Origin of the sequence: Arthrobacter sp. AOP36-C1-22 (genome assembly GCF_052377515.1) — a bacterium.
Classification (GTDB): Bacteria; Actinomycetota; Actinomycetes; order Actinomycetales; family Micrococcaceae; genus Arthrobacter_H.
This window is the reverse complement of the sequence record NZ_JBQSWW010000020.1, coordinates 1-57,671: the sequence shown is the minus strand read 5'-3', so window position 1 is coordinate 57,671 and position 57,671 is coordinate 1. Positions and strand designations below refer to the sequence as shown.

The 57,671-nt window shown below is 64.5% G+C and carries 51 protein-coding genes and 1 tRNA gene (1 of these 52 running past the window's edge); 31 read left to right on the top strand and 21 right to left on the bottom strand.

Translation table 11 applies throughout. The features are described 5' to 3' along the window. The 4 genes from ACT3S6_RS11675 to ACT3S6_RS11660 form a co-directional block, all read left to right on the top strand. A protein-coding gene (locus ACT3S6_RS11675) for an isoprenyl transferase (RefSeq protein ID WP_087000645.1) crosses the window boundary here: on the top strand, window positions 1–318 show its 3' end. The gene continues 444 nt to the left of window position 1, outside the view; 318 of the gene's 762 nt are visible here — the last part of the coding sequence; the start codon falls outside the window, past its left edge; it ends in the stop codon at window positions 316–318. A 342-nt stretch (window positions 319–660) separates the two neighbouring features. Next, a complete protein-coding gene (locus ACT3S6_RS11670; RefSeq protein ID WP_241895339.1) occupies window positions 661–1,974 on the top strand; it encodes a PhoH family protein in 1,314 nt (437 codons plus the stop codon). Between the two features lie 340 nt (window positions 1,975–2,314). Further along, window positions 2,315–2,569, top strand: a complete 255-nt coding sequence (locus ACT3S6_RS11665) for a CPBP family glutamic-type intramembrane protease (RefSeq protein WP_441379830.1) — start codon at window positions 2,315–2,317, stop codon at window positions 2,567–2,569. Then, window positions 2,557–2,919 (top strand): CPBP family glutamic-type intramembrane protease, encoded by a 363-nt coding sequence (locus ACT3S6_RS11660; RefSeq protein WP_444555096.1) that lies wholly within the window; start codon window positions 2,557–2,559, stop codon window positions 2,917–2,919. The genes ACT3S6_RS11665 and ACT3S6_RS11660 overlap by 13 nt, the downstream gene beginning before the upstream one ends. A 1-nt stretch (window position 2,920) precedes the next feature. Here the strand turns inward: ACT3S6_RS11660 and ACT3S6_RS11655 are convergent, their stop codons facing one another. Beyond that, complete coding sequence (locus ACT3S6_RS11655; RefSeq protein ID WP_444555095.1) at window positions 2,921–3,706, bottom strand: hypothetical protein; 786 nt, start codon at window positions 3,704–3,706, stop codon at window positions 2,921–2,923. A 182-nt stretch (window positions 3,707–3,888) separates the two neighbouring features. Between ACT3S6_RS11655 and ACT3S6_RS11650 the strand changes: the two genes are divergently transcribed. Both ACT3S6_RS11650 and ACT3S6_RS11645 read left to right on the top strand, forming a co-directional pair. Further along, the gene (locus ACT3S6_RS11650; protein WP_441391767.1) at window positions 3,889–4,395 is read left to right on the top strand and encodes a prepilin peptidase; all 507 of its coding nucleotides are present in this window, start codon (window positions 3,889–3,891) and stop codon (window positions 4,393–4,395) included. Window positions 4,396–4,399: 4 nt separating this feature from the next. Continuing rightward, entirely contained in the window at window positions 4,400–4,870 is a 471-nt protein-coding gene (locus tag ACT3S6_RS11645) for an NUDIX hydrolase (protein WP_444555094.1), read from the top strand. Window positions 4,871–4,906: 36 nt separating this feature from the next. Here the strand turns inward: ACT3S6_RS11645 and ACT3S6_RS11640 are convergent, their stop codons facing one another. Then, window positions 4,907–5,794, bottom strand: coding sequence for an SDR family NAD(P)-dependent oxidoreductase (locus tag ACT3S6_RS11640; RefSeq protein ID WP_444555093.1), 888 nt, complete (start codon window positions 5,792–5,794; stop codon window positions 4,907–4,909). Continuing rightward, on the bottom strand, window positions 5,791–7,197 hold the full coding sequence (locus tag ACT3S6_RS11635) for a flavin-containing monooxygenase (RefSeq protein ID WP_443347522.1): 1,407 nt from the start codon (window positions 7,195–7,197) through the stop codon (window positions 5,791–5,793). Before ACT3S6_RS11635 ends, ACT3S6_RS11640 begins: the two co-directional genes overlap by 4 nt. Before the next feature lie 50 nt (window positions 7,198–7,247). Here ACT3S6_RS11635 and ACT3S6_RS11630 point away from each other — a divergent pair, with 50 nt between their 5' ends. From ACT3S6_RS11630 to ACT3S6_RS11620, 3 genes are read left to right on the top strand one after another with little or no spacing between them, the layout of a single operon-like run. After that, window positions 7,248–7,982 carry a TetR/AcrR family transcriptional regulator gene (locus tag ACT3S6_RS11630; RefSeq protein ID WP_444555092.1) on the top strand — a complete coding sequence of 245 codons (735 nt, stop codon included), beginning with the start codon at window positions 7,248–7,250 and terminating at the stop codon, window positions 7,980–7,982. A 51-nt stretch (window positions 7,983–8,033) separates the two neighbouring features. Next, window positions 8,034–8,444 carry a ferritin family protein gene (locus tag ACT3S6_RS11625; RefSeq protein WP_096223330.1) on the top strand — a complete coding sequence of 137 codons (411 nt, stop codon included), beginning with the start codon at window positions 8,034–8,036 and terminating at the stop codon, window positions 8,442–8,444. Further along, a complete protein-coding gene (locus ACT3S6_RS11620) occupies window positions 8,441–9,277 on the top strand; it encodes a family 1 encapsulin nanocompartment shell protein (RefSeq protein WP_087000459.1) in 837 nt (278 codons plus the stop codon). Before ACT3S6_RS11625 ends, ACT3S6_RS11620 begins: the two co-directional genes overlap by 4 nt. On the opposite strand, the gene ACT3S6_RS11615 is transcribed toward ACT3S6_RS11620, so the two are convergent. From ACT3S6_RS11615 to ACT3S6_RS11595, 5 genes are all read right to left on the bottom strand, one after another. Beyond that, window positions 9,274–10,941, bottom strand: a complete 1,668-nt coding sequence (locus ACT3S6_RS11615; protein WP_443347527.1) for an MDR family MFS transporter — start codon at window positions 10,939–10,941, stop codon at window positions 9,274–9,276. The genes ACT3S6_RS11620 and ACT3S6_RS11615 overlap by 4 nt on opposite strands. Before the next feature lie 114 nt (window positions 10,942–11,055). Continuing rightward, window positions 11,056–11,778, bottom strand: coding sequence for a TetR/AcrR family transcriptional regulator (locus tag ACT3S6_RS11610; protein ID WP_443347530.1), 723 nt, complete (start codon window positions 11,776–11,778; stop codon window positions 11,056–11,058). 166 nt (window positions 11,779–11,944) lie between these two features. Beyond that, window positions 11,945–13,363: a class II fumarate hydratase gene (locus ACT3S6_RS11605; protein WP_096223327.1), complete on the bottom strand. Its 1,419-nt coding sequence runs from the start codon at window positions 13,361–13,363 to the stop codon at window positions 11,945–11,947. Window positions 13,364–13,432: 69 nt separating this feature from the next. Then, complete coding sequence (locus tag ACT3S6_RS11600; RefSeq protein ID WP_087000467.1) at window positions 13,433–14,071, bottom strand: carbonic anhydrase; 639 nt, start codon at window positions 14,069–14,071, stop codon at window positions 13,433–13,435. 34 nt (window positions 14,072–14,105) lie between these two features. Further along, a complete protein-coding gene (locus ACT3S6_RS11595; protein ID WP_158225898.1) occupies window positions 14,106–14,711 on the bottom strand; it encodes a DUF4245 domain-containing protein in 606 nt (201 codons plus the stop codon). Window positions 14,712–14,790: 79 nt separating this feature from the next. Here ACT3S6_RS11595 and glpX point away from each other — a divergent pair, with 79 nt between their 5' ends. Continuing rightward, the gene (gene glpX / locus ACT3S6_RS11590) at window positions 14,791–15,867 is read left to right on the top strand and encodes a class II fructose-bisphosphatase (protein WP_087000471.1); all 1,077 of its coding nucleotides are present in this window, start codon (window positions 14,791–14,793) and stop codon (window positions 15,865–15,867) included. A gap of 49 nt (window positions 15,868–15,916) precedes the next feature. On the opposite strand, the gene manA is transcribed toward glpX, so the two are convergent. From manA to ACT3S6_RS11570, 4 genes are all read right to left on the bottom strand, one after another. Then, a complete protein-coding gene (manA, locus tag ACT3S6_RS11585; RefSeq protein WP_441379833.1) occupies window positions 15,917–17,176 on the bottom strand; it encodes a mannose-6-phosphate isomerase, class I in 1,260 nt (419 codons plus the stop codon). A 98-nt stretch (window positions 17,177–17,274) separates the two neighbouring features. After that, a complete protein-coding gene (locus ACT3S6_RS11580; RefSeq protein WP_198962392.1) occupies window positions 17,275–18,942 on the bottom strand; it encodes an LCP family protein in 1,668 nt (555 codons plus the stop codon). A gap of 3 nt (window positions 18,943–18,945) precedes the next feature. Beyond that, entirely contained in the window at window positions 18,946–19,482 is a 537-nt protein-coding gene (purE, locus tag ACT3S6_RS11575; protein WP_096223324.1) for a 5-(carboxyamino)imidazole ribonucleotide mutase, read from the bottom strand. Beyond that, window positions 19,479–20,669 (bottom strand): 5-(carboxyamino)imidazole ribonucleotide synthase, encoded by a 1,191-nt coding sequence (locus ACT3S6_RS11570; protein ID WP_096223323.1) that lies wholly within the window; start codon window positions 20,667–20,669, stop codon window positions 19,479–19,481. Before ACT3S6_RS11570 ends, purE begins: the two co-directional genes overlap by 4 nt. 191 nt (window positions 20,670–20,860) lie before the next feature. Here ACT3S6_RS11570 and ACT3S6_RS11565 point away from each other — a divergent pair, with 191 nt between their 5' ends. Next, window positions 20,861–21,424, top strand: a complete 564-nt coding sequence (locus tag ACT3S6_RS11565) for a GtrA family protein (protein WP_096223322.1) — start codon at window positions 20,861–20,863, stop codon at window positions 21,422–21,424. A gap of 56 nt (window positions 21,425–21,480) precedes the next feature. Here the strand turns inward: ACT3S6_RS11565 and ACT3S6_RS11560 are convergent, their stop codons facing one another. After that, window positions 21,481–22,242, bottom strand: coding sequence for a TIGR03089 family protein (locus ACT3S6_RS11560; protein ID WP_096223321.1), 762 nt, complete (start codon window positions 22,240–22,242; stop codon window positions 21,481–21,483). 308 nt (window positions 22,243–22,550) lie between these two features. On the opposite strand from ACT3S6_RS11560, the gene ACT3S6_RS11555 reads away from it, so the two are divergent. From ACT3S6_RS11555 to ACT3S6_RS11545, 3 genes are read left to right on the top strand one after another with little or no spacing between them, the layout of a single operon-like run. Then, the gene (locus ACT3S6_RS11555) at window positions 22,551–23,099 is read left to right on the top strand and encodes a WhiB family transcriptional regulator (protein ID WP_087000483.1); all 549 of its coding nucleotides are present in this window, start codon (window positions 22,551–22,553) and stop codon (window positions 23,097–23,099) included. A gap of 26 nt (window positions 23,100–23,125) precedes the next feature. After that, window positions 23,126–26,575 (top strand): glycosyltransferase family 2 protein, encoded by a 3,450-nt coding sequence (locus ACT3S6_RS11550; protein ID WP_444555091.1) that lies wholly within the window; start codon window positions 23,126–23,128, stop codon window positions 26,573–26,575. Then, complete coding sequence (locus tag ACT3S6_RS11545) at window positions 26,572–28,170, top strand: DUF5719 family protein (protein WP_441379836.1); 1,599 nt, start codon at window positions 26,572–26,574, stop codon at window positions 28,168–28,170. The genes ACT3S6_RS11550 and ACT3S6_RS11545 overlap by 4 nt, the downstream gene beginning before the upstream one ends. 19 nt (window positions 28,171–28,189) lie before the next feature. Here ACT3S6_RS11545 and ACT3S6_RS11540 read toward each other — a convergent pair whose 3' ends face one another. Then, window positions 28,190–28,714 (bottom strand): metallopeptidase family protein, encoded by a 525-nt coding sequence (locus tag ACT3S6_RS11540; RefSeq protein WP_087000489.1) that lies wholly within the window; start codon window positions 28,712–28,714, stop codon window positions 28,190–28,192. 171 nt (window positions 28,715–28,885) lie between these two features. On the opposite strand from ACT3S6_RS11540, the gene ACT3S6_RS11535 reads away from it, so the two are divergent. The 3 genes from ACT3S6_RS11535 to ahcY are packed head-to-tail and all read left to right on the top strand — an operon-like array spanning window position 28,886 to window position 30,944. Further along, the gene (locus tag ACT3S6_RS11535; RefSeq protein ID WP_428844165.1) at window positions 28,886–29,236 is read left to right on the top strand and encodes a DUF3499 family protein; all 351 of its coding nucleotides are present in this window, start codon (window positions 28,886–28,888) and stop codon (window positions 29,234–29,236) included. 17 nt (window positions 29,237–29,253) lie between these two features. Beyond that, a complete protein-coding gene (locus tag ACT3S6_RS11530; RefSeq protein ID WP_441391774.1) occupies window positions 29,254–29,457 on the top strand; it encodes a Trm112 family protein in 204 nt (67 codons plus the stop codon). A 2-nt stretch (window positions 29,458–29,459) separates the two neighbouring features. Continuing rightward, window positions 29,460–30,944, top strand: a complete 1,485-nt coding sequence (gene ahcY, locus ACT3S6_RS11525; RefSeq protein ID WP_444555090.1) for an adenosylhomocysteinase — start codon at window positions 29,460–29,462, stop codon at window positions 30,942–30,944. Between the two features lie 19 nt (window positions 30,945–30,963). Here ahcY and ACT3S6_RS11520 read toward each other — a convergent pair whose 3' ends face one another. Further along, window positions 30,964–31,764: an RDD family protein gene (locus ACT3S6_RS11520; protein WP_443347546.1), complete on the bottom strand. Its 801-nt coding sequence runs from the start codon at window positions 31,762–31,764 to the stop codon at window positions 30,964–30,966. 113 nt (window positions 31,765–31,877) lie between these two features. Between ACT3S6_RS11520 and ACT3S6_RS11515 the strand changes: the two genes are divergently transcribed. Next, window positions 31,878–32,870, top strand: a complete 993-nt coding sequence (locus tag ACT3S6_RS11515; protein WP_087000499.1) for a stage II sporulation protein M — start codon at window positions 31,878–31,880, stop codon at window positions 32,868–32,870. Between the two features lie 33 nt (window positions 32,871–32,903). Beyond that, the gene (locus ACT3S6_RS11510; protein WP_443413570.1) at window positions 32,904–34,184 is read left to right on the top strand and encodes a TIGR01906 family membrane protein; all 1,281 of its coding nucleotides are present in this window, start codon (window positions 32,904–32,906) and stop codon (window positions 34,182–34,184) included. Window positions 34,185–34,239: 55 nt separating this feature from the next. On the opposite strand, the gene ACT3S6_RS11505 is transcribed toward ACT3S6_RS11510, so the two are convergent. Then, window positions 34,240–35,853 carry a dolichyl-phosphate-mannose--protein mannosyltransferase gene (locus tag ACT3S6_RS11505; protein WP_444555089.1) on the bottom strand — a complete coding sequence of 538 codons (1,614 nt, stop codon included), beginning with the start codon at window positions 35,851–35,853 and terminating at the stop codon, window positions 34,240–34,242. Between the two features lie 64 nt (window positions 35,854–35,917). Here ACT3S6_RS11505 and rsmI point away from each other — a divergent pair, with 64 nt between their 5' ends. Together rsmI and ACT3S6_RS11495 are read left to right on the top strand one after the other, a co-directional pair. Next, window positions 35,918–36,802 (top strand): 16S rRNA (cytidine(1402)-2'-O)-methyltransferase, encoded by an 885-nt coding sequence (rsmI, locus tag ACT3S6_RS11500; RefSeq protein WP_444555099.1) that lies wholly within the window; start codon window positions 35,918–35,920, stop codon window positions 36,800–36,802. A gap of 125 nt (window positions 36,803–36,927) precedes the next feature. After that, window positions 36,928–38,409, top strand: coding sequence for an NAD-dependent succinate-semialdehyde dehydrogenase (locus tag ACT3S6_RS11495; RefSeq protein ID WP_444555088.1), 1,482 nt, complete (start codon window positions 36,928–36,930; stop codon window positions 38,407–38,409). Here the strand turns inward: ACT3S6_RS11495 and ACT3S6_RS11490 are convergent. Next, complete coding sequence (locus ACT3S6_RS11490) at window positions 38,406–38,582, bottom strand: hypothetical protein (RefSeq protein ID WP_444555087.1); 177 nt, start codon at window positions 38,580–38,582, stop codon at window positions 38,406–38,408. The genes ACT3S6_RS11495 and ACT3S6_RS11490 overlap by 4 nt on opposite strands. A 615-nt stretch (window positions 38,583–39,197) precedes the next feature. Between ACT3S6_RS11490 and ACT3S6_RS11485 the strand changes: the two genes are divergently transcribed. Then, the gene (locus ACT3S6_RS11485; RefSeq protein WP_444555086.1) at window positions 39,198–40,454 is read left to right on the top strand and encodes a hypothetical protein; all 1,257 of its coding nucleotides are present in this window, start codon (window positions 39,198–39,200) and stop codon (window positions 40,452–40,454) included. A 99-nt stretch (window positions 40,455–40,553) separates the two neighbouring features. Here ACT3S6_RS11485 and ACT3S6_RS11480 read toward each other — a convergent pair whose 3' ends face one another. From ACT3S6_RS11480 to ACT3S6_RS11470, 3 genes are read right to left on the bottom strand one after another with little or no spacing between them, the layout of a single operon-like run. Next, window positions 40,554–42,974 (bottom strand): transglutaminase TgpA family protein, encoded by a 2,421-nt coding sequence (locus ACT3S6_RS11480; protein ID WP_444555085.1) that lies wholly within the window; start codon window positions 42,972–42,974, stop codon window positions 40,554–40,556. Next, on the bottom strand, window positions 42,971–44,368 hold the full coding sequence (locus ACT3S6_RS11475) for a DUF58 domain-containing protein (RefSeq protein ID WP_444555084.1): 1,398 nt from the start codon (window positions 44,366–44,368) through the stop codon (window positions 42,971–42,973). Before ACT3S6_RS11475 ends, ACT3S6_RS11480 begins: the two co-directional genes overlap by 4 nt. Window positions 44,369–44,380: 12 nt before the next feature. Continuing rightward, a complete protein-coding gene (locus ACT3S6_RS11470) occupies window positions 44,381–45,361 on the bottom strand; it encodes an AAA family ATPase (protein ID WP_444555083.1) in 981 nt (326 codons plus the stop codon). Between the two features lie 189 nt (window positions 45,362–45,550). On the opposite strand from ACT3S6_RS11470, the gene ACT3S6_RS11465 reads away from it, so the two are divergent. From ACT3S6_RS11465 to ACT3S6_RS11425, 9 genes are all read left to right on the top strand, one after another. Beyond that, a complete protein-coding gene (locus ACT3S6_RS11465; RefSeq protein WP_444555082.1) occupies window positions 45,551–46,552 on the top strand; it encodes a TatD family hydrolase in 1,002 nt (333 codons plus the stop codon). Between the two features lie 363 nt (window positions 46,553–46,915). Further along, window positions 46,916–48,130 carry a transglycosylase family protein gene (locus ACT3S6_RS11460; RefSeq protein WP_444555081.1) on the top strand — a complete coding sequence of 405 codons (1,215 nt, stop codon included), beginning with the start codon at window positions 46,916–46,918 and terminating at the stop codon, window positions 48,128–48,130. Window positions 48,131–48,370: 240 nt separating this feature from the next. Further along, window positions 48,371–49,204 carry a 16S rRNA (adenine(1518)-N(6)/adenine(1519)-N(6))-dimethyltransferase RsmA gene (rsmA, locus tag ACT3S6_RS11455; RefSeq protein WP_444555098.1) on the top strand — a complete coding sequence of 278 codons (834 nt, stop codon included), beginning with the start codon at window positions 48,371–48,373 and terminating at the stop codon, window positions 49,202–49,204. Then, entirely contained in the window at window positions 49,201–50,121 is a 921-nt protein-coding gene (locus ACT3S6_RS11450; protein ID WP_444555080.1) for a 4-(cytidine 5'-diphospho)-2-C-methyl-D-erythritol kinase, read from the top strand. The genes rsmA and ACT3S6_RS11450 overlap by 4 nt, the downstream gene beginning before the upstream one ends. Before the next feature lie 72 nt (window positions 50,122–50,193). Next, a complete protein-coding gene (locus ACT3S6_RS11445; RefSeq protein WP_444555079.1) occupies window positions 50,194–52,008 on the top strand; it encodes an ABC-F family ATP-binding cassette domain-containing protein in 1,815 nt (604 codons plus the stop codon). A 52-nt stretch (window positions 52,009–52,060) separates the two neighbouring features. Further along, window positions 52,061–52,132, top strand: a tRNA-Gln gene (locus ACT3S6_RS11440). Between the two features lie 143 nt (window positions 52,133–52,275). Further along, entirely contained in the window at window positions 52,276–53,742 is a 1,467-nt protein-coding gene (gene glmU, locus ACT3S6_RS11435; RefSeq protein ID WP_444555078.1) for a bifunctional UDP-N-acetylglucosamine diphosphorylase/glucosamine-1-phosphate N-acetyltransferase GlmU, read from the top strand. A gap of 84 nt (window positions 53,743–53,826) precedes the next feature. After that, complete coding sequence (locus tag ACT3S6_RS11430; protein ID WP_444555077.1) at window positions 53,827–54,807, top strand: ribose-phosphate diphosphokinase; 981 nt, start codon at window positions 53,827–53,829, stop codon at window positions 54,805–54,807. A 139-nt stretch (window positions 54,808–54,946) separates the two neighbouring features. Continuing rightward, entirely contained in the window at window positions 54,947–55,537 is a 591-nt protein-coding gene (locus ACT3S6_RS11425) for an arsenate reductase/protein-tyrosine-phosphatase family protein (RefSeq protein ID WP_444555076.1), read from the top strand. A gap of 79 nt (window positions 55,538–55,616) precedes the next feature. Here the strand turns inward: ACT3S6_RS11425 and ACT3S6_RS11420 are convergent, their stop codons facing one another. Continuing rightward, window positions 55,617–57,353, bottom strand: coding sequence for a polysaccharide biosynthesis tyrosine autokinase (locus tag ACT3S6_RS11420; protein WP_444555075.1), 1,737 nt, complete (start codon window positions 57,351–57,353; stop codon window positions 55,617–55,619). Window positions 57,354–57,671 lie beyond the last annotated feature (318 nt).

The window sequence follows — 57,671 nt, the reverse complement described above, 5'->3', positions numbered from 1 at the left end:
TACGGAGGTCGTGCCGAAATCGTGGACGCCGTCAAGGAGCTGTTATCCGATGCCGATGCTGCAGGAACCTCCCTGGCCGAGGTGGCCCGCGGGCTGGAAGTCGAAGACATCTCCCGCTACCTCTACACCCGTGGCCAGCCCGACCCCGATCTGGTGATCCGCACCTCGGGAGAACAACGACTCTCGGGTTTCCTGACGTGGCAGAGCGCCTATAGCGAGTTCTATTTCTGCGAAGCCCTGTGGCCCGATTTCCGGAAAGTCGACTTCCTGCGCGCCCTCCGTGATTTCACGGACCGCCAACGCCGCTTCGGGAGCTGAGGCGTTCACCTCCGGGCCATCGGGCATTCGCTCACCGGGCGGCGTGTCTTGGGCCACAAGACATGTCTGCGGGCTAGCTTGAAGACATCGGCAGGCACTACCGCCGGCCGAGACGGAAAGGCCACCGAGCGTTGAGACACACGGTCAACGACGGGAGGCCGGATTCGGCCTCAAGGCTGGACCGGACCACCCGCAGAACGGTTACCTAGGGGCGCAACGCCCCTGTTGGGAGTCATCGTGGCAGTCGAAATCCAGTCCAGCAACGTCGTGGCGGACGAGATCGGCAGGACGGGCCCGACTCCCGCCGCCGGCTTGGCCCACGCCACCCCCGCAGCGACCCCGGTGACGAGTGCCCGGCAAAGTGTCGGAGAGAAATCCTACGTTCTGGACACCTCGGTCCTGATCGCCGACCCACGGGCCGTCCTGCGATTCGCCGAACATGAGGTCATCGTTCCCATCGTGGTGATCAGCGAATTGGAAAAGAAACGCCATGATCCCGACGTCGGCTTCTTCGCCCGCAAAGCCTTGCGTCTCCTCGATGAGCTCCGTGTCGAACGTGGAGGCCTGAACCGCCCGCTGCCGATCGGGAATGACGGGGGCTCCTTGCGGATTGAGCTGAACCACGTGTCCACCGAGGTGCTTCCGGTGGGGTTCCGGGCCGGTGACAACGACTCACGCATTCTGGCGGTGGCCAAGAACTTCTTCGATGAGGGCCGCGATGTCACGGTGGTGTCGAAGGACCTTCCCATGCGGGTGAAAGCCTCGGCAATGGGCCTGCGGGCCGATGAGTACCGGAACGGGTTGGTGCTTGATTCGGGGTGGACCGGAACCGCCGAACTAGATGTGGCCGATACCGATGTGGAGGAGTTGTATAACCACGAGCCGGTCTTGGTCGCCGAGGCGGCCGAGATGCCGGTCAACACCGGCTTGATCCTGCTCTCCAACCGCGGCTCGGCCCTTGGCCGGGTCGGAGAGGACGGGCTGGTCCGCCTGGTGAAGGGCGATCGCGACGTCTTTGGCCTGCATGGCCGGTCAGCTGAGCAACGGCTGGCGATCGACCTGCTGATGGATCGGGAGGTCGGGATCGTTTCCCTGGGCGGCCGGGCCGGAACCGGGAAATCAGCCCTCGCCCTCTGCGCGGGACTCGAAGCCGTGATGGAACGAGGCGAGCATAAGAAAGTGGTGGTCTTCCGGCCCCTGTATGCCGTCGGCGGCCAGGAGCTCGGCTACCTGCCCGGCTCCGAAGACGACAAGATGAACCCGTGGGGACAGGCGGTCTTCGACACCCTGGGCGCGCTCGTCTCCAAGAATGTCATGGACGAGGTCGTCGACCGCGGACTACTCGAGGTCCTGCCGCTGACCCATATCCGCGGCAGGTCCCTGCACGATTCGTTCGTCATCGTCGATGAGGCGCAGTCCTTGGAGAAGAACGTGCTGCTGACCGTGATGAGTCGGATCGGACAAAACTCCAAGATCGTACTGACCCACGATGTGGCTCAACGCGACAACCTGAGGGTGGGCCGGCACGACGGCGTTGCTGCCGTGGTCGAAACGCTCAAGGGGCATCCCTTATTCGGGCATATCACCCTGACCCGGTCCGAACGTTCAGCCATCGCGGCGCTGGTCACCGACATGCTCGAGGAATCGGGGGCATAGCTCTTCGCCTCTGATAGAGATCAAGGATGACACCACCCACGATCCTGGGCCCCGACGCACCGCGAAAGGATGTCGTGCCGGTCGGCCCCGGTTCCCGCATCCGTCTGAATGCCGCAGTGCGGTTCGTTGCCTTTTTGGGGGGCAGCACTCATCTTCCTGGTCCTGTTCACCCTGTTGGCGGTCCTCCTTGGCGGCGTCGACTCATTCAGTAGACCCGACGGCGTGGGCCCTTCCATCGTCATGATGATGGCGGTGACCTGCGCCCATGGGGTGGTCGTTCTCGGGTGGAACGGCGCTTCGTGCCTGATGAAATCGCCCCCGGCGTTGGCCCGGACTGGCCGTGGGGGCCCTCTGGGGGGCTGCCGGGCTGCTGGCCGCCTACGGTCTCATCATGGTCCTGGGCGGTTATCGGCTCCTGACACCTGCCGGGGTGGATGTCCCGGGGATCTTGGAACTCATGCTGGTCGCCGGGCTGGGAGCTGCGGTGACCGAGGAGCTGGCGTTCCGGGGGATGGGCCTTCGCCTGCTGGAAGAATTCGCCGGCACGTGGACGGCGTCGTGGTGTCCGGGCGGGTGTTCTGAGTGGTCCACCTAACGAACCCCGATGCGACGCTCTGGGCGGGAATCGCTATTGCCATCGGGGCGGGCCTGCTTGAGGGGGTGCTATACGCCTTGACGCGTTCCCTGTGGGTGGTGATCGGCTACCACATGCTGTGGAACATCGTGCAGGGCCCCGTATGGGGTGTTCCGATCTCGGGCACCGGAAAGGCGTCCTCGATATGGCATACGGGCCTCACGGGCCCCGAGTGGTTGACCGGAGGTTCCTTCGGGCTCGAGGCCAGTGTCGTGACGGTTATCCTGCTGCTGGCAGCGACCGTCGTCCTCGCCCTCATGCTCCGACGCCGCGGGGAGTGGCGGCCCCCGGGCTGGAGGCGTGGCCGGTGAGCTACTCGCCGCCTCGGCTGGCCTGCGGTCCACGGATGATCCAGGGGATATGGTCCCGGACATCGGTCAGGTTCATTGAATGCTCCACGAACAGGTCATCGAGCATGTACTCGTTGACGGCGTGGATGTGGATGTCGTGTCCGTTGCCCTGAACCGGTCCGTCCAAGGCCTCCGTATACACACAAACCGCCGTTTGGAGGTCGATACGCAGCCGGGTCCTTCCGGCCTCCAACAGCGGGAACCCGTCCGTTTCCGGGGTGTAGGTGACATTGGGTGAGACCACGGCTTCCAGCGCTGCTCGCCCCGCATGGCGGGTTTCGTTCAATTCATGGATTTCCACGACGTTGGACAACGGGAACTCCAGTGGAACCGGGGCACTGCCGGCCAATTCCACGGGATCGAGCATGGCGGCCCAGCGGGCATCCCCGAAGACCGGGTCACCATAATCTGCTTCCGGGCGGCGGGCAATCAGCCCATCGTCGTCGTAGACAGGTGTCACCAGTCGTGGTGGCAGCAGCCAGGAGCTGCGGTTGCCCGTGATGTAGAAGGCATCGCGGGACGCATGGATCGATGTGGTGCTGAACAGCAGTTCGGAGGACTCATCTTCGACCCGTAGGGCGTCCGGACGGCGCAACCAGGCGCGGATTCGCGGGATGGCTTCGGGGATGACCTCCTCTTCACGCTCAATATCGGCCGGCGCGGAAAGGGCGTCCAGGGGAGTGTGGTCCTCCTGCAATTTCACCGGTGCGGTCGGGCCCGCCGTGGGGCTGGCGGTGAACCATTCCACGTCGAATCGCAGGGTCCTCCACCGCCAGGGCGAAGACCTACAGAGTCGGCGGAAAGCTGCGGCATCCTCTCGGGAGACCGCCGAGGGGCCAGATGGCGGCGGGGTGGTCGGAGGAATAGTCATACTCCACAGTCTAAACAGCCGTGGCCTCACCCTGTCGTGGGCTGCGCTAGCGTTGAGCCATGATCGCTGCGATTCAGGAACTGCGTGAGAACGCGCCGGTGGCCTTCGTCCCGCTGGTCCTGGCGTTGCTGCTGTTCGTGATCAACGGGGCACGGTTGACGTGGATCGACGCCCGAACGCATCTGTTGCCCAACCGGATCATTCTGCCGTGGTACGTGTTCGCTCTCGTCCTGCTCGGGGCGGCGCTGGTGCTGGCCGGGGATGGGGCGGGGCTGTTGCGGACCCTTCTGGGCGGCGCCATCCTCTTCAGCTTCTATCTCCTCCTGCACATGGTCCAGCCGCGAGGCATGGGACTAGGAGACGTGAAACTTGCCGGCATCATGGGACTGTATTTGGGGTATTTGAGCTGGTCCCATTTGCTGTGGGGCACCGTGGCGACTTTCCTGCTCGGCGGATTGGCCTCCATGGTGTTCATTATTTTGCGCCGTGCGGGTCTGAAAACATCGCTGGCTTTCGGCCCCTACCTGGTCATCGGTACGTTGGCGGCCCTCTTCGTGGCAGGCTAGGGACATGCCAACCCCGGAATTCATTCTGTCCCTGCGCGAGAAAATTGGTCATGATGCCCTCTGGCTATCGGGGGTCAAAGCCGTGGTGCATCGCCAAGATGGTGCCCTCCTGTTGGTCAAGCGTGCCGATAACGGCAGGTGGACCCTTCCCGCAGGAATCATGGAGCCCGGTGAGGAACCAGCGGCCACTGCCGTCAGGGAGGTCCTGGAAGAAACAGGCGTCGTGGTCGCCGTCGAACGGCTGGCCGGAATCGGGACCACCGACCCGGTGACCTACCCCAACGGCGACCGCGCACAGTACCTCGACGTCGTGTTCTCCTGTCGTTATCTCTCAGGAGAAGCCCGAGTAAACGACGATGAGAACACCGAGGTCGCCTGGTTTACCGACGCAGAGCGTCCACCTTTGCCGCCCAAACACCAGCGGGCCGTGGACTGGGCGCGGGACCCGGACCCGTCCGCACGCTTCCTCAGCTGAACCCCGGAGTTACCTGGCCGGAACGGGCCGGGCCGCTCAGGACCGCAGCTTCCGGGCGAACGCCGCCTGCCGCTTGCGGCCGTAGGCGACCATCAGCGGTGCCAGTCCCACGGCGAACCGGGGGAACATATCAAAGAGCCTCACCTGGCCTCCGCGCCAGCGTGGCCACGCGGTAACGGGCCGCGGTTTATCCACGACGCGTAGGACCACATCCGCGACCTCGCCCGGTTGGAGGAGCTTGCCGGTAAAGGAAAGGGCTGCACCGGGATCATCGAGTTTGTCATGGAGCATCGGAGTCCACATCCCATCGGGACAGACGCAACTAATATCGACGCCCTTGACCCCCGCAGCCCGCAAATCGGCCAGCGCCGAAACGCTGAAGCCCAGGACCGCGTGCTTCGAAGCCGCGTAGATCCCTTCCCCGGGGACCCCGACCAGGCCGGCCAAGGATGCGACGTTGACGATCAGGCCGGCATTGGCCGCACGCATCAACTCCAGTGCTGCCAGGGTGCCGTTGATGGTCCCGGCGGCGTTGACTTCCAAAACCAGACGCCGCTGCCGTTCGTCCTGGTCCCAGAAGGGACCGGTAAAGAGGGCCCCGGCATTATTGACCCAGAGAGATAAGGAACCTGCTCGAGACCGGGCGGCCTCGGCGGCCGCTGAGCAAGCGGCAGCGTCACGGACATCCAGGGCGGAGGCTAAGGCCTGCCGTTCGGCGGGCAACGCTAATTCCGCATTGATATTCGCCGCCACGGCTTCGGCCTGCTGGAGATCGACGTCGGTGACCTGGAGGGTGAATCCTGCCCGGGCCAACCGCAACGCGAGCTGCCGTCCCAGGCCCCCACCGGCACCGGTAATGACCGCTCCACCGCGGTCGGTTGGACTGTTGCCTGAAGGCCGCCGGTGTGCTTTCTGAGGTGTCATGCGGTCACCGCCTGATGAATGCGCGATCGTGCTGCGGATTGACTGGCACGGGCCGAGCCACGACGTCGTTCTCGGTCGAGGTCCCAGAGGTAGCTGTCGAAATCGACTTCCATCGTGTGCCGGGCCGAGGCGTAGAAGCGACGGGCATTGCGCTGCTGATCGCGTTCCATCTGTGTACGGATAGTGGCCTCGGGCGGTGCCAGGTAGCTTCCGGTCAGCATTTCCGTCACCCAGAGCGACTGCGCCTCGGCCAAGGGCATCACTGCGCCGATGGGCTGGAGTAGGCCGATGAAGAACAGCCCTGGATGATCAGGGTGCACGGTGCGCTTCCACAACGGCAACTCGTTGCCCGCCGGGTTGACCAGGTCCTCCGATAAGAAGGGGAACCGGACCCGGTAGCCGGTCGCCCAGATGATCAGATCCGCAGCTGTCGCGGACCCGTCGGTGAACACCACCTGGTCGCCGTGGAGTCGTTCAATGCCTGGCTTCGGTGTCACGGCCCCCACCTTCAGCATCCGACGAATTTGTTCCGATTGGACGGGATGTGATTGGCCCGGAGCATGTGTGGGGTGGGGCAATCCGAGTCGCGTGGTGCTGCCGGAGAGAATCGATGCCAGTCGCAGCCTGGCCCGGGTGGCCCACCAGGGCAGCCATTGAGGCAAAACCAATTGGTCCGAAGCCCGGCCGAGGAAGTACTTGCGCAGCACCCACTGGCCGCGGCGTTGGGACAGGACGGCGCTGTGGGCGACCCTGCCGGCCTCGGAAGCGATATCCAAGGCCGAGTTCCCAGCGCCAACGACCACGACATTCCTCTCCTTGAGCTGTTCTGCCGAGCGGTAGTCGTGGGCGTGTAATTGTTCGCCGGCAAAATTCCCGGGATAGGCGGGCTCGGGCCAGCGGGCGTCCCAGTGGTGCCCGTTGGCGACGAGGACAGCATCATAGTGGTGTTCCTCCGTCCCGTCGGGGCCGGTGATGGCGACCTTCCAGCCGCCATTTTCAGGGATGACCTCGTCCACGCGGGTGTTGAAGCGGATCCTTGCACGAAAACCGAAGTGGTCCACGTAGGCCTCGAAATAGTCGGCCACCTGGTCGTGCCGGGCATAAGCGGGGTAGTCGGATGGCATCGGGAAATCAGAAAAGGCCATGCGCGGGCACGATGTGTTGATTTCCAGTGTTTCGTAGCAGGCGGACTGGCCGTTGGGGTTCGCGAAGACCCAATTTCCGCCGACGATACTGCCCTGTTCGAAGCAATCGACGGGCACAGCGGCCTGGTGCAGCGCCTTCACGGCAGCCAAGCCCGAAGCCCCGGCCCCAATAACGCAGGTGCGCGGCAGGGAGACGTCCGTGGGAATCGGCGTGGTGACGGCGGGGGCTCGATCGCGTTCCTTGACGAAATAAGACATGTGACGATCCTTACATTGGAAAGAGAGATTTTCAATAAATTGGAACCGAAGTGAAGCTCAATGCCTGTGGCAGAGTGGATTCCGTGAAGACTGGAGAAACTGCGGTGGAGCAAAACGCTGTGCCCGTGAGCGAGCGGAGGTGGCGAGGGGTATCCCGCCCACAGCGGGACGCCGTACGCCGACAGAAGCTTCTAGAAGCCGGCGTGCAGCTCTTCGGAACCCAGGGGTACGCCGCGACCACGGTCCAGGGCTTATGTCGCGAAGCGGGGGTCTCGTCCCGTTCGTTCTATGAATACTTTTCAGGGCGCGAGGAAGTCCTCGAAACTATTTATCGTGAAGCGACCCAGGCGATCGAACAACGAGTGATGACCCTGCAGATCGAAGCAAATGACACGGCGTATGGAATGATCCGCCGCGGAGTCCAAGCTGGGGTTGGTCCCATGCTCGATGACGAACGCCTTGGTCTGGTGCTCGAGATCGAAGCCGTGGGTGTTTCGCCGGAATTGGAGTCTTGGCGGCGGCAGATGATTGCCGGCATTGCCCGGGCCATGGATGCCATGATGCTTGAATTGATTCGCCGCGGGCTGATCCCCGAGTCCCCGACGGGGCTGATTGGATTGATGGCTGTCGGCGGCATGACCGAGGCTCTCGTGGCTCATTTGAACACCCCGGCCGCCCAGCGCCTGTCGACGTCTGCGTTCGTGGACGAGCTGGCGCGCGTGATCACCCGGATGGCCGGTGGATGGCCCGCCCATGGTGTTGCCTCTGCTCCGCCACTAGGCTGACGTTGGGGAAGCCGCCATCGAGGTCGGTGGCCCGGAGCGAAGGGGATACGCATGGGAACCGAGCAATACCACGAACCGCCAGCCGAGTTATCGGCCGAAACGCGGACCTTTGCCCGAATGTGCACGAACCTCACCGAGGAAGCCGAAGCCATCGGGTGGTACGAGCAGCGGATATCCCTCGAACCTGATCCGGCAGCCAGGGCCATCATGGAGAACTCCCTAGGCGAGGAGTTCAAGCACTTCTGCATGGAGCTGGAATACCTCTTCAGGGCAACTCCGAAATGGGGGCAGATCGCCCGGGGAATCCTCTTCCAGGAGGGGGACATCGTCGACAACGGGGAAGCGGCCGAGGAAGCCGCCGACTCAGATCCCACTGGAACCGCCGAATCTGGGCAGACAACACCTCTGGGGTCATCCGATGGTTCCCTGGGGATCGGCTCGTTGAAAGGAACCGCATCATGACCACCAATCACTTGCTCCGCGAGCTGGCACCCATCACCGCCACCGGCTGGAAACTCCTCGACGAGGAAGCACGGGATCGTCTGACCACGACACTGGGCGCCCGCAAACTCATCGACTTCTCGGGCCCCTTCGGTTGGGATTATTCTGCAACGAACTTGGGGCGCACCGAACGCCTGGCCGGTTCCGATGACGATCCGATTATTTCGAGGCGCCGCCGGGTCTTGCCGTTGGCCGAGATGCAAGTACCCTTTTCGGTTTCCCGCGACGAACTATTGGATGGAGAGCGCGGGGCAGCCGACGTGGACCTGTCCAACCTCGACATGGCTGCGCTGCAGATGGCCAGTGCCGAAAACCAGGCGGTATTCCATGGGTGGCGGCAGGCACAGATCACCGGGATCACCCAGGCCACATCGCTGCCGACCGTCCCGCGGGTGGAGCACTTCTCTGACTACCCCAAGCGGGTGGCTCAGGCGGTTGACCAATTATTGGAAGAGGGCATCTCGGGACCCTTCGGGCTCGCCTTGGGCCCCGGGCACTATACGGCGGTCGTGCAGTCCACCGAACGGGGTGGTTACCTGCTCTCCGAACATCTGCGAAAGATCCTCGATGGACCGATCGTCTGGGCCCCGGGCGTCAAGGGCGCCGTGGTCATGAGCCTGCGCGGTGGAGATTTCCTCTTCGAATCCGGGCAGGATCTATCCATCGGCTACAGCCACCACGATGCCCATGACGTCCATCTCTATCTCGAGCAGAGCTTTAGTTTCCGGGTGGCGACCCCGGAAGCGGCAGTGCACCTGACGTCCAGTAGCGAGCCCTCCCAGCGCAGTCGCTAGTTCGAGTTCTCCGACCCGGCGTCGGGAACTGCAGGGCCTGAGGTGCCGGCTGGCTTCTTCGCCGCGCGCAACTGGGCTTCCAACTCCAGCGCCTCCTCACCTGAGACCGCTTCGCCCCGGGCCACCATTCCCGACGTGTGGGACAGCGGGACCTGCTTCAGGAGGAGTGCCAGGACAAAGGCAATGAGGATGAAGGGGATCAGGTACCAGAAGACCGGTGCCAGCGAATCGGCATAGGCCGTCACGATGCCGTCCTGCAATGCCTGCGGGAGCTTGTCCAAGACCGAGGGGTCCAGCGTGGCAGTGGCCTGCCCGGCGTCGGAGGCCGAAGCTCCCGCCCCGGTGAAGACCGCGGTGAGCTTCTCCGTGAGGTTGTTGGTGAAGATCGCTCCGAAGATCGCCACACCCAAGGCGGCGCCGACCTCACGGAAATAGTTGTTGGTACTGGTGGCGGTGCCGATCATCTCCGCGGGAACGGCGTTCTGCACCACGAGGACGACCACCTGCATGATCAGGCCCAGGCCGGCCCCGAAAACCAGCAGGAATACGCAGATCAACCACAGCGGGGTATCGGCGGAGAGCGTCGTCATGGCGAGCATGGCGGCAGCTGTGGTGAGCGTACCTGCGATGGGGTAGGCCCTGTATTTGCCGGACCTGGAAATTGCGATGCCGGACCAGATGGAGGTGCCCATCAGGCCGACCATCATCGGAAGCATCAGCAGGCCGGATACTGCCGCAGAGGTTCCGGAGGACATCTGCAAGAACGTGGGGACGAAAGCGATGGCAGCGAACATGCCCAGGCCCAAAGTGAAGCCGATGGCCGTGGCCGTGACGAACACCCGGTTGCGGAACAGTGCGAGGGGGATGATCGGATCAGTGGCCCGCAGCTCGGCGAAGACGAAGGCCGCCGCTGCCACCAGCAACCCAGTTCCCCACATCCACGTGGACACTGCGGACCAGCCGTGGTCGGCACTGCCGCCGAAGTCGGTGAAGAAGATCAGGCAGGTCGTGGCGATGGACAGGAAGACGACGCCGGCGATGTCGATGGCTTTTGTTGCCTTCTTATTGGGCAGGGTCAGCGCGAACCAGGCGACTGCGAAGGCGGCGATGCCGATCGGGATGTTGATGTAGAAGGCCCACTGCCAGGTCAGGTGGTCGACGAAGAAGCCGCCCAGCAAAGGCCCCGCGACTGCCGAGAGGCCGAAGATCCCGCCCAAAGGGCCCATGTACTTCCCGCGCTCCGACGCCGGGATGATGTCGGCGATGATGGCCTGGGAAAGGATCATCAGGCCACCGCCGCCGAGCCCTTGGAGGGCGCGGAAGAAGACGAAGATCCAGAAGGTTCCCGCAAAGGCGGCACCCACTGAGGCCAGCGTGAACAGCGCAATCGCGATCAAAAAGAGATTGCGGCGGCCGAGCACGTCGCCGAACTTGCCGTAGATGGGCATGACGATCGTGGTGGCCAGCAGATAGGCGGTGGTGATCCAGGCCTGATGCTCGACTCCTCCGAGCTCGCCGACGATCGTGGGCATCGCGGTGGAGACGATCGTCTGGTCGAGGCTGGAGAGCAGCATGCCGGCAATGAGCGCCGAGAAGATGATCCAGATGCGGCGTTGGGTCAGCGCGATCAGGCCGGGGGACTGCGGCGGCGCGGTAGTGCTCATGGTGGTTCCTAGAAGGTCAGGGCTCGAGGGAGTGTCCGCGGAGCCGAAAATGAGGAAAAGGGGTGATGCGAAGTGCGCGGACAGGAGCCGGCATGATCCGGGGCCGGCAGCGTACTAGGTGCCGAACAGACGCCGGGCGTGGGAGAAGTTCTCGGTCAGGATCCGGGTGAATCTGTCCAGCGCGTCCGGGGCTGTCTCTTCCGCAGCAGCAGGGGCTCCTGAAGCAGTGGAATTGCAGGTAATGCCCTCTGTCGAGCAGGAGCTGGAGTGTCCGATGAATTCCTGGAAGCTCGTCATGGCCAACTGCGAAAACAATGTTGAAGCCAGATTCGCAAACGGGTCCTCCGGTTCCAGAGCCTGACGTTGCGCGATCAGTTCCGCCAGCGCTCGCTGACGCTGCATTGCCGAATGAATCATCCGTTTCATCAGCGCCGGTTCCGAATGCATGATCTGCATGAAGGAACCCATATCCGTCGGTGGGACGTCCATGGTGGCATATGCCTTGATGAACAACTCCAGAAGGGCCTGATCCAACGGAAGTGCGGTGGTGGATCCGAAGGAGCTCGCCACGGACGTTCGAGCGGAGTCCAGGAAATCCTGGGCGAACGGCTTGAACGGGTCGGCGGACTTCACCCCCAGGACGGCGTCCTCCTTGGTGGCGAAGTAGTTGAAGAAGGTGCGGCGGGAGACTCCGGCAGCCTCGCAGAGTTCCTCGATCGTGAATCCGTTCAATTCACGTTCGGCGGTCAGCGTGCGGGCGTGGTTGGTCAGCGCGGCATAGGTTTCCATGCGTCGACGTTCCCTGGCCCCCGGAGCCTCCGTTGCACTTTTCTTCACATAGTGCAGTTTTGCACTATTGGGTCATGGGTGCAAATCGGGAGGTGGTGTAATTGCGCACACTGCCGCGGAAGCGTGAACCTGTCTGGCCGGGCGGAAGGGCCCCCGGGCATGACGGCGGCCCACCCCGTTGCCGGAATGGGCCGCCGAAGGAGGGGGCTGTGCCCTATTTGCCCGAAGGCGAGGTCATCGTGGTGACATCCAGAGCTGTATCGAGCTGCTCTTCGGTGAGTTCGCCGCTCTCAAGGAAGCCCAACGCGATCGTGGCCTCACGCACGGTGAGTCCTTCGGCGATGGCCTTCTTGGCGATCTTCGAGCCGTTCTCGTAGCCGATGAACTTATTCAACGGGGTGACGATCGACGGGGAGGCTTCGGCCAGGAAACGGGCCCGGTCCACGTTGGCCGTGATGCCATCGACCATTTTGTCCGCCATGACCTGGGAGGTATTGGTCAACAGGCGAATCGATTCGAGCAGGTTCGCCGCCATCACCGGAATCCCGACGTTGAGCTCGAAAGCACCGTTGGTGGAGGACAAGGAGACCGTGGTGTCGTTGCCGATCACCTGGGCGGCGACCTGAATCGCGGCTTCACTGATGACCGGATTGACCTTGCCGGGCATGATCGAGGAACCCGGCTGCAGATCGGGGATGGCGATCTCACCTAAACCGGTATTGGGGCCCGACCCCATCCACCGGAGATCGTTGTTGATCTTCATGATCGAATAGGCAATGTTGCGCAGCTGACCCGAGGCTTCGACAAGCCCATCGCGGTTTGCCTGGGCTTCGAAATGGTTACGTGCCTCTGTCAGGGGCAGACCGGTGTCCTCGGCCAGCAGGGCAATGACCCGCTGGGGGAAGCCTGCCGGCGTGTTGATGCCTGTGCCGACTGCCGTTCCGCCCAAGGGGACCTCTGCCACTCGGGGGAGGCTGGCCTCGATCCGCTCGACGCCGTAGCGCATCTGGGCGGCGTAGCCGCCGAATTCTTGCCCCAAGGTCACTGGTGTGGCATCCATGAGGTGGGTCCGACCGGATTTCACGACGTCGGCAAACTCGTCGGACTTGCGTCCCAGGCTTTCGGCGAGATGGTTCAGCGCCGGAACCAAATCGTTGAGCAGCGCATCCGTGACGGCGACGTGGACCGACGTCGGGAAGACATCGTTGGAGGACTGCGAGGCGTTGACGTGGTCGTTCGGGTGAACGCGGGCCTGACTGCCGGCGGCTTCCAATCCCTGGTTGGCCAGAGCTGCCAGAACCTCATTGGTATTCATATTCGACGACGTCCCTGAACCGGTCTGGAAGACGTCGATGGGGAAGTGCGCATCATAGTCGCCGGAAGCCACGTGCTCGGCCGCAGCAACGATGGCGCGGGCGATCTCCTCGTCGAGGACGCCTAGCTCCGCGTTCGCCAGGGCTGCCGCACGCTTCACCCGGGCCAACGCCTGGATATGGCGACGTTCGAGCCGCTTGCCGGAGATGGGGAAATTCTCTACGGCGCGCTGCGTTTGTGCGCTATAAAGGGCGTCGACCGGTACGCGGACTTCGCCCATGGTGTCATGTTCAATACGGAATTCATCCTTGCTAGCCATGACATCACCATACGCCGCCCGGGGGCCCGAACCCGATCCCGGGCGGCGTCATCTGGGACACACCATGACCTAGAGTGCGCCGAATCCCGTCACTATTTCTGCCTTGCCTTCTTCGAGGCGGTAGGTCACGCCAATGACGGCCGTCTCACCGGCGTCGACAGCGTCCGAGATGAGCTTGGAGGATTCAACCAACCGGTGAGTGGACTGCCTGACGTGCTCCTCGACCGTCGTATTCACATCGGTGACCCCTGCCCGTTGGGCGGTGATGACCGAGGGGGTGATGCGCTCGACGAGATCCCGGATGAACCCGGGGGGCATCTGCCCGGTCTCGAAGGCGTCCATCGTCGCTGTCACGGCGCCGCAGCTGTCGTGGCCCAGGACCACGATGAGGGGGACATCCAACAGAGCAACACTGTATTCGAGCGAACCGAGCACGGCATCGTCGGGAACGTGCCCGGCGGTCCGGACAACGAACACATCACCGAGGCCGACATCGAAGATGATCTCGGCGGCCAGTCGTGAATCCGAGCAACCGAAGATGACGGCGAAGGGATGCTGGGTATTCACCAGGGCCGAACGACGGGCAGAATCCTGGTTCGGGTGGTTGGTGGATCCGGCAACGAAGCGGGCGTTGCCCTCACGCAGTTTGGTCCAGGCCTGGGCCGGGGTGAGAGGTGCGGATTCGGACTCAAGAGATTCAGCAGACATGAAAAAAGAGTACATCCGGCACGGCGCAGATCCGCTACTGCGTTGAGTTGGATTGGTCCTTCATGACGGACCGGGCGGCCTTTTGGAGCACTTCATCGCCGGAATCGGAGCTGAGCATGAGCGTCGATTCCTTGGTCTTGCGAACCCAACTGACGTTTGCCTCTCGGGTGTAGGACTCCCACGTGGTCCCGTCGACCTTTACGGTGCCGGACTCGGTAGCGTCCTCGCTCATCTTGGCGATCCAGCCCGGTGTGGCATCGGCGGTCTGACGAATCCAGACAAAGCCCTCGTCGCCCGTCACATAACCGACTTCCCAGTAGTCGATCTTGTCGGCGCTTCCGGAATTCCAGCGCGCGAAGTTCGGGTACCAGTCCGCGGGCACTGCGGGGGCTACCGGTGTGAAATCGGCTGCCTGGCCGGCCTGGGAAGCCACCGCGGAGACGTTCACGTCAGGTGTGAACTTATCGTCGTTGCTCGGCGGATTCAGGGCGATGACCGGTACCGCAACGGCAACCGTCAGCAGCACGGAGATGATCATGCCCTTCAGCGATTGGTTGGCCCGTTTGGACTGGGAGGGCGTCAAGACAGGTGTTACCTGCGGTTCTTCGGCATCTGGGGGCGTCTGGGGTGCATCACTCACGCCTCCATTGTCCCCGATTTTCGGGACCGTGGATGACGCGGTGTCGGTCATCACCACCCCATCCGTCGTTTCAGCGGATATGCTCGAAGGCGTTGCCCATGGCACCCACACCCACTCGACGACGAGGAACACCGTGACAGAAGCCACAAATTTTGCCCACCTGTCCCCCCGACTGTCCGTCGGCGATGCCGAACCGGACCGCAACCTGGCCTTGGAGCTGGTACGTGTCACGGAGGCTGCCGCGATAGCCGCCAGCCCCTGGGTCGGCTTCGGGGACAAGAACTCGGCAGACGGTGCGGCCGTCGACGCCATGCGTTCGCTGCTCTCCACCGTGTCTGTCACCGGGACCGTCGTGATCGGAGAAGGCGAAAAGGATGAAGCCCCGATGCTCTTCAACGGCGAAGTCGTCGGGGACGGTACCGGGCCCGAGGTCGATGTCGCCGTTGATCCCATCGATGGGACCCGCCTGACGGCACTGGGCATCAACAACTCGGTAGCTGTCCTGGCCATGGCCGAACGCGGTTCCATGTTTGACCCGTCGGCCGTGTTCTACATGGAGAAGTTGGTCACCGGCCCGGAGGCCGCCGAATTGGTGGACCTGCGCCTGCCGGTGAAGCAGAACCTTTACCTGATCGCCAAGGCCAAGAACAAGCCGATCAACCAGATCACCGTCTGTGTGCTGGACCGTGAACGTCATACCAAGCTCGTGCGGGAGATCCGCGATGCCGGGGCCCGCACGAAGTTCATCATGGACGGCGATGTCGCCGGCGCCATCTCGGCCACCCGTGAGGGATCGGGTGTCGACGCGTTGATGGGCATCGGGGGAACCCCCGAGGGCATCGTGACTGCCTGTGCCATCCGCTCGCTGGGCGGCGTCATCCAGGGCCGTCTCTGGCCCACCGATGACGAGGAGAAGCAAAAGGCCATCGATGCCGGGCACGATCTGGATCGCGTGCTGTCCACCAACGATCTGGTGACCAGTGACAACTGCTATTTCGCGATGACCGCCATCACCGACGGCGATCTACTGACCGGAGTGCGCTACAAGAACGACAAGATCTTCACGCACTCGATCGTCATGCGTTCGAAATCCGGGACGATCCGGACCGTCGAGGGCGAGCACCAGTCACGCAAGTGGGAGCCTTACACCCGATAGGCGATCGAGCCCGAGAAAAGCTAACCCGTGAGGCCACGAGCCTTGCGGGTTAGTTCGTTTCGGCGGTGGTCACGGCGAACGCCACGGCCGGTCCCTCGCCGAGACGTTTGGCCACCACCGGAGCTTCGTGAGCGGGAATGAACGCCGATTCCCCGCGAGTCAGTTGCAGATCACCACGAGGCGAATCCAGCAGCAGGTCACCGGACACACAGATCAGTGTCACCGGGCCGTTCTGGGCGACGGCAACGTCCTCTCCGGCCAGCAGGGCATCACCGGGCAACGCGATGCGTTGGAGCTGGAATTCGTCGAAGGGCGGCCGGTAGATCTCCTGGCCGAGCATGTTCTTCGCGGCTTCCAGATACGGGACGCCCAGACTTTGGAAGTCAACCGTGTCCATCAGTTCAGGTAGATCGATATGTTTGCCGGTCAGCCCGCCGCGCAAGACGTTATCCGAACTAGCCATGACTTCCACCCCCAGTCCCCGCAGGTAGGCGTGGATATTTCCCGCAGGAAGGTAGATGGCCTGCCCGGGTTCCAAGGTGATGTGGTTGAGCATCAACGAGACGAGGACCCCAGGATCGCCGGGGTAGAAACCGTTCAGCGATTCCAGCTCCGCCAGACCGTTATCAGGAACCGTCTGGCGGCCTGAAGCAACGGCCGCGCTGGCGAGCCCGACGAGACGGACAACGTCTTGGCCTCCGGAGAGCAAGTCGGTGAATGCCCCCCGCAGATCGCCTTGGCTCAGGGTGGTGGCCGTATGTCGGGCCGCGAGGACGGCACTGCCGTTCTCGTCGGTGAGCTCGGGGTCCGCCTCGATTGTTTCGGCCAACCAGGTGAAGAGGGCCGCCGACTCGTGCGCGGCCCGGAACCCGCAGAGGGCCGAGAACCCGGTGAGCGCGAACAGGAGCTCGGGCTTGTGGTTGTCGTCCTTATAGTTGCGGTGCGGTGCCGAACGGTCGACGCCGGCTTCCTCCTCCGCGGCAAAACCGGCACGGGCCTGCTCCAGAGTGGGGTGGACCTGCAAGGAGAGCGGTTTTTCCGCGGCGAGGATCTTCGCCAAGAACGGAAGCCGCCCAAAGCGGGTGGACGTCTCCTCACCGAGAAAGAGGGTGGGGTCGGTGGCGATCAGCTCATTGAGCGGAGTCGTGCCGTCGACGTCCGGGTGGCTGGCCTTCGAGGGGGAGTCGGGATGTGCCCCGATCCACATTTCTGCTTCGGGGCCCCCCGTTGCCTCGGCTCCGATGAGTTCGGCGATGGCCGTGGACGATCCCCACGGATAGTCCCTGACGGTATTGCTCAGGCGGTACATTCGGCTCCTTGGCAGCTGGGTCGATACGGGGCGCTACCACCCAATCTAGGCCAGTGCGCTAGGTCCCCGGTACCTCCGTCGTCGGACGGCGATGCGGGTCATGGTGCGCTGCACTCGTTGTTATTGGCTGCGATCTCCGAGATGAGTGTGCGTTGTCCGTTGATTTCGAGCTGGACCAGATACTTCTCGGTGATGGGGGAGCCATCCGGCTGCGTGGAAGGAACCGCCGTGGGATCGGTGTTGCCCTCGATGGCTTCCGGAACCGCCGACTTGGCGTCGGTGGCAGGCTTGGTGGGCGCCGCCGACGCTGACTTCGTCTCCCCGGAGGCGGATTTATCGGCCGACGCTGACTTCTTCTTTGCGGCGGCAGCTGATTTCTTGTCAGCAGCCGCCCGGGCGCCAGCATCGGTGGCCTCCTCCAGCAGCCCGTCGACACGGGTATGGATCTGGCTGTAGTCGGGGAAGGTGGAGAACCGGTCGGAAGTGGTGCCGAAGTCCGGGGCGCCGAGGGTGAGGCGCTTAAAGGGGTTCTTGCCGGCCTTATTGGCGAGGTTGAGGAAACTGCCGAGTTGGGACTGTGGGATGTCAGTTTCGAGTAGATCCTCACCTGCGGACATGATGTCGGAGAACCGGGTCAACACCGTGGAGGGCTTGAACTGGTTGATCATCGCCTGCTGCAAGCACTGTTGGCGGCGGATGCGGTGGTAGTCGGTGGTGAAATCACGTGAGCGGGCGAACCAGAGTGCCTGCTTGCCGGTGAATTTCTTCGTTCCGGGGGAGAACCAATGGGTGTTCACGAGCGTCCCAGGCCATTTCTTGGCGTTATAGGGGACCCAGCCTCCGGACTCAACGGTGACCCCGCCCATGGCGTCGATGAAGGTGGAGAACCCGTCCATATCGATCACCACGTACGCCTGGACATCGATGCCCGTGATGCCGGTGGCGGCATCCATCATCGCCTCGGCGCCCGGGTTGGCCTTGCCCGGATACAGATCGGCATGATCGGCCTCAACCGTGGGGTAGAGGGCGTTGATGATGCACTCATCGCCGCAGTCGAAACCGCGGGGGTAGACGTCGTGGAGCGGAGAGTCCTTCGGGAACGGAGCATTTTGCAGGTTACGAGGAATGGAGATCATCGCGGTTCGCCCCGATTTCGCGTCGATGCTCACCACGGCCATCGAATCGGGCCGCAGCCCCGTCCTTCCGGCCCCTGCGTCGCCACCCATCAACAGGATGTTGTAGCGCCCATCGACGGGGTCCATGGAAGGACCCGAGGCAAAGACATTCTGGATGGTGTCCCGGCCAGTGTTGAGTATGAACGCACCGTAGCCCAGAACGCCTCCGGTGAGAACCATCAGGACGACCGTTGACGCCGCGACAACGCCGCGCATGGCCGGAGTCAATAAACGCGGCCGGATGATCAACAACGTATTGATGAACATCAGCATCCATCCGGCGGCCAACAGCAGCAGGACGATGACGAGGATCAGTTGGATGACCGGCTTGGCCAGAACCTCGATAACGGTTCCACGGTTGATGAGGGCGACCACGAGGCCGATGATGATCAGCGCCCAACAGGTGAGGGTAACCGTCAGGACCCGGCGCCCCAGAGTCCGGTTGCCGGCCACTACCTGCGCCCCACCCGGAATGAAAACGGTCAGGGCCAGCAGGAAGAAAGCCCGTTTGGTCCGGATCGGTGCGGAGGCGTGTTCGGGATCCCGCACTGGATTCTGTGCGGGGGAGAAACGCGGCGTCTGTTTGCTCATGGGTCAGGAACCGAGCCCCATCTCCTCGGTGAGACGCTGGCGGAGGCGGTCTCCCTTGGCGGAGGCCTGCTGACGGAGTTCGTCCGCAAAGTCGACCAGACGAGAACGCAAGCTGGTGGCCAGCTCATCGGTACCACTGGCCAAGGTGCGGACGGCCAATAACCCGGCATTGCGGGCACCACCGATGGAGACGGTGGCCACCGGTACCCCTGCGGGCATCTGCACGATGGACAGCAGCGAATCCATGCCATCGAGGGTCTTCAGCGGGACCGGCACGCCGATCACCGGAAGGGGAGTGACGGAGGCGAGCATCCCCGGCAGGTGGGCGGCGCCGCCGGCACCGGCAATGATGACCCGCAGACCGCGTTCGTGAGCCGTTTTGCCATAGTCGATCATCTCGTCGGGCATGCGGTGGGCCGAGACGACATCGGCTTCGAAGGGGATGCCGAATTCCGTGAGGGCTTCGGCTGCCAGGCGCATGACGGGCCAGTCGGAGTCGGAACCCATGACGACACCGACGAGGGGCTTCGCGGTGTTCATGCGGTTCGGGCTCCTTCGGTTGAGGCCGGCCCCGGGGCCCCGTCGCGGATGATGTCTGCCACCTGCGTGGCGGTGCGGCGGACATCGTCGACGGTCTGGCCGGCGGCGCCGACGAGGTTGACGTGACCGATCTTACGGCCGGGCCGTACGGACTTGCCGTAGACGTGGATCTTGACGCGGGGTTGCGCGGCCAAAGCGGCAGGGAAAGCTGAATAGAGCTCGGGGTTCGCCCCGCCGAGGAAATTCTTCATGACGGTCACCTCGCCCAATGCACTGGTGTCGCCCAACGGGAGGTCCAGCACGGCGCGCAGGTGCTGTTCGAATTGGCTGGTCACCGAACCGTTCATCGTCCAGTGGCCGGTGTTGTGGGGGCGCATGGCCAGTTCGTTGATGACGAATCCCGGGCCGCGGCCGGGGGTTTCGAAGAGTTCGGCAGCCATGACGCCGGTGACGCCGAAAGCCTCCGCGATGCTCAGTGCCGCTTCACGGGCCGCCTCAGCAGTGGCCGGGTCCAGTCCGGGGGCCGGGGCGATGACTTCGTCGCAGACCCCGTCAACCTGGATGGTGTGCACTACAGGCCAGCCACGGGCTTCACCCGAGGTGGTGCGAGCCACGAGAGCCGAGAGCTCCCGGCTGAAATCAACCTTCTCCTCGGCCAGCAAGTCGGTTCCGGCGGCGAACCAGTCGGCGCATTCGGATGCTGCGGCCGCATCGTCGAGCATCCGCACCCCCTTGCCGTCGTATCCGCCGCGTGGGGTCTTGAGCACCACGGGCCATCCGGTGGAATCACCAAAAGTAATGAGCTCCTCGATCGAAGCGACCCGGGCCCACACCGGGTTCGGTAGTCCGAGCTGGTCGATGGCAGCCCGCATGACCAGCTTGTCCTGGGCATGGATCAGGGCTTCGGGACGGGGCTGGACATTAATCCCCTCGTCGATCAGGGCCCTGAGGTGTTCGTTGGGGACATGCTCGTGATCGAAGGTGATCACGTCGACGCCGGCGGCGAACTCCCGCAGGGTTTCCAGATCCCGGTAGTCGCCGACCGGGGCCTGGGCGACGGCAGCGACTGCCGAGACCTCTGGCCCCTCGGCCAAAACCCTCAGGTCAAAACCGAGGTTCGTTGCTTCAGGGGCCATCATTCGGGCAAGTTGGCCACCACCGACCACGCCAATCACAGGAAAATTCACCTCTTCAGGGTACCGAACCGAGACCAGTCCATCGGCCGTGACGGGGCCCTGAACGGGGGATTATGAGGAAACTTTGAGTTGCAGCCGATAGAATGGGGAGCTGGCCGCGTCACGGACGCAGTGGACCGGCTCCTGCTGGAGCCCCGAATCTCGGGGTTTTTACCCGCACTGAACACCGTCTGTGGAGGAACATGCTCAACGAGTTGGCGAAAAAATGCCAAGGCCTTTTCACCATGCTGTGGCGAGAGGTCATGAAATTCGGCGTCGTCGGCGGTGTGGCGTTCATCATTGATACGTCGATCTTCCTGTGGATGATGAACGGGCCGATGCACGGTTCCGAGGTCAAGGCCAAGATCGTCGCCGGGATCGTCGCCACCATGTTCTCTTGGGTCGCCAACCGTTACTGGACCTTTAGGCATCGCCGCCGGGCTTCAGTGGTGCGCGAACTGGTGTTGTTCATCATCATGAACGGCATCGGCTTGTTCATTGCCGCGGCCTGCGTCTGGGTCACCAAATACTGGATCGGTCTGACCGATTCGACCAGCCTGTTCATCGCCGGGTCGGTCGTCGGCCTGGTGTTGGGCACGATCTTCCGCTTTTTCGCATACCGCTTCTGGGTCTTCACCGAAGAGCTAGACAACGAGCCGGGCTTCAACCAAGACCATGACCTGATCGGTCACCCCGAAACCGCCAGCATGGCTCAGGAAGACGGGATGCCGCGCGAAGGCGGCGACCCCAACCCCACAGCGCACTAGGTTCCGAAGCTGTCAGGCCCGCCCCGCGATGACATCGTCGGGGCGGGCGGTTGTCTTTAAAGGTGTCGTTCCACGCGTTCATCGTCGAGCATCCGCTGTGTGGGGGAGGCCCCGGGGCCGAGGAGCACCAGCGGTGAATCCCCCCGCCATTGGGCCACGGCAGCCCGCAACGTCGTGCCGAGGTCGGTGACGGGGCCCAGCAGGGCCGTGCCGTGGGCTGCGGGCAGGGAAAAGAGCTGTGCATAGTCCAAGTCCCCGGTACCGTCATCGGCGGTCAACGCCGGGGCGGCAGCCGGTACCGGATCAGCCAAGTAGTAGTCTCCGAAACCGCGAACCTCGGCCACGTAATCCAGGCACCCCGAAGGAACTTCCCCGGGGAAGGACAAGGCCAGGGACTCCAGCCCAACGGCCACGACCTCAGCGGCGGGGAAGACCTCGGTGGCCGTGCTGGGGTTGCCGGTGAGCACCACATCGGGGGAACCCGTCGTGCCGTGGTGGTGGCTGGCCCACTCGTGGAGCGGGCTCTCGGTGCCGGATACCGGAAGGATGAGTTCGGCGCCGGTAGACCAGATGGCGAACGCGATCGCCAAAGATTTCCAGTGAGCCGGCAGATCGAGCAAGATCCTGGTCCCGGGACCGGCGTCGAATTCCTCGACGAGGAGGTTCGCCGATTTCGCGACCCAGTTGTCGAAAACATGGCCGCTCAGTTCCACGCGTTCACCGGGATCGCCGTACCAGGTCAGCAGCGGGGAGGCGGAGTCCCGGTGTCTGGAGAGCAATCGGTTTGTAAAATCTAACGAATCGGTATCGGTGGTCATGGACTCAATCCTCTCAAACCTGTGAAAACCCTGATAATCCGGGGAACTGTCGGACACGCCCATCGGTACACTCATATATCGGGCGTGTTGCGACATGGATCGGAAGGCTTCCATCTATAGAATCACCGCCTCCACTTGACGTCGGTGAGTTACACCATTGTAATTAGTAGGAGAAGCAGCTTTTTCCAGACCACGGACTAAGCCGTGGCCGCTCACGCGACCAGACGTAGGACGGACGGTTACCGTTCGACAGGTCGGGTAGGTGGCCGGTGTAAGAGAGACAGCCAACCAGCGGAAGGGCGCACACCATGGGGAACGCAGAGCGCATTTACGATCCCAGCCAAGCCGAACAGGCGTCAAAGAGGTACGGCTCTCGTGGAGTCCCCGCAGACTGGTTCCTCGATCCCGCAGACAATGCGGCGGCAGAGAACTACCGGGCCGCCGGACTGGACCTCGATGACCAGGCCACGGCATTCTTGGCCGCCCACGAGTCCGATGTTGAAACTCCAGAGGCCCTCCTGGCTCCGGTGCGTGACCTGCCCGTGGAGCGCCCCGCCCAGACGGCTCCCGCCGAAGTGGACCCGCAGCAGCAGTTGTGGCTCGGCATGCCGGGCTACCCCGGCGCAGATGACGAGGGAGAGCTCGGCTGGCAGACCGAAGCATTATGCGCCCAGACCGATCCCGAAGCCTTCTTCCCCGAAAAGGGAGGCTCGACGCGTGACGCAAAAAAGGTCTGCGGTGCCTGCAACGTTCGTTCCGAATGCTTGGAGTATGCGCTGTCCAATGACGAACGCTTCGGTATCTGGGGCGGCCTCTCCGAGCGTGAGCGCCGTCGGCTGAGGAAGCGAGCGGTCTGATTCATTCGCAAGTACGCGTCACGGCCGTGGTCGTTGCGCACGACGGGGAGAGCTTCCTTCCGGCAACCCTCGAAGCGCTGACAACCCAAACCCGGCCGGTCGATCACTTCATCGGCGTCGACGCAGGTTCCCAGGACAACTCTGCCCGCATCCTGACCGACTCGCTGCCGGCCGGCAGCCCGCTGGTCAAGGCACGGGCGAGAGGATTCGGCGCCTCGGTGCGCGCGGGCGTGACCGGCGAGGATGCGCTCCCTCGCCGCGCGGGCGACCCGACGACGTCGGGAAACCTTCCGACCGTGGACCCCGAGATCCAGGACTGGATCTGGCTGATCCATGACGACTCGGCCCCCGACAGGGGTGCCCTGGAGGCGCTCCTCGAGGTTGTGGAGACCTCCCCAGCGGTGACCATTGCCGGCTGCAAGCAACTGGACCGCGATCAACCGCGCCGCCTGCTGGACGTCGGGTTGGGCATCAGCCGCTGGGGCGAACGCCTGACCATGATCGATGTGGACGAACTCGACCAGGGGCAATACGACTCCCGCTCCGACCGCTTCGCAGTGAATTCCGCAGGCCTACTGGTCCGCCGGGACGTCTGGGAGGATCTAGGCGGCTTCGACCCAGCCCTGCCCGGACTCGGCGACGACTTGGACTTATGCTGGCGTAACCGGCTGGCCGGCAACCGTGTCGTTGTCGTCCCGACGGCCAAGATGCTCCACGCTCCCGATAAGGTCCGCTCCATCGCTGGCCCGTTGGCCGGCCGCCGGGCCGAGGTCTATTTGCGGCTCAAGCACGCCGCCGCCTGGAAGGTCCCCTTCGTCGCCCTCGGCGCGATCCTTGGTTCCCTCTTCCGGCTACTCATCTCACTGGTGGCGAAGGACCCGGCCTTCGGCTTCGGGCAACTGAGCAGCACCCTGACCGCAGTGTTCTCCCCGGTAGCCCTCCGCGGTTCGCGTCGCGGGGCCCGCCGGACCCGGAAGGTCTCCCGTTCGCTGGTCCGCCCGCTGATGGTCCCGCGTCGGGAAGTGTGGGCCCACCGACGCAACCTCCTCCAGGCCGCAGGCACCTCAACGGTCCTCGGCGACGGTTCAGGGGTCACGGCCGAGGCGTCCAATCCCTCCGGCGACAGTTCCGACGACTTCGCGGAATTGGCTGCCCCGACCCGCACCAGCTCTTCGGTCAGCGCCGTGATTGCGGTTCTGGCCACGGCCGTCGTCGCCCTCCTGGGGCTACGGAGCGTCTTCGGTTCCGGGGCACTGGCCGGCGGATCGATGCTTCCGGTGAGCGATCGACTCTCAGGGATCTGGGCCCACGCCACCGGCTGGTGGCAGGACCTGGGAACCGGGATGCCGGGGCATGGTGATCCCTTCGACCTGGTGCTCTGGCTGCTCTCGCTGCTCGGGTTCGGTACCCCCAACACCGCCATCGTGGTGTTCTATCTGGCGGCCATGCCGCTGGCGGCACTCTTCGCCTGGCTGGCCCTCGGATCGGTGACGGCGAGCCGGGCCGCCCGGCTACTCGGCGCCCTCGTCTGGGCGCTGGCCCCGGCACTGCAAGTTGCCCTGGGCTCGGGGCGGGCAGGTGCCATCGCCGTGCACGTCCTCGTCCCGCTGGCCGGCCTCGGAGTGATCCGTGCCGTCGGCGCCGGCCGACCGCGCACCGAACAGCACGCCGTCCCGTCCCCAGCGGATCCGCCGTCGAAGGCGGGTTTGCATGGAGTCCCCTCGTGGACCGCTGCTGCCGGGGCAGCCTTGGCCCTGGCGGCAGTCACTGCCGCCTCCCCGAGTTTGCTGCCGCTGGCTGTCGTGCTGGTGGTGGTGCTCGCGATTCCTTTGGGCCGCCGGGCCCGGACCCTGTGGTGGGTGCCGGTGCCGTCGCTGGTCCTCGCACTGGGAAGTGTTCCGGCTGCCCTGAACAACCCGCGGGTCCTGCTGGCAGATCCAGGGGTCGTCCAGCCGTTCCAGGCGGCGGACCTGTGGCAACAGGCATTGGGCTTCCCCGTGGCATTCGACCCGATGGCGGGAGCCAATGGGTTCGGATGGGCAGCGAACCTGCTCCCTGGCCCGTGGGCGTTCATCGCCGCCCTCATCGTGGGTGTTCCACTGCTCCTGCTGGCCATCGTCGGTTTGCTACGCCGTGGCCGGCGCGGCGCGATCATCCGCACCGCCTGGGTGGCCGGTGTTCTGACCCTGGCCACCGGATACGCCGTGCAGGCACTTCCCTTTGGTGTCACCGCCGGCCGTGAGGTCACTCCCTTCACCGGTCCGTTCGTTTCGGTCTTCATGCTCGGCGTCCTCCTCTCAGCCGCAGGTGGCCTGGACTGGATGCGTAGCGTCAGGATCCACAAGACCTCGAGGCTGCGGGTGATCGCCGGCCCCGCCATGGCGGCAGCCGTGGTGTTGGTCCTGGCCTCGGCCACGGTGGCCACCACGTTGTGGCTGGCCCCCCGTACGGTCGGAACCGCGGATGCGGCGGCGGGCGAATCCGGCGCCACGTCGGATCTGGGCTTGGGGCAAGCCGTACTCCCCGTTGCGGCGCGCACGCTTCCCGCGACGGCAGCAGACCGAGGGAACTCGCCCTTGCAGGAACGCACCCTCGTTTTGGCTCCCGAGGGCAACGACGGGGCCATGAGCGCCACGTTGATGAGCGGATCGGGGATGAGTCTGGACCAACTCTCAGCAGTCTCCGCCAGCTCGCGGCTGACGGGAACACTCACCGATCCGCAGGCGGCACCGGACGACGATTCAGCAAAAGACCTCCGCAGCACAGTGGCCGGACTGGCCTCGGGCCAAGCCATCGACCCGCGGCCGGAACTGGCCCGTTTCGGAGTCAGTTTCGTGGTGCTGCAGGTCCCCGAAGGTGTTTCCACGTTGGCTGGCCGTCTTGACGGTGTTCCGGGACTGGCCCCCGTTGGCTACACCGAGGCAGGGTGGCTGTGGCGGGTGACCCCCGACACCGAAATCAAGGACGCCGAAACCCCCAACGAATTCACCGCCCGTGTGAGGTTGCTTGATGCCGAGGGCGAGACCACCTCACTCATCGGATCCCATGCGGCCCGCGTGCAGGCCCACGCGCTACCCAACGGCCCGAAGGGGCGCACCGTCGTGTTGGCCGAACGGGCCGACCCCGGTTGGGAAGCCACCTACGACGGCAAGGCTCTCGAGTCCACCACCAACGGGTGGGCCCAGGCGTTCAAACTGCCCAGCGGAGCCGGAGAACTATCGATCGGCTATTCGGCGCCCTGGTCCCTGCCCCTAGGAATTCTGATGGTCCTGGTCTTCGCAGGGACCCTGCTGCTGGTCATCCCGATCCCTGCCTCCCGCCGGTTCGCTGCCCGCCGGGTGGAGGAATTCAGGACGACGGGTAGCGCCGAATCCGTGTGGGATATTGATGATGCCGACGGCGAACACCTGCAGGACGAGGACGACGGCGATGCCCCGTTGGAGGGCACGTCAGGAGCTGAGGAGCACAAGTCATGACCCGGAACCGCTTACCGCGCCGCGGACGCGCCGCAGCGGCCTCACTGGGGGCTGTTTTGCTGGTGGCCACCGGCGGCGGCATTGCCGTGGGTTCGCTCAACGGCCCCCTCTCGGCACCCGAGGTTGGGGCCGTTCCGCGTGTCTCGGTACCCGCGGGGGACTATGTGGGCCAGTGCCCGGCGACGGCTCGGTTGGTCGATGGTGCTGCAGGAGAAGGCACCGACCCGGCTTTCGCTGCCGCCTCGGACTCTGAAAAGACGATGATCCGTTCAACGGTGCTCTCCGATGCCGCCGAGCGCCTCCCCGGTGCCGCGGTGGAGAAACTCGACGGGACGACGGTGCGCACCTTGTCCAAGCGACTCTCGGACGAGAAGGCCAGCGAAGATCAATCCACCGGTGAAGACGGGTTCACCGGCCGGAAAGCCAAGACAGCCTCCGGTGTGAGCGAGCCGTCGGCAGCGAACCTGCGCGTCCAACCGCTGGGCGGCCGGCAGTCCACTGCCGGGGCAGTGCGCAGCTACGTTGCCGGTGACGGCGATTTGGCCGGGCTGGCGGCGGCGAACTGTCAGGTCCCGGCGAACGAACAGTGGCTCACGGGTGCCTCGACCACGGTCGGCAGCACGGCGTTGCTGACCCTGGCCAACCCGTCGGCCTCCCCGTCCACCGTCGATCTGGAACTCTACGGTTCCAAGGGCCCTATCGAGGCGGGCAACGCCCGTGGCATCATCATCGCCCCGGGGGAGTCGACGTCGATCGTCTTGGGCGGCATGGCGTCGGGGGAGAAATCACTCTCCGTCAAGGCCACGTCCACCGGTGCACCGGTCAGCGCCATCATCCAACAAAGCACGCTGCGTGGTCTGACGCCGGGAGGCGTGGACTTCATCGAGCCGGCGGCTACCCCCGATGAACACCAGGTCGTCCCCGGGATCCTCATCCAGGACGCTAAGACCCAGAAGGACATCATCTCGCAGAAGGGGTACGAGGACGCCGCCCCGACCTTGGATCTGACCGTTCCCGGGGCCAGCGATCAAAACGTCAAGGTCCGACTGGTGGGCAAGGACGGTCCGGTGGACCTGCCCAGCGACGGCCAATACACGGCCCCAGCCGGTGCCACCACCAGCGTGCATCTCACCGGAGTCAAGGCAGGGAACTACACGGCCATCGTGGACTCGGAGGAGCCGGTGGCTGCTTCCGTGCGCATGACCCGGGGAACCAAGGCCAAAAAACGGACCGATGCTGCCTGGGCTGGTGCGGCACACCGGCTGGGTGGCGAACATCTCGTCGTCGTCCCCGAGGGGGCCGAATCTCGTTTCCTCTTCCTGGCCCGGGACGGGGCCGGGAGCATCGACCTGCGTCCGGTCACTTCCGACGGCAAGGTCGGCAAGGCGGTCACCGTGGAGGTGGATCAGGGCCACAGCGTGGAACGCAGCATCGATTCCTTGGGACAGGACGTGGTCGCCGTGACCCTCAGCGCCAGTGGGGATCCCGTTTACGGCAGCCTGCTGGCCACCCACGGGAAAACTGATGTCTCGGTTCTTCCGCTTCCGCCGGCCACCCGAGGTGCCACCGATATCAGCGTGGACCTGCGCTACTGAGCCTCGGCAGGGCGAGGCGCTAGAAGCCGCCCTCCCACGGGTGGTAATCGGGATCAATTTCCTCGGGTTCACGCAGCAAAAGCTCGGCCACCTGTTCGACGACGGCCAGATGGACGACTTCGGGGAGCACCATGGGTGAACCAGCCAGTTCCTCCACGGGGCGCCGGTAGATGGTCACCCGGGCGAGGCGGCGCGGGGTGGCCCCCCATGACCTGCCCAGGGGAACCGGACGTCCCGAGGCCTCGGAATAGTCCAACGAGGTGCTGCGCGGCATGAGCTCTGTCGTGAATTCCATCGAGGCGATGGGCTGGCCCCACAACAATTCGAGACGTTCGGCGGATTCGGCGATGAGATCCTCGAAGCGTTCGGCGCGGGTCCGTGAGCCGGGCAGCCCGGGGTGCATGAGGTTTCCGCGCAGACCGCGTCCATGCCGGTTGCGTCGACGGCGGAGGAACGCTCCGGAATTCGTCTCGGTGTCTGCCCGCGCAGCGGGGCGGCTCGCCGTCCCGGGATCTTCAAACCGCACCGTGAAACCTTCTGCCATGACACCGAGCCTACCGAAGATCTTCGACGTGGGCGGGGAACCGTTTCCCGCCATGCCCGGCTGCTTGGGGCGTAGCCGAGGGCACGGCAGGTAAGCTGTTTTCTCGTGGGATCCCTTCGACTTTGTTCACGCTCCGCCTGTGGCCGCTCGGCCATCGCGACCCTGACGTTTGTGTACGCCGATTCCACCGCCGTTCTCGGGCCACTGGCCACCTACCCCGAACCGCACTGTTACGACTTATGTAGCGAGCACGCCCACCGACTGACCGTGCCGCGTGGCTGGCAGGTCCTGCGCCTGGAACTTCCCGAAGCACCCCGTGTGGCTTCCGATGAACTCTCCGCCTTGGCCGACGCGGTGTCCGAACCCCGCCCACCGGCGACGGATCGCCGGGAGACCCTCGTCGAACCCGAAAGCGGTCCGACGAATTCCATCTCGGCTCGCACCGCACCAACACCCCTGGACCCGCCGGAGGACACGGACAACGGACGAGGGCCTCTACGTATTCTGCGTGAACCACGCTAAAGCCATAAACTGGGCCCATGGCCCACATCACACCCCAGCTCCTTGAGATCCTGCGTTGCCCGGTCACCGGCTCGACGCTCACCCAGGACGGCGACGCGTTGGTCGCCACCGCCCTCGACGAGGACGGCAGCACCCCGCGGTACGCCGTGCACGAAGGAATCCCTGTCATGCTGGGCCCCTCCCCGGCCGAAGGCATCAGCCGGACCCCGGAGGTGAACTAGCCGTGGGCTTTGACTACCGGATCGCCGATATTTCCTTGCACGAGGCCGGCCGCCACCAGATTCGGCTCGCCGAACACGAGATGCCTGGCCTGATGTCCCTGCGGGCCGAATATGCCAGCTCCCAACCCCTGGCCGGGGCACGGATTGCCGGGTCACTGCACATGACCGTCCAGACGGCAGTGCTGATCGAGACGCTCACCGCCTTGGGCGCCCAGGTCCGTTGGGCCTCATGCAACATCTTCTCCACCCAGGACGAGGCAGCAGCAGCCGTCGTCGTGGGGTCCGGGAGTGCCGCACACCCCCAGGGGGTGCCGGTTTTTGCCTGGAAAAACGAATCCCTGGAGGAGTATTGGTGGACCGCCGAGCAGATCCTTTCCTGGCCGGGAGCAGATACCGACCCCGCCCGGGGCCCGAACCTGATTCTGGACGACGGTGGAGATGCCACCATGCTCGTCCATCAGGGGGTCGGCTTCGAAGCCGCAGGATCTGTTCCGGCAGCAACTGGAGCCGATAGCGCCGAATACACGATTGTCTTGGACGTGCTGCGCCGTTCACTGGCGCAAGACCCCGGCAAGTTCACCCGCCTCGCCGCAGGAATCCTGGGAGTCACCGAGGAGACCACCACGGGGGTCCACCGGCTCTATCAACTCGCCGAATCCGGGGAACTGCTGTTCCCCGCCATCAACGTCAACGACTCGGTCACCAAATCCAAATTCGACAATAAATACGGCATCCGCCACTCGTTGCCCGATGGCATCAACCGGGCAACCGACGTGCTCATCGGCGGCAAGGTGGCAGTGGTTTGTGGGTACGGCGACGTGGGCAAGGGGGCGGCGGAGGCGCTACGGGGCCAAGGCGCACGCGTGATTATCACCGAGATCGACCCGATCTGCGCGCTGCAGGCCGCCATGGATGGCTACCAGGTCGCCCGGCTGGAGTCGGTCATCGGCCAGGGCGATATCTTCATCACCACCACCGGTGGGACGGGGATTATCCGGGCCGAAGACATGGCTGCCATGAAGGACAAAGCCATCGTGGGCAACGTCGGACACTTTGACGATGAAATCGATATGGCAGGGCTCGCCGCGGTGCCGGGCATCACCAAGGTCGAGATCAAACCGCAGGTCCATGAATGGGTCTTCGACGGCGGAACCGATACCGCACGCTCGATCATCGTGCTGTCCGAGGGACGCCTGCTGAACTTGGGCAACGCCACCGGCCACCCCAGCTTCGTCATGTCCAATTCCTTCGCCAACCAGACGATCGGACAGATCGAACTCTTCAGCCGGCAGCGGGGCACCGATGACGGCGCAGATCCAGCCTACGAACGACAGGTCTATGTGCTGCCAAAAATTCTTGACGAGAAGGTCGCCCGCCTCCACCTCGACGCCCTCGGCATTGAATTGACCGAGCTGAGGACGGAACAAGCCGAATATTTGGGGTTGGATCCCGCAGGGCCCTATAAACCCGAACACTACCGATACTAGGGAACCGGCAGATCGCCGGTCAGTTGCCGAAGGGCAGCCGGTGGATACGCTCGCGGACCGTGCGTTGGCGTTCTGCCACGGCGCTCAGACGCCGGTAGTCGCGTTCCCTCCGTTCGGCGACCACGGCCGCCAGGAACTGTTCCGGTGGGCAGCCAAACGGTGGCGCGGGGGAAACATACGGCTGCAGGTCCGAGGCCAGTGTGGCGGCGACCTGCTCCCGGGAGGCCGCAGCCATGGAAGGGCCCTGACGGATGAAGCGGGCGATACGTGCCGCCAGGGGGTCGGGGATCCGCCCCACATCGGCCAGTTCGGCCCAAGGACGCAGCTGCTGGGGCACGGGAAGCACCAACGGGGCCACGCGTTCGCGGCGTTCGCGCATCGAGTAGGTGCCGGCGAGCATGTCTCCCAGACGTTTACCGCGTTCGTTGGCGAAAGAGACCAGCAAGGCCAGCGAACCGAAAAGTGCCAGGACCTCCAGCAGGGCGAGCATCGCCCGGATGAAGGCGTGGCGGAAACGGATGGAACCGCCGTCATCGCGCACGATGCGCAACCCCATGATCAGCCGGCCCAAGGACTTCCCGCGGCTCAGGGTTTCCACCAGCACCGGAACAGCCACGATCCACAGCACGACGACGATGATGACCACCGCGCGGATGGCCGCACTGTCAAAACCGGAAGCCAGTTTCTCGAGCAGGACCAGCGAAGCGACCAGACCGATCAGATAAACCAGATAGTCAATGAAGCATCCCACGGCGCGCAGCACGAAACTGGCGGGACGCAACTGCAGGACGACTGCCTCGCCGGTGATGATCGTGCTCACGGTATCCCTCCGTCGAGGCTGGGTGATCGGACGCCCGACCGGTGCCGGGGTTGACCCGGCGCAACGCGGCCGTCATCCCAATCTAGCCGACACCCCCACGTTAGGCTGGGAACGTGGATCTTGATGCCTTTGTCGCCGTTCATCGGCAGGAGTGGGACCGCCTTGACGTCCTGTCCTCCAGGCGTCGACTGACCGGTGCCGAATCCGACGAATTCCTGGGGCTCTACGAACGCGTGTCGACCCATTTGTCGATGGTCGGATCGATCGAACCCGATGCCGTCGTCTCTGCCGACCTCTCCGCCAGGATCTCGCGTGCACGTACCCGTTTCACGGGGGCCAGGACCCCTGTGCTGGAAGAGATCGCCACGTTCTTCGTCTACACGCTGCCGGCGGCCTTTTACAGGATCCGGGTGCTCACCATCGTGCTGGGGTTGGTGTTCATCGCTATCGCCTTTGCCTCCGGACTCTGGGCTGCCCACACCCCCAGCGTGCTCAAGGCGATGGGCTCCGATGCCGATCTGCAGCAATACGTGCACCATGATTTTGTTGACTACTACTCGGAGAACCCCGCCGCCTCCTTTGCCGGTGCGGTCTGGACGAATAACGCACTCATCGCCGGAATGTGTGTGGCCTTCGGAATCTCGGGGCTGTATGTGCCCTTCGTGCTCTACCAGAACGCGGTATCGGTGGGGATGGCCGGGGGGCTGATGTCCTCGCTGGGTGAGCTCGACACCTTCTTCCTCTACATCCTGCCGCACGGGTTCATGGAGCTGACGGCGATCTTCATCGCCGGCGCTGCTGGCCTGCGCATCTTCTGGGCGTGGGTGGCTCCCGGGGCCAGGACCAGGATTGGTTCCCTCGCCGTGGAAGGCAGATCGTTGATGACGGTGGCCCTGGGGCTCGTCGTGGTGCTCTTTATTTCCGGGCTGGTCGAAGGATTCGTCACCCCCAGCGGGTTGCCGCATGGGGTCCGCCTGGGCATCGGCCTGATGGTCCTGGCCGGCTACTGGACCTACACGCTGGTCCTGGGCCGGCGGGCCGTCAACGCAGGATTCACCGGGGATCTAGGAACCTACGACGCCGGCGCCACCGCGGCCGTCGCCTAACGACTTTGCATGCCAACAGGGAAGGACACATTGATGGAGAATAAGAACGCCGTGCCAGAAGGACCCGAACCCGGGGACCTGGACAACGACCGGCCGGCGCCCACCGCGGACGACCCGGAAGTTCCTGAGTTCCTGAAGGGGCCGGATCCGGAGGAGCCCATGGTCGACACCCCACAAAACGCCACCCGGGAAACAGCTGCCATCAGAGGCGAAGGTGCCGATACCGGTTCACCCGCGGTAGCGGAAACCCCCGAGGCCTGGGACTCCGAATTCGCCGCGGCCACGGGCGATGAAAACGCGGCAGCCTCTGCCACCGACGAGCCGAGCGCAACCGACGACTCCCGCACCCAGGCCTTGCCGGCATGGCAGCAGGAGCCTTCCTCCCAGACCCAGGCGATGCCCCGTTCGGAGCAGGACGCCGCAACGGGAGCGGCAGTTGCCGCGGAACCGTTGGCCGGTCAGGATCCGGATACCGACGGGGAAACGGTACGCGCCGATTCGGCGGCCGCAGCCAAACGTCAGGAACCGATCCCCGCAGGACCTGCCGCCGAAACCGACCGGGAAGCCCAGCGCCGTCAGCACGCCCGAGACGCCGCGCTGACGGCCAAACCGGTGTTCGCGCGGATCGTGCAGACCTTCCTGGCGATTGCCTTCCCCTTCATCGTGGTCATCGGGTCCATTCGTGCGGTAGCCAGTTCCTGGTTCCTCTGGTTGGACTATCACCGTCCAGGGTTCCCTTCGGACGGCTATGGTTTCAGCCAAGCCGACCGGCTGACCTATGGGAACTACGGGGTGGACTACATCAACAACTCGGCTCCCTCCGCCTATCTGGGTAACCTGGTGGACACCAACGGGGACCCGCTGTTCCTGGCCAATGAGGTGTCCCATATGGCCGACGTGAAATCCATCATCGGGATCACGTATGCCGCAGGGATCATCCTGACCTTGCTGGCCATCCTGATCTGCCTGTACCTATGGTGCCGCTACGCGGGAGGCATCCGCCGGGCGTTCTTCGCCGGTTCGGTCATCACCCTGGTCGTGATGATCGCGCTGACGGTACTGGCTGTGCTGAACTTCGGGACGTTCTTCACGGACTTCCACGAGCTGTTCTTCGCCCAAGGCAACTGGACGTTCCACGCCAACGACACCTTGATCCGCCTCTACCCGGAACAGTTCTGGATGGATGCGGGAATCGTGATCGCCGGGCTGGTGCTCATCACCTCCCTGGTGTTCCTGATCACCAACTGGCCCTCACGCAAGCGCCGTGACCGGGCGCGGCAACGCCAGGTGGACCGGGAAATGGGCCTGCTCTAAACCAGGTTCCACCCACGAAAGCGGGCCGCGGTGTTTCCGGACGGTTCCGGGACCCTCAGCCCCAGCTGGGCATCCACAAACGCAGCCGCCAGGCCTCGTAGGGAATCGTCTGGCCGGTCCAGACCGGCCAGAAGAACGCGGAGACCAAGACCACCAGTGCCAGAAAGGCCGTCACACCGATGAGCCCGATCCGGCGTCTGGCCACGGAAGCACCCACCCCACCCAGGGCCAGGGCGAGCACGAAGGTCAGCGACAGGATCATGAAGGGTTCGAAGGTGATCGTGTAGAAGAAGAACATGGTGCGCTGCGAATACAGGAACCATGGTCCGAGACCGGCGAGGATGCCCGCCAGGATGGCCCCGGTCCTCCAATCGCGGCGGCCGGCCCAGAACAGCAGCACCACGAGCAACGAGAGGGTCGCAGCCCACCAGAGGATCGGGTTGGGTAGGTCGGTGACCACCGAGGCGCACGAACCCACCGGACAGCCCGGATCCCCGGCCTCCGAGCCGTGGTAAAAGAACAGCACGGGCCGTCCGGCGAACAGCCAGGTCCAGGGGCCCGACTCCCAGGCATGCGGGGAACTGAGCCCCTGGTGGAACTCGTAGGCGCTGCGGTGGTACTCCCAGAGAGAGCGGAGCGGGGCCGGCAGCCATCCCACCCCTTCGCCGGGATGATCCGCCGCCCAGGTGCGGTCGTAGCCGCCGGCCGTGACAAACCAACCAGCCCAGGTCGACACATAGGTGGCAACGGTCAGCGGGATGATGAGGAAGAACGCCGGGATCCCATCGCGGATGATCCCCGCGGTGAACCAGTGACGGATTCCCACGGTCCGTCGTGCCTGCATATCCCACAAGACCGTCAGCAGGCAGAAGACCGCGACGAAGGAGAGCATCGACCACTTCACGCCCAACCCGCCGCCGAGCATCAGCGCGAACACCAACCGCCACGGCCGCCACGCCATCCACGGCCCGTGTTCCAGGAAGGCCCGTGAGGGCACACCGGTCTCCGGGTCCACCGCTGCGCAGACCTTCTTGGCCAGGATCCTGCGCCCGTGAGAGCGGTCCAAGAGCAGGGCGTAGAAGGCGGCGACGATGAAGAACATCTGGAAGATGTCCAACAATGAGGTCCGCGACAGGACCAGCTGGTGGCCGTCGACGGCGCTCAGTCCGCCAGCCACAGCGCCAAGGGTGACCGAGTTGAACAGGCGCTGGGCGATGAGGGTGACCAGCAGGACGGCCAAGGTTCCCACGATAGCTGCAGAAAAACGCCATCCCATCCCGCGGTCGGTGCCGAAGAGGATCATCCCCACGGCGATCATCCATTTACCCAAGGGTGGGTGGACCACGTATTCGGCGCTGTCCAACGGGGCCGGCTTGCCATCCAGGAAGGCTGGATTGGGATCGTCTGGCCACTCCATTTCGTGTCCGTTGGAGATCAGTGTGAACGCGTCCTTGACGTAGTACGTCTCGTCGAAGGTGAGGGCGTGGGGTTGATCCAGGTCCACCAGGCGCATGAGAGCCGCGATGATCGTGATCACCAGCGGGACCATCCACGTCAGCCGCGTCACCGGAGCCACTGCGCCGTGCAACCTCGCCGAGAGGGCCTGATAGGTGAAGGCGGACCGCGGGGTCTGGATCCAGACGGGGCGGGAGGTTTTCAGGGCGCTCACGTGACAACTCTACCGGCGCTGCCGACGGTAGGCTGGCGGGGTGAATAATGATCCTGCAGCCCCCGTGTCCGAGATCCCGGAACCCGCACTCTCGGCCCAGCCCGGGGCAGAGGGGACGAACGGGCAGATCGTGCTGGCCGCCACCCCGATCGGGAACCTGGGGGATGCCTCCCCGCGATTGATCGAGTTGATGACCGGCGCCGATGTCATTGCCGCGGAGGACACCCGCAGGTTCCACCATCTGGCCCAGGCATTGGGGTTGCGGATCCCGGGTCGGGTGATCAGCTACCACGAGCACAACGAGGCCGTGAAGACCGCCGAACTACTGGCGCTGGTCCGCCAGGGGCTGACCGTGTTGATGGTCTCCGACGCCGGTATGCCTGCCGTCTCAGACCCCGGGTTCCGCCTCGTGGAGGCGGCCGGCGCCCAGGGCCTGCTGGTCACCGCCGTGCCCGGGCCCTCCGCAGTGTTGACCGCGCTGGCCCTCTCCGGCCTGCCGACCGATCGATTCACCTTCGAAGGGTTCCTTCCGCGTAAGCCGGGGGAGCGGGCCGGACGTCTGGCCGAACTGGAGAAGGAACGGCGCACCATGGTCTTCTTCGAAGCCCCCCACCGACTGGCCCCCATGCTGCGGGCGCTCGCCGACGCCTTCGGCCATGACCGCCGGGCAGCCGTCGCCCGGGAGCTGACCAAGATGCATGAGGAAGTAAAGCGCGGTTCCCTGCTGGAGTTGCTCGAATGGGCCGAGGAGCGGGTCCGTGGGGAGATCGCCGTCGTCGTCGAGGGGGCCGCCGCCGATACCCCGTCCCGCGCTATCGACCACGTCACGGCCGTCCAGGAACTCGAACGCGGTGGCCTGCGGCTCAAGGACGCGGTGGCCGCCATTGCCGAACGGGAGCGGATCTCCAAGCGCGAACTCTACGCAGCGGTCCTCGAGGCCCGTCGCTAGCCCCGGGCGGATGCACAACAAGGCCCGGTGGTCATGATGCATCCCTGCATTTACAGCCGGGAGGACCTCTGACTAACGTGAGGCCTGACAGAACCCCATCCATCCTGACGCGGGAGAGACCAACGATGACCATCACCCCAGAGCGCGAAACCGAACTGCTCGCCTCCGTTCCCACCGGCCTGCTAATCAACGGGGAATGGCGTGATGCCTCCGACGGCGGAACCTTCGACGTCCATGACCCGGCCACCGGCAAGGTGCTGGCCACCCTGGCCTCGGCCACCAGCGAGGATGCGATGGCCGCGCTCGACGCCGCCGACGCGGCACAGGCGGCATGGGCCCGCACCCCGGCCCGCGAACGCGCCGAGATCCTGCGCCGTGCTTTCGACCTGGTGACCGCTCGTGCCGAGGACTTCGCCCTGCTGATGACCTTGGAAATGGGCAAGCCGCTGGCCGAATCCCGGGGCGAGGTCACTTACGGTTCGGAGTTCCTGCGTTGGTTCTCCGAGGAAGCGGTCCGCGACTACGGCCGCTACGTGACCACACCCGAGGGCAAGAACAAGATCCTCGTGCAGCGCAAACCGGTGGGCCCGTGCCTGCTGATCACCCCCTGGAATTTCCCGCTGGCCATGGCCACCCGCAAGGTCGGCCCGGCGGTCGCCGCCGGCTGCACGATGGTGCTCAAGCCCGCGAAGCTCACGCCGTTGACCAGTCAGCTGTTCGCGGCCACCATGCTGGAGGCCGGGCTGCCGGCAGGGGTGTTGAACGTGACATGCTCCAAGTCGGCTTCGGGCATCTCGGGCCCGCTGATGCAGGATCCGCGGCTGCGTAAGGTCTCCTTCACCGGTTCGACGCCGGTGGGCAAGCAGCTACTCAAAGACGCCGCCGACAACGTGCTGCGCACCTCCATGGAACTGGGCGGAAACGCCCCGTTCATCGTCTTCGCCGACGCCGACCTGGATCAGGCCGTCGAAGGGGCCATGGGCGCGAAGATGCGCAACATGGGCGAGGCCTGCACCTCGGCCAACCGCTTCCTGGTCCAGGCCTCCGTGGCCGGGGAATTCACCCGCAAATTCGCCGAGGCCATGGGTGCGCTGACCCTGGGCCGGGGCACCGAGGACGCTTCGAAGGTCGGCCCGCTCATCGACGCGGGTGCCCGTGATGACGTGCACTCCCTGGTCACCGCCGCGATCGAGGCCGGCGCCGAGGCCGTCACCGGTGGCAAGGCACGCGAGGGCGAGGGCTACTTCTACGAGCCGACCGTGCTGGCCAACGTCCCGAACGGCGCGGCGATCCTGAACACCGAGATCTTCGGCCCCGTCGCCCCGGTGACCACGTTCGAGAGCGAGGAGGAGGCCATCAAACTGGCCAATTCCACCGAATACGGGCTGGCCTCCTACGTCTACTCCGGGGACTTCAACCGCATGTTCCGCGTATCAGAGCAGATCGAGTTCGGCCTGGTGGGCTTCAACGCCGGTGTCATCTCCAATGCCGCTGCCCCGTTCGGCGGGGTCAAGCAGTCGGGCATGGGCCGTGAAGGCGGCTCCGAAGGCCTCAACGAGTACACCAGCGCCCAGTACATCGGCATCGCCGACCCGTACGCCGTCTAGGACCCGGCCAGCGAGGCGGGCCAGGCCCGGGCCAGGAATTGGCGTCCGGGGCTGGCCGCATCGGAGAACGCCTGCTCGATGTCGGTCAGCGCACCGCTCAGCGCCTGATCCAGGGCCAGCTCCCGGCTGGCCTGGGGGCGATGGATGCCGCTGGCCGGGCCGCGCGGAACCAACTGGCGGTGGCCTGGTTGGCCGCATGATCAGCGAATCCGCAAAACATAAACAGCTCCGCAACCTGTTTATCTACGACCTGAATCGAACTCAGCGTATGGGGCATGCTGCGGGCTGTGTCGGTCACGACCAGTGCATCCGGGCCATCTTCTCCGAACTACGGGTCCATGGATATCCGGCGTCACCGTGAGCTTTTAGCCGTGGTTTCGGTCGAGGGTGGCCTGTCCGCCCGCGCAGGTCCTGCTGGGTGACTGAAGTGAAGAGGCAAGCCCGAAACCGGTTGGGTCGGCCTCGTCGTCGATCCTTACCGGCGGCTCCAGAGCCCCGACTCAGTGCACGCCGTCGGCGTTGTTCACGGTCATATGTTCTCTCTCTTGATCTCACCGGCGCGTTGATCGAGCGCGCAGCCCAGAATTCACCGGGCATGGACATCCGGATCGACGTAGGTACGCTGATTTATGACTGGAACCTCCAGACGTTCCAATGCGGCTCCACGAATCCACTCCGGTTCGAGTAGACGGACAAGACCGCTGGGCTAGCTATCCACGCCTAGCTTTGAACCCGGGGTTCCAGTCCTATGACGCCAAGCAGGCGCCTGCGACATATCGTTTAAGGGAATGGTTGGGATAGGTAAGGATATAGTCATCAATTCATCGTCTGGCCACGATCAACGAAAAGTTCTTCTGAACCCGTATCAGCGGATTTGGTCGCTGGCGTTTGGGGCATTCACATTCGTCGCTGGATTCACTCTGATCCTTGCGATTGCCAAGTCTGAAGAAATTTCTCCGCACAGCTTGTTTTCAGCTATTCCGGAGATCCTTCCAACGCCTCAGGAGAGCCTGACGGTGATCGGAGTAAGTGCAGCGATAGTGATTGGACTTGCTGTGGGTTCAGCCGCTCCACCGGATATTGATGCCAATTCAGCCCATGCAAAACAGGTCGTGAAGCTTGGCGAATCTGCACTCAATGTGTCAGGTGTCGTTGGCCTCTCCGCAGGCATCGCGGGTTTTGCCAAAGCTGTCTTGCCTTCATCAGATCCCGGAAGTGAACTCCTCGGAATCTTGGCTTTATTCGCCGGCTTGGCTATGGCTTTCCTAACTGAGTCGGGCAATGCTGGCTATCTAGGTCGAGCATCGATCCGCCACGTAGTTTCGAAAGAACGTATTCAAGAAAATGATCACTACTGGCGGATGGCGTGGGGTCATCCTGACGATGAAATCGTCACATCAGGAAAGCCGCTAACGCGTAAGATTATTTTCGGATTTTTGGCTCGGGCAACAATATTCGCGATTTTGATTCTAATTTATCTACAATTACCGAATTTTTCAGGAAACCCGATATTTAAGTTGGTAGTTGCCTGCGGTCTTTCGGTCGTTTTATCGATCGGCAGTATCTTTTTAGCGATCTTCGGAGTTCAGGCGGAGATTGATCGTCGAAGAAACACCTCGTTTCTCCGACGCTATGTGACTGGAACTTCGCGTGGATACGGGTTTTATATCTTTGCGTTGATGCTGACAGGCGCCACTATTCTGATTATTTTCATCGCGACATTTCTTGATGGCTCAAGCTTCGATGGGTCGAATGATGCTGATAACAACGCCCAAGGTTTCCCGTATGCCATACTGATTGTTTTCATGTGGATGCTCAGTTGGGGCTTGGATATCGCGCGTTGGCTATGGCTGAGGAGAGTCAAGTTTTCGAACCCTTGCCCTCGATTTTCGTTCCTTTCCCTTCTTTGGTCTCCGCTCGGTGAAAGCATGCTCAATCAAGCTGCGGGGATGCGAGTCTCGGAACAAGCGCAGCTTAGGAGCCTTAGAGATGAATTGGAGTTGTTGTTACCTAACAACATGACAGCTGCTGGTGCTCGGCTGTGACAGTTCAGCTTGCTCACTAACCCCATACGCCGGGCCTTTTGTGATTTCTGCTTCTGAGGTCGGGCACCAAAAGAGAACCTCATTTAAGCGCCTCCCGCTTCAGGACCTAACGCGCGAGGCCAGCGAGGCGGGCCAGGCCCGGGCCAGGAATTGGCGTCCGGGGCTGGCCGCATCGGAGAACGCCTGCTCGATGTCGGTCAGGGCACCGCTCAGCGCCTGATCCAGGGCCAGCTCCCGGCTGGCTTGGGGGCGATGGATGCCGCTGGCCGGGCCGCGCGGAACCAACTGGCGGTGCGGCTGCGCGTCTAGGGAGAAGCTCGCCCGTTCGAAGGCTTCACGGAGCCGTTGCACCTCCGGGGCCGCATCGGGCAGATGCTCTTGTAGCCGTGCGGCATACTCGGCGTCGGTTTCCTGGGGGCGCTGGGCGTGTCCATAGTCCCGGCCCAGGGCCAGTAGTTCTTCCCAGGCGCTGGCCACGGCATCGCGCCAGTTGGTGGCCCGGTGGATGCGGCGGATCCGGCGGGCCCGTTGCCAACGACGGATCCCGAAAGGACCAAAGAGCCCCAGCAGCGCCACCAGGGCCAGCAGCGCCGGCATCGTTGCGGAAGCCCCGTCGTCGTTCCCGGATCCCTGAGATCCGGCCGCTGGTGGGGTCGAGGGTTCGGCGTTTGGATTCGCGTCGGGGATGGTCCTGCCACGCGTGGGATCGGTATCCGGTGCCTGTGAGGGGGCGGGCCCGCCGTCCGGGCTGTCGGTGGCGTAGGACGGGGTGGTCCCGCGGCCGGGGGTGGGTTCGAAGGGGACCCAACCGAGGTCGGGGAAGAAGAGTTCGGGCCAAGCGTGGGCGCTGCGGGGGCTCAGTTCGTAGCCGGTCCACTGCTTTCCATCCGAGCCCAGGGCTTGTGCCCCGCTGCTTTGGCCGGGCGCGTAGCCGACCACGACCCGGCTGGGAACGCCCAACGAGCGGGCCATCAGCGCCATGGCCGAGGAATAGTGGGTGCAGTATCCACTCTTCTTCTCTAGGAACGCCGCCACGACGCTGATCCCGTTGCCGTCGTACCCCTGTTCCAGCGGTGTCTGCTCCGAATAGGTGTAGTCAACGCTGCGCAGTTCCTCCTGCAGTGCCACGGCCTCGTCGTAGGCGGTGGTGGCCTTCGCCTCCTTGGTGATCCGGCGGGCGGTCTCGGGGATGATCCTCGGCAGGTCGTCGGGAAGCCGGGTATAGGTTTCGGGCAGCTGGTCGGCACCGAACCCCGGGTCCTTGGCCAGGAGGGCGGAGCTGGCCTCCAATGCGGCGGCGTCGATCACCGGCACCTGCGAGGTGACCGTGTAGTCCAGCTTCCTGCTCGTGGTCTCGGTCTGGGCGAACATGGTGTCGGTTTCGCCGTTATACCCCCACTCCTGGGCCAGCCCGGTCACCGAGGCCGCCTCGCGGGGCATCGGCAGCCAAGGGCTCTGGTAGTTTCCCGTCACCACCCGGGTGTGTACCGTCCTGGTGTTCGGCACGGTCTGTGGAACGTCGCCGTCGGGCCAGGGGGCGAGGTTGCCGGTGCTGTGATCCCGCGGAACCTCGATATCCGAAGGCTCCCACCGTTTGGCCCCCAGATCGGAGATGACCGAGGTGCGCAGGTAGAGCGGGTCGGGGGAGTCCGTGTAATAGGTCAAGGTGGTCACGCCCAGGCGGTCACGCAGGTTCGCCCCCAGGTTCAGCACCGGGTTCACCCCGCTGGGCTTGCCGAAAAGGTAGAGCCGCTGGCCCTGTGGCATGAGCCCCTGGGAGAAACCGGGTAGGGCAAGGGGCACCACGAGCATCAGGGCAAGCGCACCGACGGCGATGAGGGCGCCCTGACGCAGCACACCGGTGCGTAGCGCAGCCCCGGGGGCGGTGGCGCGGCGCTCCAGGCGGGCGCCGGCAAGCACCAGAAGGTAGCCGATGGCGGTCAGGCCCACATGCAGCAGGCCAGCCCCATCGGTTTTGACCAGGGAGGCGGTGACCAGGAAGACCGACAGCGGCACAGCGCTCAGTGCCGGGACCCGTAGGCCCACGACCGCCAGGTGCACCATCAGGGCCGTCAGCCCTGCGGCCAGACAGGTGAAGAAGATGATGGGGTCCTCGGACAATACGGGCTGGGCCTGGACCAGGACGGCGTCCCTGGCCTCTGGATAGAAGTCCAGGGCCCGGCGCACGCTTTCGGCGGTGGGGATCACCCCGAGTACGGCGGTGGAGGGCAGGAACTGCAGGGTGAGCATGGCGATCAGCCCGGCCAGCGAAGCGGTGAAGGTCAGCCAATAGGAATGGCCCCGGACCCGGATCACGGTTCCGGTGGCGAGGGTTCCGGCGACGGTGACGGTCGCATTATCGAACCACAGGCGACCGTCGATGACCCCCCAGAGTCCGCTGACCGGGGCCAGGACGGCAAAGAGCAGGGCCGCGAAGAGCAGCCACTGGGTTCCACGGTTCCGCCGCCGCGATGGTTTCTGCCGGGTTGGTGCCCGGGCGGTGTCGGGCGGGGCGCTCATGCCCGCCCCCGGGCGCCGGTGCGCCGTTCCCGGACGGCCAGTTCCAGCCAAGCATCGGCCAGCGGGGTCTTCGCGTCGACGGGTACTGCCGTCCAGCCTGCGGTACGAAAGACCCGCGTGCCGGCCCAGGTGGCACCGGGGCGACTGGCGACCAGGAACACCATGACACTTCGGTGGGTACCGATCCGTTGCACCCAGGCCTCGGCCCGTTCACCGGTGGGGGCGCCGGTCAACAGCAGCAGGGGGTTGTTCCCGCCGCGGGGGGAGAAGTCCCGGGAGTCAGCCGCTGTTTTCTGGCCGCGGGGTGGTGCCGGCCTCAAACCCACTGACGCCAAGGAAAGCTGGAGATCCTCGGCAGCGTGGGGGCCGGTGAACAGCCCGGTCCCGGGACCGGGGGCCCCCGGCACCGCGTCGGTGAGAGGGCGGCCGGTCTCGTCGAGGACCTCGAGGTCGTAGCCCTGCTCGGCCAGATGCGCTCCCATGGAGATCACCGCCCCGATGTTCCAGTCGAAGCAGGGGGTCGTGGTTCCGGGTGCGTCCTGGAAGTTCGGGATCGGGGTCGGGGCATCGGAACCGACGTAGCTGCCCTGGTAGGGAAGCGGCTCGGTGTCCACGACGAGCGTGGCGCGGGGGGTGCGTTGAAATTGTTCCTGACGGACCATCAACGTGTTGTGCCGGGCGGTCGCCGGCCAATGCACCCGCCGCAGCGAATCGCCATCACGGTATTCACGAGTCATGACGTCGTCGTTCTCGGGGGTGGCCTGGTGATGTGAGGTGGCCGTTCCACGGGTGCCCGTGCTGCCCAGGACCCCGGTGACGGGCAGGGGGAGCACCGGGGGCACCACGGTCAGCGGTGTGGGGCGGTCCACGGCGATGGGCCGCATGGCCAGTCCGAAGGGATCCGAGAGCTGCACGCGTAGCGGACCGATCGCGTAGACACCCCGATGGGTGGGCCGCAGCCGATAGCGGTAGGCGGTGGTCTTCTCTGCTGCCGCTGCCTGGCCGGGATCGTCGGCGGAGAACGTCGGCGTGTTGCCGAAGCCCTGTGGGAGGTGTTCGTTCATGGCCGTCCCCGCGGGCAAGGGAGAGGCGTGGCCCAGTGACAATGTCACCGTGGTGGAGGCGCCGGTGGTGACCGGGTCGGGGCCGAAGCTGCGGCGGACCTTCAACCGCGTGCGCCCCAGGGCGACGGCAGCTGCCGAGAGCAGCGGGACGGTCAGCAGGAAGATCGAGATGTTGACCAGTTCGCGCCGGCCCAGGAACCAGGCCAGGAGCAGGGCCACGGCACCACAGACGAAGAGGGCCCAGCCGCGGGGTGTGAGGAACCAGAGCCGCAGGCGGACCCGCAACGGTTCACGGCCTGTGCGCCCGAGCCCGGTTCCGCTGTCCACCATGTGCCGTCCGGCTCAGCTGCGCGCTGCGGTCCGGACAGGGACCTGTGCCAGCAGCGATTCGACGAGGTCCTGCACGGTGGTCCCGCCGATCTCCGCCTTGCGATGGAGCACGAGCCGGTGCCCGAGCACCGAGGGGCAGTTGGCCACGACGTCGTCGGGCAGCACGAAGTCTCGGCCGTTCAGTGCCGCCTCGGCCTTGGAAGCACGCAGGAGCTGGAGCAGGGCCCGCGGGCTGGCCCCGAGGCGGATATCCGGGTGGGTGCGGGTCGCCTGCCCCAGTGCCACGATGTATTCCTGCACGGCGTCCGCTACATGGACAGCCTTGACGATGTCGATCAGCGAAAGCAAGGTGGCTGTGTCCACGACGGGGCTGACCCGTTGCAGGGGCGAATCGGACTGGTGGTTCCGCAACATGGACAATTCGGCCTCCGTATCCGGGTACCCCATGGATACCCGGGCCATGAACCGGTCGCGTTGGGCTTCGGGTAGCGGGAACGTGCCCTCGAGCTCAATCGGGTTCTGCGTTGCGATGACCATGAAGGGGGCGGCCAGTGGGTAGGTCGTCCCGTCTACGGTGACCTGGTGTTCCTCCATGCATTCCAGTAGTGCTGACTGCGTTTTGGCCGACGCGCGGTTGATTTCGTCCCCGATGAGGAGGTTAGCGAAGACCGGACCCCTGCGGAATTCGAATCCGTGGGAGTCCTGGTTGTAGATGGAGACACCGGTGACGTCGGAAGGCAGCAGGTCAGGGGTGAACTGGATGCGGTTCACCGTGGCAGCCACGGAACGTGCCAGGGTCTTGGCCAGCAGGGTCTTGCCGACACCGGGAACATCCTCCAGCAGCAGGTGCCCCTGGGCCAGCAGCACGCGCAACGCCGTTCGGGCGACCTCCGGTTTCCCGTCGATCACCGTGCCGATGGCCTTCAGGATGCGGCTCGTGACGACGCCGAATTCCTCCGAGGAGGGCAACGGGAGTTCCGTGGTTGTCGACACTGCGTCTACTCCCTGTGTTCTGGTCCGTGATGGGGTCCGTGCCCCTTCAGCCTACCCATCAAAAGAGTGACGCGGCTCACGAGGAGTGGATCCGGGTTCCGGCAGCCCCCTGAGGGTTCGTTTGCGGCGGTAGCCTAGATGTCCGGCCCGCCCGCCGAAAAATTCAGTCCCCGTTTCAGGAGTCCCTCCATGTGCCCTTCCCCTCGACCGGATGTCTCCCCAGCCGAGACAGGGAGCGACGACGGCGTCGTCCTGCCCGGAGACACCCCACCGGCCTACCGCGCCAGCGGGGAGGACCCGGCGGCCCGGGAGTCGGCTGGCGGTTCCCGTCGCGACTCGAAGGCCGCCAACGGCAGCAAACGCGATGACTCCTACCCGCCGGCTCCCGAACCGCTGGCCTTTCCCGTGGTGGACAACCACACCCATCTGGACTTCGGTGACGGCGAGGTGACGGTCGCGGTGGCCCAGGCGCTCGATACAGCCAACGCTGTCGGGGTCTCCGGGATCATCCAGGTCGGTTGCGACGTCGAGTCCTCCCGCTTCGCGGTCGAAGCAGCCCATGCCGACCCCCGCGTGCTGGCGGCCGTGGCCATCCACCCTAATGACGCGTCCCGGCTGGCCGAGCGCGGGGAACTGGAGGCCGCGCTCGCCGAGATCGACCGGCTGGCCGGGGACCCGCGGGTGCGGGCCGTGGGGGAGACCGGGTTGGATTACTTCCGTACCGGGCAGGAGGGACGTCCGGCGCAGCAGGAATCCTTCAGGGCCCACCTGGAGATGGCCGTCCGTCATGACCAGGCCGTACAGATCCATGACCGGGAGGCGCATGCGGACATCGTGGAGATCCTGGGGCAGGTCCCGATCCCCGACACCGTCGTCTTCCACTGCTTCTCCGGTGATGCCGAGCTAGCGCGGATCTGCAACGCGCACGGCTGGTACATGTCCTTTTCGGGGACCGTGACCTTCAAGAACTCCCGCGACCTGCGCGAGGCCCTGGCGATCGCCGACCCCGCATTGGTCTTGGTGGAAACCGATGCCCCGTTCCTGACCCCGCACCCCTTTCGCGGTCGACCCAATGCCAGCTACCTGATCCCCTACACCGTGCGTTCCATGGCGGAGACCCTACAGACCGACGTCGATGGACTCTGCGACAGGATCGCACGGAACACGGCGGCGGCATACGGCAGCTTTTAGCCGTGACTTGAGGGCGACGGCATAAGTCACGAGCCGGTCACCGCCGAACGGGATTGATCACGAAGTGGAAGCGGGAAAAAGCCCGGAAATCCGCAGGATTCCGCTGTTCGATGACGTCGAGGTTGTCACAAGATAACGAACCGGTTACGGTAGTCAACAGAGTAGCCGGGATCGGGGAAGGTCTTCGGGGCTCAAGCACCAGCAATGATGATCGTTTGGACGTTCCGTTCGTACGCCCAACCGGTTCCTGCCGGTGCGTGAACCACTGTAAGGCAGCCCGGGGCTGCCCCTTGGATCAACTCCAAGGGACAACCCGTCCCGGCGCTCTCCCCGTGCCCGGAAGAACACAAAGACTGGAAATCCGTGCAGAAAGCCTTCAAGAACCGCTGGGTCAAAACCGGCGCCCAGGCGGTTGCCTTGACCGCGTTGATCCTCGGCCTCGTCTCCTTCGTCGGAGCCAATAAGACGGTTGCCGTGACCGTCGACGGCGAGACCCAGAGCGTCCAGGCCTACGCTGGAACCGTCGGCGAGATGCTGTCCTCCGCCGACATCAATATCGACGCCGATGACGAGGTCTCTCCGGGTGTCGATACCGCCGTAGCCGATGGTGATGCCATCACGGTGAACCGGAACAAATCAGTGGATGTGTCCATCGACGGGGTGGACCGCGTGGTGCATACCACCGGCCTGACCGTCGCCGATGTGCTCGACCAGCTCAATGTCGGTGATGCCGCCGATGTCTCCAACGGACCCCAGCTCGAGCTCGCCTCGCTGAGCACCCCGTTGCAGATCAGCACGGTGAAGACCCTCAAGCTGAACGCCGACGGCAAGACCCGCAGCATCAAGACCACCGAGGGCACGGTCGGTGACGCACTGAAGAGCGAAGGCGTGAAGATCGGGGCCGACGACGAACTCTCGGTTGCCGCAGCCACCGAACTCAAGGACGGTCTGAAGGTGAAGCTCGTTCGGGTGAAGACCACGACCGATACCGACACCCGGACCGTGGCCCACGGCGTGGAGAAGAACAAGGACGGCGATCTCGCCCTCGGCAAGACCAAGACCGTCACCGCCGGCAAGGATGGCGAGCGGACCCTGACCTATACCGTCACCACCCGTGATGGCAAGGAAGAATCCCGCAAACTGACCAGCAACAAGGTCACCACCAAGCCGGTGGACGCCGAAGTCGCCCTGGGCACCAAGAAGCCCGAGAAGAAGGAAGAGCCGGAGAAGAAGGCCGAACCGGCGAAGAAGGACGACAAGCCGGATAAGAAGGAAGACAAGCCAGTCAAGAAGGCTTCCACGGGCGGAACCACAGCCTCGTCCGGCGGGGTTTCCGCCAACTGGAAGGCACTGGCCAAGTGCGAGTCCGGCGGGAACTGGTCGATCAACACCGGCAACGGCTACTACGGTGGCCTGCAGTTCAACCGCAACAGCTGGATCGGCGCCGGCGGCGGCAAGTACGCTGCCCTGCCGCACCAGGCCACCCCGTCCCAGCAGGTCGCCGTGGCTGAGAAGCTGCGCGCCAACGGTGGCTGGGGCCACTGGCCTGCCTGCTCCTCCAAGCTCGGCCTGCGCTAGATCCAGCAGCTGATCCGCCACGGATCGAACGTTGCTGAAGGGCCCCGCACTGCGGGGCCCTTCAGTGCTTTCCGGAATGGGTGTGGAGACGAAACCGCAGGCCCTCCGACCTCTACTAGGATTGAACCCGTGACTGACGACTCCCAGACCCCCCACTCCGCCTCCGGGCCGGACCCCGAGCAGACCCCACGGCGGGATCCGGAGACACCGCGACTACTCGGAGCCACCGAGATCCGCCGGCTGGCCGCGGAGTTGGAGGTCCGTCCGACCAAGACGCTGGGCCAGAACTTCGTCATCGACGGCAACACCATCCGACGCATCGTCGCCACAGCCCGGATCGACCCGGAGGAAACCGTTCTTGAGGTCGGCCCCGGACTCGGTTCGCTCACCCTGGGTCTGCTGGATGCCGCCCAACGGGTCGTCGCCGTGGAGATCGATCCCAAACTGTCCCAACGCCTGCCCCAAACCGTCGCCGAATTCCGCCCCTCCCTGGCGTCGAACCTCGACGTCGTCCTCGGGGACGCGATGCGGGTCACCGAGCTGCCGCACGCGCCCACGTCCCTGGTCGCCAACCTGCCCTATAACGTGGCCGTTCCCGTGGTCCTGCACCTGCTCGAACACTTCCCGAGCCTGCGGCACGGACTGGTCATGGTCCAGGACGAAGTGGCCGATCGGCTCTGCGCCGGTCCCGGGAACAAGACCTACGGCATCCCCAGCCTCAAGGCCGCCTGGTACGGCAGGATGCGCAAGGCTGGAGTCATCGGGATGAACGTCTTCTGGCCGGCCCCGAAGATCCAGTCGGGACTGGTCTCCTTCGAACGCCATGAACCACCACGGACCACGGCCAGCCGTTCCGAGGTGTTCGATGCCATCGACGCGGCCTTCGCCCAACGTCGTAAGACCCTGCGTGCCGCACTGGCTGGTTGGGCCGGGGGCGCCGACGCCGCAGAACGGGCGCTCCGTGCCGCAGGCGTGGACCCGCAGGCCCGCGGGGAGCGGCTGGTCATCGAGGATTTCGCGCGCATCGCCGAAGCACGGAACCTGGCCGGACAGGACAACGGGGTCGGGGCATGAACCAGACCGTCGTGGCCCGCGCCCCCGGGAAGATCAACATCTACTTCCGGGTCGGCGCCCCCCGGGAGGACGGCTACCACTCGGTCGCCAGCCTGTATCTGGCCGTCTCCCTCTTCGAGGATGTGGCCGCCACGGCACGGACGGACGGGCGGATCACCGTGGCGCTCAACGAGGCCTCCACCGCTGTCGAGGACCCCGAGTCCTTCCCGCTGGGCGAGGACAACCTCGTCGTCCGGGCCGCCCGCCTGCTGGCCGAACACACCGGTCATGAGGCAGGAGTCAACCTCGAGATCACCAAGCGGGTCCCGATTGCCGGTGGCATGGGCGGGGGATCGGCCGATGCCGCGGCGGCACTGGTGGCCTGCAACGGTCTGTGGGGAACCGGCCTGACCCGTGAGGAACTCGGACGGCTGGGCGCCCGGCTCGGTGCCGACGTGCCCTTCGCGCTCTCCGGCGGTGCCGCCGTCGGACTCGGCGTCGGCGATGAACTCTCGCCCCTGTTGTTGCGCAACCGCACCGACTGGGTCCTGGCGCTGGCCAGCTACGGATTGTCCACCCCGGCGGTGTACCAACAACTGGATATCCTGCGCGGGGACGAGGCCATCGAGGAACCCCGGGCCGTGGATCCACAAGTGGTCCAGGCACTCGTGGGCCACGACCTGGTGTTGTTGCCCGGCCTGTTGGGCAACGACCTCACCAGCGCCGCGGTCCAGCTGGCGCCCGAGCTGACGGCGGTGCTGGAGATGGGCCGCAATGCCGGGGCCCTGACGGCCCTGGTCTCCGGATCCGGACCCACGATCGCGCTGCTCGCCGAGGACCCCTCACATGCCGGCGAACTGGCCACCGTGCTGATCGACGAAGCAGGAATCGACACGCACACTGTGCACGGACCGGTCCACGGAGCCCAGATCATCTGACGCCGACGCACCGGGCCCACCACAGGGGCCACCGGCTACCTCTGAACACCACCGACGAAGGAACATAATACTTTGGCACATCTGCTCGGCGCGGAGAACGTCTCCGTCGCCTTCGCCACCCGCACCATCCTGGACGAGGTCACCCTCGGCTTGGAACAAGGCGACCGCATCGGCATGGTCGGTCGCAATGGTGACGGCAAATCAACGCTCATGCGCCTGCTGGCCCGCCGCCAGGACCCCGATTCCGGGCGGGTGACCAAGCGCAGCGACGTCCAGGTCGGGTACCTCGACCAGCAGGATGTCCTGGATGGCGACCTCGAAGTCGGCCAGGCCATCGTCGGTGACGCCGCCGCCTACGAATGGGCCTCGAACCCGAAGATCCGCGAAATCATGGGCGGCCTGGTCGGAGAGGTCGACTGGAATGCACGGGTCTCGGACCTTTCCGGCGGACAGCGCCGTCGCGTCGCCCTGGCGAAGCTGCTCATCGGCGACGATGACGTCATCATGCTCGATGAACCCACCAACCATCTCGACGTCGAAGGCGTCGCCTGGCTGGCCGACCATCTGAAGCGTCGCTGGCGTGCCAACCAAGGGGCACTACTGGTGATCACCCACGACCGTTGGTTCCTCGACGAGATCAGCACGCGCACCTGGGAGGTCCACGACGGGATCGTGGAGGCGTTCGACGGCGGATATGCCGCCTATGTGCTCGCCCGTGCCGAACGCGACAGGTCGGAGGCGGTCACGGAAGGCAAGCGCCAGCAACTGGTCAAGAAGGAATTGGCCTGGCTGCGACGGGGCGCCCCGGCACGTACGGCGAAGCCGAAGTTCAGGATCGACGCGGCCAACGACATCATCGCCGACGTTCCGCAACCGCGTGACACCGTCGCTCTGTCGAAAATGGCCACGGCTCGCCAGGGCAAGGACGTGCTGGATCTGGAGCATGTCTCCCTCGCGTACGACGGCGGTGCCCCCCTGTTCAAGAACGTCACCCTGCGCTTGGCGCCCGGGGAGCGGCTGGGGATCGTCGGGGTCAATGGGTCGGGCAAATCAACGCTGCTGCGTCTGCTCAATGGCCAGGTCGAACCCAACGAGGGGCGGATCAAACGCGGCAAGACCGTCCAGACGGCCATGCTGACCCAGGAAGTCACCGAGCTCGATGAACTTTCGGACCGACGCGTTATCGAGGTCATCCAGGACGAGAAGAACGTCTTTAGCGTCGGAGGCAGGGAAGTCTCTGCCGGACAGCTGATCGAGCAGCTCGGATTCACCCAGGAAAAGCAGTGGACCCCGGTCCGGGACCTCTCAGGTGGTGAACGACGGCGACTCCAACTACTGAGGCTGTTGGTCGGCGAACCCAATGTGCTGATGCTCGACGAACCGACCAACGACCTGGACACCGATACGCTCGCCGCCGTCGAGGACCTGCTGGATTCCTGGCCCGGAACCCTCGTGGTCGTCAGCCACGACCGCTACCTGCTCGAGCGCGTGACCGACCACCAGGTGGCGCTGCTGGGCGACGGACAAATCCGCGATCTTCCCGGCGGCGTCGAACAGTACCTGCAGTTGCGTGCCGGGGCCGGGACCGGCGGAGCCACCACCGGACCGGCAGCCCCGGAGGCTGCGGGAAACGGTGCGGCAGCATCCAGGGGAGAGGCCAGCGAGGCAGATAAACGTGAGGCGCGCAAGGAAATCAACCGCATCGACAGGAAGCTGGCCAAACTCTCGGCCCAGGAGGAACGCCTCCACACGAAGATGGCGACGGCTTCCGAGGGGATGGACGTCGATGGCCTGTCAGCGCTGAATGCCGAGCTCAAGGAGCTTCAGTCCGAGCACGAGGCACTCGAAGAGGCCTGGTTGGAAGCAGCCGAGGCTGCCGGACAGTAGTTACGCCGGTTTGTGGCAGAATAGTTAACCGTGTTCCCCCTGCGGGACATGATCCGCCCTGGTGTAATGGCAGCACCCCAGCCTTTGGAGCTGTGGAGTATAGGTTCGAATCCTATGGGCGGAACCCCGTCCCCGGCGTGCATGGTGCTGCTCTCGATGCAACGGCTCATGGGTGGTCCGTGCGAATCCAGCCAGCAATACGAAGCGGTAGACTGGGTTGGCCCGGGTTCCGGGCCCCAAACGCCAACATCGCAGGGAGTTCAGAACTTGAGCGTGGAAGCCAATACACCGGCCGCTGTCATCGTCCTCGCAGCAGGGGCCGGCACCCGAATGAAATCCGCGAAACCGAAGATCCTGCATGAGATTGCCGGCCGTTCCCTCGTCGGACACGCGATCGCCGCAGCCCAGGGTCTGCAGCCTGAGCGCCTGGTCGCTGTCGTCCGCTTTGAGCGCGAAATCGTCGTCAATCACCTGCTCGACATCGACCCGTCCATCATCATCGCCGACCAGGATGAGATCCCGGGAACGGGCCGGGCCGTACAGGTCGGCCTCGACCAGCTGCCCGGCGACCTGACGGGAACGGTGGTGGTGACCTACGGCGACGTACCCCTGCTGACCACCGAACTCATCGGCGGCCTCGTCGCGGCGCATGAGACCGAGCACAATGCCGTCACGGTCTTGACCGCTGAACTTACAGATGCCACCGGTTATGGCCGCATCGTTCGTTCCACCGACGGGACCGTCGAGGGGATCGTCGAACACAAGGACGCCACCGCGGAGCAGCGGGCCATCAACGAGATTAACTCCGGTATCTACGCCTTCGACGCGGAGGTCCTTCGAAATGCGCTGGCCAGCGTCACCACCGACAACGCCCAAGGCGAGATGTACCTGACCGATGTGTTGGGCATCGCACGCAACGACGGCGGACGCGTTGCCGCCATGGTCACCTCCGACCAGTGGCAGGTCGAAGGCGTCAACGATCGCGCCCAGCTCTCCTCCTTGGGGAAGGAAATGAACCGTCGCATCCTCGAGAAGTGGATGCGTGCAGGAGTCACGGTCATCGATCCGCAAACCACTTGGGTCGACGCCTCAGTCGCGCTGTCCCCGGACGTCACCATCAAGCCAGGCACCCAGCTGCACGGTTCCACCGCGATCGGCACCGGGAGTGTGATCGGTCCGGACTCCACGCTGACCGACACCCAAGTGGGCCAGAACGCCGTCGTCAAGCGCAGCGACGTGACGTCCTCGCTCATCGCCGCTGGCGCTTCCGTGGGCCCCTTCACCTATGTGCGCCCGGGTACGAACCTCGGCGAAGCCGGCAAGATCGGCGCCTTCTATGAGACGAAGAACGTCACGGTCGGGCGTGGTTCCAAGCTCTCCCATCTGGGCTATGCCGGCGACGCGGACATCGGCGAATACAGCAACATTGGTTGCGGCAACATCACCGCCAACTACGATGGCGTCAACAAGCACCGCACTCTGATCGGCTCGCATGTACGCACCAGCTCCAACACCGTGTTCATCGCCCCCGTCACCATCGGCGACGGCGCCTACACTGGCGCCGGGGCCATCGTGCGCAAAGACGTTCCGGCCGGGGCCTTGGCCCTGTCCGTGGCCCCGCAGCAGAATAAGGAAGGCTGGACCGAGGCCAAGCGTCCCGGTAGCGCGGCAGCCGAAGCCGCGGCCCAGGCCGGACGCAACGACGATGCCGCCAAACTTCCCGCCACCGACTAACACCCACCAGTCCCGGTCCGCCGGGCCGTTTCACCGACCCTCCAACAGACAGCACGAAACCCTCCCGAGTGAGAAAGTGAACACATGAGCGAACTGCGCCACAACGTCGACAACAAGCTGGTGTTGGCCTCCGGCCGTGCACACCCGGAGCTGGCCGAGGAGATTGCTTCGGCCCTGGATACCGAGCTGCTGCCCTTATCCGCCTATGACTTCGCCAATGGCGAGATCTACGTCCGCTCCGGCGAGAGCGTGCGCGGCAAGGACGTCTTCATCATCCAGGCCCACCCGGCACCGCTGAACAACTGGTTGATGGAACAACTGATCATGATTGATTCGATGAAGCGCGCCTCGGCCCGCCGCATCACCGTGGTCTCGCCGTTCTACCCCTACGCGCGCCAAGACAAGAAGGGTCGTGGTCGCGAGCCGATCTCGGCCCGTCTGGTCGCCGATCTCTACCGGACTGCCGGTGCGGACCGCGTGATGAGCGTGGATCTGCACACCGCGCAGATCCAGGGTTTCTTCGACGGACCGGTCGACCACCTCTTCGCCATCCCGTTGCTGGCCGATTACATCCGTGGACGCGTCGAGGTCGACAACGTCACCGTCGTCTCCCCGGATACCGGACGCGTCCGCGTTGCCGAGCAGTGGGCCGAACGCCTGGGCGGGGCCCCGCTGGCATTCGTGCACAAGTCACGTGACCTGACGGTTCCGAACCAAGCGGTTTCCAAGACCGTTGTGGGACAGGTCAAGGGCCGTACGTGCGTACTCATCGACGACATGATCGATACCGGTGGCACGATTTCGGGGGCGGTGCGCGTGCTGATGGACGCCGGCGCCAAGGATGTCATCATCGCCGCCACGCACGCTGTGCTTTCCGATCCGGCCGCTCAGCGGCTCTCCGAATCGGGTGCCCGCGAGATCGTGGTGACCAATACTCTGCCGATCCCGAATTCGAAGCGTTTCCAGCAGCTCACTGTCCTGTCGATTGCCCCGCTGATCGCCCGCGCGATCAAGGAGGTCTTCGAGGACGGATCGGTCACGAGCCTCTTCGACGGTAACGCCTAGTCAATAACGCCTAGTCAATAACGCCCGGCAGATGGATCCCAGGGTCAATCTGCCGGGCGTCGTCACGTCCACCGAGCCCATAGCGGAACCCGGGGCGGCGCGATGCCGGTGCCAACCCGGCGAACGGTAAGGTGGGGGCGTGGTCAAAATTCTTGCTGTATGCACCGGAAACATTTGTCGTTCGCCCTTCGTGGAGCGCTATCTGCAACGAGAACTAGAGCAGTTGGCGCCAGGTGCATTTCAAATCACCAGTGCCGGCACCGGCGCTCTCGTCGGACAACCAATGGATCAACGTGCAGCAGAGTCGTTGAAACGGGCCGGCGGATCGGCCGGGGGGTTCCTCGCCCGACAGCTGACCGAGGCGCACCTGAAAGATGCGGACTTCGTGTTGGCCCTGACGGAAGGGCATCGAAGCGCCGTCGTGTCGATGAGCCCGCGGATGCTCAAGCGTGCCTATACCGTGCGAGAGTTCGCTCGTGTGCTCGAGGTCATCGCTGCGGCAGGATCCGATCTGCACCGAGGGGGCGGACTCGAAGAGGTCCGGGCCCGGTGGAACGAGCTGCCCAAGGTCGCTGCCCGGCACCGGTATGAGGCTCGGGAGTTGGTTCCGGGAGGAAACGATGTGATCGATCCTTACCGGGAGAGCACAGCCGTGTACCAGCAGATGACGGACGAATTGCTGCCGGCGTTGCAAGGAATAGTCGATTTCGAAGCCGCCATGATTGCCTGAGTGACCATCGTTTGACCGACATGGGCACCACACGTGCCCCAACTGGGCAGAGGTCCCAGAGGAAGCCTTCGCGTCTCGACTACAGCCGGCGGCGTGCTTGTCGCTTTTCCGTCCTCGGGGCAACGAGTTCCTCGAAGGCAAGGTTCGGGTCGCGCTGTGCCGGCTCGGAGTTAACCACGTCATAATCGTCGTCTAGGAACTTGGGGATGAGCGACGTCTGGTCCTCAGCCGTTCCGTTGTCTGGCGCACTGGCGTCGGAGACGACCTCGCGGGTAGCTCGGGGTGCACGGGAGGGCTGGGCGCGTCCGGATTCCACGGGTTCCATAGGCGGCTGCGTGGGCGTTGGGGAGGCCTTACGCCGGTTATTTTTGCCGTCTTCGGCACTGGAGTAATAGTACTTTCCGTAGTAGCCGTAGTAGCCGTACTGGCCGGCCTGGGCGCCCTTGGTTGGCACTTGGTTCAGGATTGCGCCGAGAACACGGCCCTCGACCTTACGGAGGTTGTCTATTGCCTTTTGGAGTTCATCGACAGTGGTCGAACCAGCCTTCACGGTCACTAGCGCACCATCGGCGGATTTCGTCAGGATGGCCGCGTCGGTGACGGGCAGTAGCGGTGGGGCATCGATGATAACGACACGGTCACGTGCCAGATCACGCAGGAGGTTCTTCATGGACCGGGATCCGAGTAGTTCGGATGGATTCGGAGGGATGCGTCCGGCAGCGAGAACCGAGAGATTCGGAATCGGCCCATAGGGCTGGAGTACATCCTCGAGGTCGGCCATGCCGCTGAGGACGTCGGTGAGTCCGGCTCCGTCCGGTAGGCCGAAGACCTCGGTGACGACCGGGCGACGGAGGTCTCCATCGATGATCACTACTTCGCGGCCAGTGGCGGCCACGGCTACAGCGAGGTTCGCCGCAATGGAGGATTTACCCTCGCCGGGGACCGATGAGGTGACGACAATAGTGCGTGGGGGGTTGTCTACGTCCATGTAGGACAGGTTCGTGCGCAGTTCGCGTAGGGATTCCGAGAAGGCGTGAGACTCGCGATCGCCATGGTCTACGACGCCGGTTTCGACGATCATGCGTTTCTCGGTCAACCGCCGATCCTGGGGGATGGTGCCCGCGACGTTCAACCCCAGCTGCTCCACGGCTTCGCTGGATCGAATGCGCCGGTCCAGGTGTCCGCGCAGGAGAGCATAGCCCAAGCCGAGCGCTAAGCCGACGACGCCGCCCAACGCGAGGGCGAGCTTCGTGTTCGGGGAGACCGGGGCCGTCGGCAAGGCGGCGCGCCCCAGGGGGGCGAGCTTGATAGGCGCTTCGCCGGCCCCTTCGTCGGATTCCGCGGCCGGTTCGATGCTGGTGATTTCGGCCGCAAGAGCCTCTACCCAGGAATTGGCGAGGTCACGTGTGGCCTCCGGGGCGCCGGACTTCGCGCTGATGCGGATCTCAGAGGTTTCGGCGGGAACGTCAACGGAGATTTGTTCGAGCAAATCATCGGGTGACTCGGCCAGGCCAAGTTCCTTCTTCACCTTGGCAGCGACGCTGCGGCTCTTGGCGATGCTCTGGTAGCTCGCCGCCTTGGATTTGGCCAGTGTTTCCCCCGCCAGAGCCGTGTTCAGGCTGTCGGCGCCTGCGGTGACGACGAGTCCTGAAGAGGATGCCTGGTAGATCTTCGGTTGGGTCAACGTCCACAGGAAGGCCAAGAGGATGGTGATCAGAAGTATTGCCCCAATGCCACGCCAATAAGTACGGATGACGTTGAAGTACTGGCGAAGATCCGGGCCGGCTTCAGCACCAGCGGCGTCGTTGCTATCCAAAATTGAGTCCCCCCGAGGGCTCTCTACCGTCCAAATGATCACGTGTTTCGGACAAGAATGGTCCCCCAAAGGCCGTGATCATGGACGGGCGTGGTTTTAGGGTCGGACTGATCCTATCCCAGCGGTGGCATTTTCTTTATTTGTGTTCGTTCAAGCGGATGGTCTCGGGTGTGGAACGAAGTTCGCGTTTCGTGCCAGCAGAAACGAACCGTGTTTGCAGGCTGCTAGACTATTGCGCAGTGCCCAGGCGAGGGAACTTCTGGATGTTTATCCGGTGGCTTCCGTGATCGACAAGGCCCAACGCCCTCGGCGTCCATC

Coding starts and splice junctions, on each gene's coding strand:
- ACT3S6_RS11650 (WP_441391767.1), top strand. CDS start 3,889: ATGATCGCTGCGATTCAGGAACTGCGTGAGAACGCGCCGGTGGCCTTC.
- ACT3S6_RS11645 (WP_444555094.1), top strand. CDS start 4,400: ATGCCAACCCCGGAATTCATTCTGTCCCTGCGCGAGAAAATTGGTCAT.
- ACT3S6_RS11640 (WP_444555093.1), bottom strand. CDS start 5,794: ATGACACCTCAGAAAGCACACCGGCGGCCTTCAGGCAACAGTCCAACC.
- ACT3S6_RS11635 (WP_443347522.1), bottom strand. CDS start 7,197: ATGTCTTATTTCGTCAAGGAACGCGATCGAGCCCCCGCCGTCACCACG.
- ACT3S6_RS11625 (WP_096223330.1), top strand. CDS start 8,034: ATGGGAACCGAGCAATACCACGAACCGCCAGCCGAGTTATCGGCCGAA.
- ACT3S6_RS11620 (WP_087000459.1), top strand. CDS start 8,441: ATGACCACCAATCACTTGCTCCGCGAGCTGGCACCCATCACCGCCACC.
- ACT3S6_RS11615 (WP_443347527.1), bottom strand. CDS start 10,941: ATGAGCACTACCGCGCCGCCGCAGTCCCCCGGCCTGATCGCGCTGACC.
- ACT3S6_RS11605 (WP_096223327.1), bottom strand. CDS start 13,363: ATGGCTAGCAAGGATGAATTCCGTATTGAACATGACACCATGGGCGAA.
- ACT3S6_RS11600 (WP_087000467.1), bottom strand. CDS start 14,071: ATGTCTGCTGAATCTCTTGAGTCCGAATCCGCACCTCTCACCCCGGCC.
- glpX (WP_087000471.1), top strand. CDS start 14,791: ATGCTCGAAGGCGTTGCCCATGGCACCCACACCCACTCGACGACGAGG.
- manA (WP_441379833.1), bottom strand. CDS start 17,176: ATGTACCGCCTGAGCAATACCGTCAGGGACTATCCGTGGGGATCGTCC.
- ACT3S6_RS11580 (WP_198962392.1), bottom strand. CDS start 18,942: ATGAGCAAACAGACGCCGCGTTTCTCCCCCGCACAGAATCCAGTGCGG.
- purE (WP_096223324.1), bottom strand. CDS start 19,482: ATGAACACCGCGAAGCCCCTCGTCGGTGTCGTCATGGGTTCCGACTCC.
- ACT3S6_RS11565 (WP_096223322.1), top strand. CDS start 20,861: ATGCTCAACGAGTTGGCGAAAAAATGCCAAGGCCTTTTCACCATGCTG.
- ACT3S6_RS11560 (WP_096223321.1), bottom strand. CDS start 22,242: ATGACCACCGATACCGATTCGTTAGATTTTACAAACCGATTGCTCTCC.
- ACT3S6_RS11555 (WP_087000483.1), top strand. CDS start 22,551: ATGGGGAACGCAGAGCGCATTTACGATCCCAGCCAAGCCGAACAGGCG.
- ACT3S6_RS11545 (WP_441379836.1), top strand. CDS start 26,572: ATGACCCGGAACCGCTTACCGCGCCGCGGACGCGCCGCAGCGGCCTCA.
- ACT3S6_RS11540 (WP_087000489.1), bottom strand. CDS start 28,714: ATGGCAGAAGGTTTCACGGTGCGGTTTGAAGATCCCGGGACGGCGAGC.
- ACT3S6_RS11530 (WP_441391774.1), top strand. CDS start 29,254: ATGGCCCACATCACACCCCAGCTCCTTGAGATCCTGCGTTGCCCGGTC.
- ACT3S6_RS11510 (WP_443413570.1), top strand. CDS start 32,904: ATGGAGAATAAGAACGCCGTGCCAGAAGGACCCGAACCCGGGGACCTG.
- ACT3S6_RS11495 (WP_444555088.1), top strand. CDS start 36,928: ATGACCATCACCCCAGAGCGCGAAACCGAACTGCTCGCCTCCGTTCCC.
- ACT3S6_RS11485 (WP_444555086.1), top strand. CDS start 39,198: ATGGTTGGGATAGGTAAGGATATAGTCATCAATTCATCGTCTGGCCAC.
- ACT3S6_RS11480 (WP_444555085.1), bottom strand. CDS start 42,974: ATGAGCGCCCCGCCCGACACCGCCCGGGCACCAACCCGGCAGAAACCA.
- ACT3S6_RS11475 (WP_444555084.1), bottom strand. CDS start 44,368: ATGGTGGACAGCGGAACCGGGCTCGGGCGCACAGGCCGTGAACCGTTG.
- ACT3S6_RS11465 (WP_444555082.1), top strand. CDS start 45,551: ATGTGCCCTTCCCCTCGACCGGATGTCTCCCCAGCCGAGACAGGGAGC.
- ACT3S6_RS11450 (WP_444555080.1), top strand. CDS start 49,201: ATGAACCAGACCGTCGTGGCCCGCGCCCCCGGGAAGATCAACATCTAC.
- ACT3S6_RS11430 (WP_444555077.1), top strand. CDS start 53,827: ATGAGCGAACTGCGCCACAACGTCGACAACAAGCTGGTGTTGGCCTCC.